This window comes from Winogradskyella sp. PC D3.3 (assembly GCF_054366245.1).
The window spans coordinates 1,281,272-1,338,942 of sequence record NZ_CM135962.1; the positions used below are offsets into that span (position 1 = coordinate 1,281,272).

51 protein-coding genes and 2 pseudogenes (1 of these 53 cut by a window edge) are annotated in these 57,671 nt (G+C 32.5%); 24 read left to right on the forward strand and 29 right to left on the reverse strand.

What is annotated here, in order from left to right:
* The first annotated feature begins 1,267 nt into the window (after nucleotides 1-1,267).
* The 16 genes from ACXGSQ_RS05555 to ACXGSQ_RS05630 all read left to right on the forward strand — a co-directional run bounded on the left by ACXGSQ_RS05555 (nucleotide 1,268) and on the right by ACXGSQ_RS05630 (nucleotide 13,095).
* Nucleotides 1,268-1,459, forward strand: a complete 192-nt coding sequence (locus ACXGSQ_RS05555; RefSeq protein WP_458628634.1) for a hypothetical protein — start codon at nucleotides 1,268-1,270, stop codon at nucleotides 1,457-1,459.
* A 161-nt stretch (nucleotides 1,460-1,620) separates the two neighbouring features.
* Nucleotides 1,621-2,352: a hypothetical protein gene (locus tag ACXGSQ_RS05560; protein WP_458628635.1), complete on the forward strand. Its 732-nt coding sequence runs from the start codon at nucleotides 1,621-1,623 to the stop codon at nucleotides 2,350-2,352.
* Entirely contained in the window at nucleotides 2,342-2,713 is a 372-nt protein-coding gene (locus tag ACXGSQ_RS05565; RefSeq protein WP_458628636.1) for a fibronectin type III domain-containing protein, read from the forward strand. Before ACXGSQ_RS05560 ends, ACXGSQ_RS05565 begins: the two co-directional genes overlap by 11 nt.
* Nucleotides 2,703-3,173, forward strand: coding sequence for a hypothetical protein (locus ACXGSQ_RS05570; RefSeq protein WP_458628637.1), 471 nt, complete (start codon nucleotides 2,703-2,705; stop codon nucleotides 3,171-3,173). Before ACXGSQ_RS05565 ends, ACXGSQ_RS05570 begins: the two co-directional genes overlap by 11 nt.
* Nucleotides 3,173-4,432: a hypothetical protein gene (locus tag ACXGSQ_RS05575; RefSeq protein WP_458628638.1), complete on the forward strand. Its 1,260-nt coding sequence runs from the start codon at nucleotides 3,173-3,175 to the stop codon at nucleotides 4,430-4,432. Before ACXGSQ_RS05570 ends, ACXGSQ_RS05575 begins: the two co-directional genes overlap by 1 nt.
* Entirely contained in the window at nucleotides 4,420-4,755 is a 336-nt protein-coding gene (locus ACXGSQ_RS05580; RefSeq protein ID WP_458628639.1) for a hypothetical protein, read from the forward strand. The genes ACXGSQ_RS05575 and ACXGSQ_RS05580 overlap by 13 nt, the downstream gene beginning before the upstream one ends.
* Nucleotides 4,742-5,206, forward strand: coding sequence for a PulJ/GspJ family protein (locus ACXGSQ_RS05585; protein ID WP_458628640.1), 465 nt, complete (start codon nucleotides 4,742-4,744; stop codon nucleotides 5,204-5,206). The genes ACXGSQ_RS05580 and ACXGSQ_RS05585 overlap by 14 nt, the downstream gene beginning before the upstream one ends.
* Nucleotides 5,206-6,339 (forward strand): type II secretion system F family protein, encoded by a 1,134-nt coding sequence (locus tag ACXGSQ_RS05590; protein WP_458628641.1) that lies wholly within the window; start codon nucleotides 5,206-5,208, stop codon nucleotides 6,337-6,339. Before ACXGSQ_RS05585 ends, ACXGSQ_RS05590 begins: the two co-directional genes overlap by 1 nt.
* 715 nt (nucleotides 6,340-7,054) lie before the next feature.
* Nucleotides 7,055-7,408, forward strand: a complete 354-nt coding sequence (locus ACXGSQ_RS05595; protein WP_458628642.1) for a single-stranded DNA-binding protein — start codon at nucleotides 7,055-7,057, stop codon at nucleotides 7,406-7,408.
* A 77-nt stretch (nucleotides 7,409-7,485) separates the two neighbouring features.
* Nucleotides 7,486-7,866 carry a DUF6876 family protein gene (locus ACXGSQ_RS05600; protein WP_458628643.1) on the forward strand — a complete coding sequence of 127 codons (381 nt, stop codon included), beginning with the start codon at nucleotides 7,486-7,488 and terminating at the stop codon, nucleotides 7,864-7,866.
* Nucleotides 7,867-7,876: 10 nt separating this feature from the next.
* On the forward strand, nucleotides 7,877-8,074 hold the full coding sequence (locus ACXGSQ_RS05605; protein ID WP_458628644.1) for a hypothetical protein: 198 nt from the start codon (nucleotides 7,877-7,879) through the stop codon (nucleotides 8,072-8,074).
* A gap of 389 nt (nucleotides 8,075-8,463) precedes the next feature.
* Nucleotides 8,464-8,856, forward strand: coding sequence for a BfmA/BtgA family mobilization protein (locus ACXGSQ_RS05610; protein WP_458628645.1), 393 nt, complete (start codon nucleotides 8,464-8,466; stop codon nucleotides 8,854-8,856).
* Between the two features lie 4 nt (nucleotides 8,857-8,860).
* Nucleotides 8,861-9,889 carry a MobB family relaxase gene (mobB, locus tag ACXGSQ_RS05615; protein ID WP_458628646.1) on the forward strand — a complete coding sequence of 343 codons (1,029 nt, stop codon included), beginning with the start codon at nucleotides 8,861-8,863 and terminating at the stop codon, nucleotides 9,887-9,889.
* 1 nt (nucleotide 9,890) lies between these two features.
* The gene (locus ACXGSQ_RS05620; protein WP_458628647.1) at nucleotides 9,891-11,477 is read left to right on the forward strand and encodes a type IV secretory system conjugative DNA transfer family protein; all 1,587 of its coding nucleotides are present in this window, start codon (nucleotides 9,891-9,893) and stop codon (nucleotides 11,475-11,477) included.
* A gap of 74 nt (nucleotides 11,478-11,551) precedes the next feature.
* The gene (locus ACXGSQ_RS05625) at nucleotides 11,552-11,839 is read left to right on the forward strand and encodes a helix-turn-helix domain-containing protein (RefSeq protein WP_458628648.1); all 288 of its coding nucleotides are present in this window, start codon (nucleotides 11,552-11,554) and stop codon (nucleotides 11,837-11,839) included.
* A 5-nt stretch (nucleotides 11,840-11,844) separates the two neighbouring features.
* The gene (locus ACXGSQ_RS05630) at nucleotides 11,845-13,095 is read left to right on the forward strand and encodes a type II toxin-antitoxin system HipA family toxin (RefSeq protein ID WP_458628649.1); all 1,251 of its coding nucleotides are present in this window, start codon (nucleotides 11,845-11,847) and stop codon (nucleotides 13,093-13,095) included.
* A 126-nt stretch (nucleotides 13,096-13,221) separates the two neighbouring features.
* On the opposite strand, the gene ACXGSQ_RS05635 is transcribed toward ACXGSQ_RS05630, so the two are convergent.
* The 7 genes from ACXGSQ_RS05635 to ACXGSQ_RS05665 form a co-directional block, all read right to left on the reverse strand.
* Nucleotides 13,222-14,055 carry a DUF4138 domain-containing protein gene (locus ACXGSQ_RS05635; protein WP_458628650.1) on the reverse strand — a complete coding sequence of 278 codons (834 nt, stop codon included), beginning with the start codon at nucleotides 14,053-14,055 and terminating at the stop codon, nucleotides 13,222-13,224.
* A 31-nt stretch (nucleotides 14,056-14,086) separates the two neighbouring features.
* Nucleotides 14,087-15,016, reverse strand: coding sequence for a conjugative transposon protein TraM (gene traM / locus ACXGSQ_RS05640; RefSeq protein ID WP_458628651.1), 930 nt, complete (start codon nucleotides 15,014-15,016; stop codon nucleotides 14,087-14,089).
* A gap of 20 nt (nucleotides 15,017-15,036) precedes the next feature.
* On the reverse strand, nucleotides 15,037-15,651 hold the full coding sequence (locus tag ACXGSQ_RS05645) for a conjugal transfer protein TraK (RefSeq protein WP_458628652.1): 615 nt from the start codon (nucleotides 15,649-15,651) through the stop codon (nucleotides 15,037-15,039).
* Nucleotides 15,652-15,662: 11 nt separating this feature from the next.
* The gene (locus ACXGSQ_RS05650; RefSeq protein ID WP_458628653.1) at nucleotides 15,663-16,505 is read right to left on the reverse strand and encodes a hypothetical protein; all 843 of its coding nucleotides are present in this window, start codon (nucleotides 16,503-16,505) and stop codon (nucleotides 15,663-15,665) included.
* 2 nt (nucleotides 16,506-16,507) lie between these two features.
* Nucleotides 16,508-17,146: a conjugal transfer protein gene (locus tag ACXGSQ_RS05655; protein ID WP_458628654.1), complete on the reverse strand. Its 639-nt coding sequence runs from the start codon at nucleotides 17,144-17,146 to the stop codon at nucleotides 16,508-16,510.
* A 4-nt stretch (nucleotides 17,147-17,150) separates the two neighbouring features.
* Nucleotides 17,151-19,553 carry a TraG family conjugative transposon ATPase gene (locus ACXGSQ_RS05660; RefSeq protein ID WP_458628655.1) on the reverse strand — a complete coding sequence of 801 codons (2,403 nt, stop codon included), beginning with the start codon at nucleotides 19,551-19,553 and terminating at the stop codon, nucleotides 17,151-17,153.
* A gap of 270 nt (nucleotides 19,554-19,823) precedes the next feature.
* On the reverse strand, nucleotides 19,824-20,111 hold the full coding sequence (locus ACXGSQ_RS05665; RefSeq protein ID WP_458628656.1) for a hypothetical protein: 288 nt from the start codon (nucleotides 20,109-20,111) through the stop codon (nucleotides 19,824-19,826).
* 325 nt (nucleotides 20,112-20,436) lie between these two features.
* Between ACXGSQ_RS05665 and ACXGSQ_RS05670 the strand changes: the two are divergent.
* Nucleotides 20,437-20,955, forward strand: a pseudogene (locus ACXGSQ_RS05670) (N-acetylmuramoyl-L-alanine amidase family protein); the annotation flags it as partial.
* Between the two features lie 103 nt (nucleotides 20,956-21,058).
* Here the strand turns inward: ACXGSQ_RS05670 and ACXGSQ_RS05675 are convergent.
* The 8 genes from ACXGSQ_RS05675 to ACXGSQ_RS05710 all read right to left on the reverse strand — a co-directional run bounded on the left by ACXGSQ_RS05675 (nucleotide 21,059) and on the right by ACXGSQ_RS05710 (nucleotide 30,706).
* On the reverse strand, nucleotides 21,059-22,750 hold the full coding sequence (locus ACXGSQ_RS05675) for a hypothetical protein (RefSeq protein WP_458628657.1): 1,692 nt from the start codon (nucleotides 22,748-22,750) through the stop codon (nucleotides 21,059-21,061).
* Nucleotides 22,734-24,326 (reverse strand): hypothetical protein, encoded by a 1,593-nt coding sequence (locus ACXGSQ_RS05680; RefSeq protein WP_458628658.1) that lies wholly within the window; start codon nucleotides 24,324-24,326, stop codon nucleotides 22,734-22,736. The genes ACXGSQ_RS05675 and ACXGSQ_RS05680 overlap by 17 nt, the downstream gene beginning before the upstream one ends.
* A gap of 131 nt (nucleotides 24,327-24,457) precedes the next feature.
* Nucleotides 24,458-25,576, reverse strand: a complete 1,119-nt coding sequence (locus tag ACXGSQ_RS05685; protein WP_458628659.1) for a hypothetical protein — start codon at nucleotides 25,574-25,576, stop codon at nucleotides 24,458-24,460.
* 11 nt (nucleotides 25,577-25,587) lie between these two features.
* Nucleotides 25,588-26,244: a P-loop NTPase family protein gene (locus tag ACXGSQ_RS05690; protein WP_458628660.1), complete on the reverse strand. Its 657-nt coding sequence runs from the start codon at nucleotides 26,242-26,244 to the stop codon at nucleotides 25,588-25,590.
* Nucleotides 26,228-26,875 carry a hypothetical protein gene (locus ACXGSQ_RS05695; protein ID WP_458628661.1) on the reverse strand — a complete coding sequence of 216 codons (648 nt, stop codon included), beginning with the start codon at nucleotides 26,873-26,875 and terminating at the stop codon, nucleotides 26,228-26,230. Before ACXGSQ_RS05695 ends, ACXGSQ_RS05690 begins: the two co-directional genes overlap by 17 nt.
* 8 nt (nucleotides 26,876-26,883) lie before the next feature.
* Entirely contained in the window at nucleotides 26,884-27,162 is a 279-nt protein-coding gene (locus ACXGSQ_RS05700) for a helix-turn-helix domain-containing protein (RefSeq protein WP_458628662.1), read from the reverse strand.
* Between the two features lie 275 nt (nucleotides 27,163-27,437).
* Nucleotides 27,438-28,238 carry an RteC domain-containing protein gene (locus tag ACXGSQ_RS05705; RefSeq protein WP_458629323.1) on the reverse strand — a complete coding sequence of 267 codons (801 nt, stop codon included), beginning with the start codon at nucleotides 28,236-28,238 and terminating at the stop codon, nucleotides 27,438-27,440.
* 65 nt (nucleotides 28,239-28,303) lie between these two features.
* Nucleotides 28,304-30,706: an aminotransferase class I/II-fold pyridoxal phosphate-dependent enzyme gene (locus ACXGSQ_RS05710; RefSeq protein ID WP_458628663.1), complete on the reverse strand. Its 2,403-nt coding sequence runs from the start codon at nucleotides 30,704-30,706 to the stop codon at nucleotides 28,304-28,306.
* 202 nt (nucleotides 30,707-30,908) lie between these two features.
* Here ACXGSQ_RS05710 and ACXGSQ_RS05715 point away from each other — a divergent pair, with 202 nt between their 5' ends.
* From ACXGSQ_RS05715 to ACXGSQ_RS05735, 5 genes are all read left to right on the forward strand, one after another.
* On the forward strand, nucleotides 30,909-31,283 hold the full coding sequence (locus ACXGSQ_RS05715; protein ID WP_458628664.1) for a DUF7793 family protein: 375 nt from the start codon (nucleotides 30,909-30,911) through the stop codon (nucleotides 31,281-31,283).
* A 65-nt stretch (nucleotides 31,284-31,348) separates the two neighbouring features.
* Nucleotides 31,349-32,326 carry a helix-turn-helix transcriptional regulator gene (locus ACXGSQ_RS05720; protein ID WP_458628665.1) on the forward strand — a complete coding sequence of 326 codons (978 nt, stop codon included), beginning with the start codon at nucleotides 31,349-31,351 and terminating at the stop codon, nucleotides 32,324-32,326.
* A gap of 92 nt (nucleotides 32,327-32,418) precedes the next feature.
* Nucleotides 32,419-32,865 carry a MauE/DoxX family redox-associated membrane protein gene (locus ACXGSQ_RS05725; protein ID WP_458628666.1) on the forward strand — a complete coding sequence of 149 codons (447 nt, stop codon included), beginning with the start codon at nucleotides 32,419-32,421 and terminating at the stop codon, nucleotides 32,863-32,865.
* 137 nt (nucleotides 32,866-33,002) lie between these two features.
* Nucleotides 33,003-33,971, forward strand: a complete 969-nt coding sequence (locus ACXGSQ_RS05730; RefSeq protein WP_458628667.1) for a hypothetical protein — start codon at nucleotides 33,003-33,005, stop codon at nucleotides 33,969-33,971.
* A gap of 79 nt (nucleotides 33,972-34,050) precedes the next feature.
* Nucleotides 34,051-34,323 (forward strand): DUF6520 family protein, encoded by a 273-nt coding sequence (locus tag ACXGSQ_RS05735; RefSeq protein ID WP_458628668.1) that lies wholly within the window; start codon nucleotides 34,051-34,053, stop codon nucleotides 34,321-34,323.
* A 78-nt stretch (nucleotides 34,324-34,401) separates the two neighbouring features.
* Here ACXGSQ_RS05735 and ACXGSQ_RS05740 read toward each other — a convergent pair whose 3' ends face one another.
* From ACXGSQ_RS05740 to ACXGSQ_RS05750, 3 genes are read right to left on the reverse strand one after another with little or no spacing between them, the layout of a single operon-like run.
* The gene (locus tag ACXGSQ_RS05740) at nucleotides 34,402-36,696 is read right to left on the reverse strand and encodes a zinc-dependent metalloprotease (RefSeq protein ID WP_458628669.1); all 2,295 of its coding nucleotides are present in this window, start codon (nucleotides 36,694-36,696) and stop codon (nucleotides 34,402-34,404) included.
* 12 nt (nucleotides 36,697-36,708) lie between these two features.
* A complete protein-coding gene (locus ACXGSQ_RS05745) occupies nucleotides 36,709-38,112 on the reverse strand; it encodes a RagB/SusD family nutrient uptake outer membrane protein (RefSeq protein WP_458628670.1) in 1,404 nt (467 codons plus the stop codon).
* A 9-nt stretch (nucleotides 38,113-38,121) separates the two neighbouring features.
* The gene (locus ACXGSQ_RS05750; RefSeq protein WP_458628671.1) at nucleotides 38,122-41,163 is read right to left on the reverse strand and encodes a SusC/RagA family TonB-linked outer membrane protein; all 3,042 of its coding nucleotides are present in this window, start codon (nucleotides 41,161-41,163) and stop codon (nucleotides 38,122-38,124) included.
* A 515-nt stretch (nucleotides 41,164-41,678) separates the two neighbouring features.
* Here ACXGSQ_RS05750 and ACXGSQ_RS05755 point away from each other — a divergent pair.
* The gene (locus ACXGSQ_RS05755; protein ID WP_458628672.1) at nucleotides 41,679-41,984 is read left to right on the forward strand and encodes a hypothetical protein; all 306 of its coding nucleotides are present in this window, start codon (nucleotides 41,679-41,681) and stop codon (nucleotides 41,982-41,984) included.
* 508 nt (nucleotides 41,985-42,492) lie between these two features.
* Here ACXGSQ_RS05755 and ACXGSQ_RS05760 read toward each other — a convergent pair.
* The 5 genes from ACXGSQ_RS05760 to ACXGSQ_RS05780 form a co-directional block, all read right to left on the reverse strand.
* The gene (locus ACXGSQ_RS05760) at nucleotides 42,493-43,119 is read right to left on the reverse strand and encodes a hypothetical protein (RefSeq protein WP_458628673.1); all 627 of its coding nucleotides are present in this window, start codon (nucleotides 43,117-43,119) and stop codon (nucleotides 42,493-42,495) included.
* The gene (locus ACXGSQ_RS05765) at nucleotides 43,100-44,131 is read right to left on the reverse strand and encodes a hypothetical protein (protein ID WP_458628674.1); all 1,032 of its coding nucleotides are present in this window, start codon (nucleotides 44,129-44,131) and stop codon (nucleotides 43,100-43,102) included. The genes ACXGSQ_RS05760 and ACXGSQ_RS05765 overlap by 20 nt, the downstream gene beginning before the upstream one ends.
* A gap of 312 nt (nucleotides 44,132-44,443) precedes the next feature.
* On the reverse strand, nucleotides 44,444-48,472 hold the full coding sequence (locus tag ACXGSQ_RS05770; protein ID WP_458628675.1) for a hypothetical protein: 4,029 nt from the start codon (nucleotides 48,470-48,472) through the stop codon (nucleotides 44,444-44,446).
* Nucleotides 48,469-49,518, reverse strand: a complete 1,050-nt coding sequence (locus ACXGSQ_RS05775) for a radical SAM protein (RefSeq protein ID WP_458628676.1) — start codon at nucleotides 49,516-49,518, stop codon at nucleotides 48,469-48,471. The genes ACXGSQ_RS05770 and ACXGSQ_RS05775 overlap by 4 nt, the downstream gene beginning before the upstream one ends.
* A gap of 2 nt (nucleotides 49,519-49,520) precedes the next feature.
* Nucleotides 49,521-49,853: a hypothetical protein gene (locus ACXGSQ_RS05780; protein WP_458628677.1), complete on the reverse strand. Its 333-nt coding sequence runs from the start codon at nucleotides 49,851-49,853 to the stop codon at nucleotides 49,521-49,523.
* A gap of 553 nt (nucleotides 49,854-50,406) precedes the next feature.
* Here ACXGSQ_RS05780 and ACXGSQ_RS05785 point away from each other — a divergent pair.
* Nucleotides 50,407-50,697: pseudogene (locus tag ACXGSQ_RS05785) on the forward strand (transposase); the annotation flags it as partial.
* Between the two features lie 42 nt (nucleotides 50,698-50,739).
* Here the strand turns inward: ACXGSQ_RS05785 and ACXGSQ_RS05790 are convergent.
* From ACXGSQ_RS05790 to ACXGSQ_RS05815, 6 genes are all read right to left on the reverse strand, one after another.
* Nucleotides 50,740-51,459 carry a hypothetical protein gene (locus ACXGSQ_RS05790; protein ID WP_458628678.1) on the reverse strand — a complete coding sequence of 240 codons (720 nt, stop codon included), beginning with the start codon at nucleotides 51,457-51,459 and terminating at the stop codon, nucleotides 50,740-50,742.
* Nucleotides 51,460-51,816: 357 nt separating this feature from the next.
* On the reverse strand, nucleotides 51,817-54,411 hold the full coding sequence (locus ACXGSQ_RS05795) for a TrlF family AAA-like ATPase (protein WP_458628679.1): 2,595 nt from the start codon (nucleotides 54,409-54,411) through the stop codon (nucleotides 51,817-51,819).
* Between the two features lie 758 nt (nucleotides 54,412-55,169).
* Nucleotides 55,170-55,691, reverse strand: coding sequence for a hypothetical protein (locus ACXGSQ_RS05800; protein WP_458628680.1), 522 nt, complete (start codon nucleotides 55,689-55,691; stop codon nucleotides 55,170-55,172).
* A 31-nt stretch (nucleotides 55,692-55,722) separates the two neighbouring features.
* Nucleotides 55,723-56,226 carry a hypothetical protein gene (locus tag ACXGSQ_RS05805; protein ID WP_458628681.1) on the reverse strand — a complete coding sequence of 168 codons (504 nt, stop codon included), beginning with the start codon at nucleotides 56,224-56,226 and terminating at the stop codon, nucleotides 55,723-55,725.
* A gap of 236 nt (nucleotides 56,227-56,462) precedes the next feature.
* Complete coding sequence (locus ACXGSQ_RS05810; protein WP_458628682.1) at nucleotides 56,463-56,930, reverse strand: DinB family protein; 468 nt, start codon at nucleotides 56,928-56,930, stop codon at nucleotides 56,463-56,465.
* Between the two features lie 162 nt (nucleotides 56,931-57,092).
* Nucleotides 57,093-57,671, reverse strand: partial view of an outer membrane beta-barrel protein gene (locus ACXGSQ_RS05815; protein ID WP_458628683.1) — the 3' portion only. 156 nt of this gene lie beyond the right edge of the window; 579 of the gene's 735 nt are visible here — the last part of the coding sequence; its start codon lies off the right edge, out of view; it ends in the stop codon at nucleotides 57,093-57,095.

Genomic DNA, 57,671 nt, shown 5'->3' on the forward strand with positions numbered 1-57,671 from the left:
GTCTATGTTTGATTACGTATTTAATTTGTTTCTTCTTAGTGTTTAGAAATGATAAGTATTTAAAATATTTTAAAGAATTTAAAAACTGGGATAAAACTGAAAGAAGAAAAAAAATAATTTTAACTATTCTATTTGTAATTAGTGTTATATTTCTCTTTTTTTATAGCTTATTAATTTAGTATTAAATATGAAACAGATGAATATAGTAATTTTAGCCTTGATTTTTTGTGCATTTAATTGTTCGGAAACATCTTTCAAAGAATATAACTCGGAAAAGGGATATATATTTTCTTATAATGAATTGGATTGGGTGGTAAATGAAAATGTAAATCAGTTACTATTATTCGAAAAGTCTAGTGCGGAAAAGAAAACTAGTTTTCGAACAAATGTAAATATTATGGTTCAGGATCTTCTAATTCGCCTTTAACACTTGAGCAATATCATACGATTACATTAGGTCAAATTGAACAGGTATTAAATAAAAGCGCTATACAGAGTGTTGATAATATTAAAATAAACGATAATGATGGCAAAGAGATTATTTTTGTTATGCCTAAAGATGTCGCGAGTAACAGAATGCAATCACTTAAGTTAAGGCAGGTTTATTTCATTCAAAACAAAAAAGCTTATTTAATTACATATACTTCAACCTTAAATCAATATGATAAGTATTTGTTGTCAGCTGAAAAGATATTTGAGACATTTACTTTGAAATAATCTTTTAACAAATATTTTTATTAAGTTCAAAATATGTAAGTTCAACTAATAAGTGCAACTCAAATCAAAGTGTTATTTGTTTTAAACTCAAAGCTTATAAGGTTGAGGTAGCTAGTTTGGTTTCAATGCGGCTACTAAGCACAGCTTAGCAGTAGCGCTCATAAGGTTACAATGTTTATATATTTATGCCTATGAGCAGGAACTATATGTTCCATAATAAAGCAGGTTTATTTTTTGTGTTCTTCGTTACCATAAATTGGATAGACGATTTTACAAGACAAGTTTACTTTGATGTTTTAGTAGATAATTCTAGTTATTGTAAGGTAAAAAAAGGTATGTATATGTATTGTTTTATGCCTAGCCATTGCCATTTTGTTTTTCGTCCGGCCAACGATGAATCGTCGGGTTTATTAAGAAATTATAAAAGACATACTTCAAAAAAGTTGATAGATTCGATAGAAAACAAATCATAAGAGAGTAGAAAAGAATGGCTATTATGAATGTTTAAAAGAGCTGGTAAGAAGAACGTAACAACATCCCAATTTTAATTTTGCAAAAGCATAACAAACCCATTGAGTTATGGAGTGACCATGTCATTAAACACAAGATAAATTACATACACTATAACCTTGTAGAAACTGGTTTTGTAACCAACCCTATAGATTGGAAATATTCTAGTGCTAGGAATTTGGGGAAGACCAAACAATTTTTAGAAATTGATGATACTGGGTTTATTGGATAATTAAATTTTCACCTAAAGACAAACCAAGTAGATATAAATCAATTTTTTTTATTGGAAAGTAAATAATGATCCTTTTTTTAACTTATTATTTTAGACATATATTTTAATAATCACTTTAGATTAATCTACGAAATCGATATATTTACCTAAAGGCATTATAGATGAATAAAATTAGTATTTTAGTAGTGTTTATATTCTGTTTTACGAGTTGTAAAACCATTTCTATACAAAAAGAAGCGCACACTAAAACGGAACATAATATTACACTCGGAGTTATAGGAGAGGATAAGAAATTTGTTTTAAAACAAGACTATAACCATACAGCTATTCCAGAATATGAAAATGGGATTAAGGTTCAAGTAAGTAATATGGATTTTAATAAGGCTTCCTTCAAAGCGTTTACAAAATCCAAAATATATCAATCAAAAAAGGTCAGCGTAAATTATATAGATACTATATCTAACAAACCTAAGTACCTTAAATTAGAAATAGCAGATAGAGTTGGTGTTTTAAATGCATTAAATTCTAAAGAAAATACTGATGTATTTCAATTTTTAGAAAACAAAAAGGCGGCACATTTGGTTACAAGTATTACTATAGCTTTAAATGAAAGTGATTTAGCCGAAATAGAAAATGCAGATGAAGTGTATTTAGAAATGGTTGGCAAAAAAAGTTATAGCTTAAAAACCTATAAAAATGAAAAGGCGCAAAGTTCTATTTTGTTTAATCAAGGCATTGTGTTTGCCTATCAGACTTCTAATTTTTGTTGGAAACAAAATGATAAAAACCAAATAGAGATTGTTGATTTAGTAGAGTCTAATGATAAATGTCCAAATAGAACTTATAAATCCTCAAAACGAGCCATAAAGAAAATTGATTACTATGATTTTTAGAATGAGACACCTGTTTTTTTGCATAGTACTAGCTCTTTTCAGTTTTGCCTGTGAAGAAATATTAGTCGTTGAGGATATCTCCCAAGATACAGTTGCTATTCTTGCTCCAACCACTGACTCTGTTTTAGCTGAAGGAATTATCTCTTTTTCTTGGAGCGAGCTTGAAGAAGCAGAGCAATATCGTTTGCAATTGGCTACACCAACTTTTGAGAATGCTTCACAAGTACTTTTAGATTCATTAATTACAACTACAAGTTTTTCAAAAACATTAGAGTTCGGTAATTATGAATGGCGCATAAGAGCTGAGAATTCAGAATATCAAACAGCATATACAATTCAAAACTTTACGGTTGAAGAATAAAACAAAAACATATCTGTTATTGGTTATTGTCCTAGCAGTATGGGGAACTCTTGGCTATAAATTGATTAATGGCATGAGTTCTGATATTGCTAAGGTGAATCAAGAAAATTTTGATGCGAAATTTAGTCCCAAAAGTAATACCGAAATTGATACATTTTCAATTGAAGCTATAGAAAGAGATCCTTTTTTAGGAACACTTAGTGTTGATCGAAAAAAAGGAAAATCAGTTCCTAGTAGAAAGGCTTTAAATAAGATTCCAGAAAACGAAGCTTTAGTAACCTATGGGGGATTGATTAAAAAACAAAATTCCTCAGAGCGTGTATTTGTTATCAATATTAATAATAGTCAATACCTTCTTAAAAAGGGACAAATAGCAGATAGTGTAAAATTAGTTAAGGGTAATGAAAAGGCAATTACTATTCGTTATCGTAACAAAAATAGAACTATAATACGTCAATAATGTTTTGGATAAAACTAAAAGCAGGAGCATTACAAATGACGCTATTCATAGCAATTGTAATAGCTTTGTTACTTACAGCTTTCATTCTTTTGGTACAGATCCATAAAAGGTTTAGTGTTAAAAATGATTTTATTATTGAAACTGTGCAAAACACAAATAAGGGTATCCATTATGCGCTTGCTAATTCATTGGTGTTAAATGACACAACTACTATTGATTTAAAAGATGAAGATTTTAAAAGTTTAAAAGTACATCGCGAGTTTTGGGGTGTTTTTGAAAAAATTATTTCCAATTCGAGAATAAAGACTAATGCCTTAAAAAAAGTAGCCTTAATAGGGGGAGAACAACCAAAAACAGATAGACTAGCTTTATATCTTCAAGACAATAATAAACCATTAGTCTTAGTAAGCGACACAAAAATAAAAGGTTTGACTTACTTACCAAAGCGAGGTGTAAAAGCAGGTACTATTTCTGGCGAATTTTATTATGGATCACAGCTCATTTATGGAGAAAGTAAAGTTGCGCAAGATTTACCTAAACTCTTTACGGAAGTAAATTCGCAGTTTAATACTATTAAAGATAAGGGCTCTAATGCAAAAGATGAACAATTCTTAAAGTTTGAATTTGACAAAGTTTATAAAAATTCATTTTTAGATGCTACAAAATTCATGTTTTCGAACAATGAAATTTATCTCGATAATATGTCATTAATTGGAAATATCATTATTCAGTCTAAAACAAAAATAGTGGTTGATCCATCCTGTGTTTTAAAAGATGTTATACTGATTGCTCCAGAAATAGAAATTCAAAATAATGTAAAAGGAAATTTTCAGGCCATAGCTTCTAAAAATATATTAATAGGAGAACACGTTGAATTAGGTTATCCTTCCGCTTTAGTAATAAATAAAAATAAGGGAATACCAACTGAAGAACAAAGTAAGATTGTAGTTAATAATAGCGCAATTATAAAGGGGGTAATCGTTTATTTAGATTCATCTGCAAGTAATGATTTTAAGGTTCAAGTAGAGTTAAAAGAAATGGCAATATTAATAGGTGAGGTTTACTGTAATAAAAATTTAGAATTAAAGGGAACAGTATATGGAAGCATTTTTACTAAAAATTTTATTGCCAAACAATCTGGTTCAATTTACCAAAATCACATTTATAATGGGACAATAATAGTGAATGAATTACCACAAGAATATGTAGGCCTTTTGTTTAAAAACTCAAAAAAGGGAGTTGCTAAATGGTTATACTAAAAAAAATAGAAGCATCTACCTTAATGGAGACTTTAATTGCCACTGTGCTGATAGTCATAATATTTATGATTTCGAGTATGATTTTGAATAATCTATTTTCAAATTCTATTAAAAATAATACTAGAGACATTGAAGCGCAACTTTCAGAATTACAATACTTATATCAAAATGACAAACTCACCATTCCATATAATGATGATTTTAAAGATTGGCAGATTTTAATAGATAGCTATACAGAAAATAACACTTTGATCATTGAATTTGAAGCTACAAATAGTAAAACAGCGAAAATCGTTAGTAAAGAAATAAGTGAAATCAAATAAAAAAATAAAGGCCTTTACGCTAAGTGAAATGATTATAGTCCTTATTCTAACGAGTATTGTGGTGGGTCTTGCATTTTCAGTATTGTCGTTAGTCCAAAAGCATATGTTTAGTATTCAGCAAAACTATAATAAAACGACTGAGCTAAATAAACTTGAAGTAGCGTTACATTTAGATTTTAATAGATATTCTAAAGTGAATTATAATAATTTAAAGAATGAGATAACATTTACATCTCCTATAGCTTCTATAAGCTATAAGTTTTATGAAAATATGATAATCAAAGAAACAGATACATTTAATATTCATTTACAAAATAAGATGTTTTTCTTTGAAGGAGAAACGGTATCTAATGGTGAAATGGATGCTTTAAAATTAATGACTTCGAAGGATTTTCAAAATCAAATATTATTCATTTATAAAAAGAATGATGCTTCAAACTATATGAACTAATGGCATTTCAATTAGATAATATTAAAAAGACTGAAAAGAAAATTGAAGCGAATAAATCTTCAACATCCTTTTTGCAGAAAGAGATTACATTTTTTGGTAGTACATTTTCTAATAAAATAAAAGAAGACTTTTATACAGAGATAAGTGTACTGATTAAAGCAGGAATTACCTTAAAAGATGCCTTAGACCTCATTGAAAACTCACAAAAAAAGAAACTAAATAAGCAATTACTCGGGGAAATATCTAAAGATATTATTTCTGGTTTAAGCTTATCTGAATCTGTGCGACAAAAACAACAATTTACAGAATACGAATATTATTCTCTGAAAATTGGAGAAGAGACTGGTACAATTCAACAAGTTACAGAACAGTTAGGAGCTTTCTTTGCCAGAAAGAATGAACAAAAACGAAATTTGGTAAGTGCATTAACCTATCCAAGTATTATTTTAACCACAGCAGTTTTAGTAGTTGCTTTTATGCTCTATTATGTCGTACCAATGTTTCAAGATATTTTTGAACAGCAAAAAGTAGAGCTTCCTGCAATCACAAAATTTATTGTTAGTAGTTCTGAATTTATAAAATCTTATGGGTGGTTGATAATAACCATAATAATTGGTCTTATTTTTTCTAGAACATTTTTCAATAAGAAAAAATGGTTTAAAAAACTGAAAGATAAATTAATTCTAAGAATTCCATTTATTGGTGATTTTATGAAAACCGTTTACTTATCTCAATTTACACAGGCCATTACCTTGTTAACTACGGCTAAAGTTCCAGTGGTCAATAGTATCCAATTAGTAAAACAGATGATAGATTTCTACCCTTTGCAAACTGCTTTGGAAGCCGTAGAACAAAGTATTTTACAAGGTCATTCACTCAGCAAAAGTTTAAGTCAACATAAACTATTTGAAGATAAAATGATAGCATTGGTTAAAGTCGCTGAAGAAACCAATCAGAACGAGTTTATTTTTGAACGTCTAAATAACCAGTATAATACTCAAGTAGAACAGAAATCTAAATTGCTATCTACAGTGTTAGAACCATTTATTATATTGATCGTTGGAGTTTTGGTTGGTGTTATCTTAATCGCGATGTATTTACCAATGTTTAAATTGAGTAGTGTTTTGGGTTGATTTAAAAAAAAAGAAAAAAATTAGTCTTATAATATTATTATTATTAGTTTTCAGATTCCATTCAGCACATTTCGCTACATTCCGCAAAAAGCTTCATTCCGATAAAAGAGCTTCATTAAAAAAGGTCTTGAACCTAATCCCCACTTTTGACGCTTCATTCCGTTAACTCTTTCCGCTCTGCAGGAAAGGAACACTCTATTCTCACGTAAAAAGCGTGAATCAAGTTCGCTAAATAGGATAAAAATGTATTTGCATTTTGTTCCACTTCCTATGATTTTATATTTCACAAAGACTTTAGAATCACTTCCTAATCCAACACCGTAATCCCTTTTTTTGACAGCAAAATAACAACATTCAGCTTTGAACGACAGCATAACCAGGCTCACTTCTAATAGCTTCGCTAGCTATCTTCAAAAGAAAATATATTTCCTTTCTCGATAATGCTAAGCGCAGGCTATCCTCGCACTTTTTATATGTCTAAACAAAGTTGAATATCGAAAGCACTAAGCAACAAAAAGAAGGTAACAGCGTCGGCTCTATGGGAAGTAAATCTAAAATGAATCTTATGAAATCTTACAAAATAAATAAAAAGGAAGTGGAACAAAAGTTAAAAAAACAAAAAAAGGAAAACGCTCTGGATATAATAAGTAAATCAATAATAAAGCCTTTCTGAATCGTTCAGATTGGTAAATATTAATCTTTAAATTTTTTTATTATGAGTACTCTAAAAAACAAAGTACAGTTAATTGGTAACGTAGGAAACGTGCCAGAAATTACAAACCTTGAAAACGGTAAGAAAGTTGCAAAATTTTCAATCGCAACCAATGAATCTTACAAAGATTCTAAGGGAGAAAAGGTGACAGACACCCAATGGCACACTTTGGTAGCATGGGGAAAGATTGCCGAAATCGTAGAGGAATACGTAGGCAAAGGAAAAGAGGTCGCACTAGAGGGGAAATTGACCTCACGTTCTTATGAAACCGCAGTCGGAGAAAAGAGATACGTTACCGAAGTGGTCGTAGATGAAATCTTGCTTTTAGGAATTAAAGGCGATAACGCTACTGAATAATTGAAATTAAAAGAGAGCGTTCCTATCCAAAAGTTGCGCTCTCTTTTTTAGTATTAATCTTAATAAAAGAGAAAACAATGAAGACACAAGTTAACAAAATAAAAGCCGATTTGCAACATTTTTGTGGTACAGAAAGGTTCTTTACAATTCCATTAATTGGAACGCGTTTTACTGACGGATTAAAATATTTAGCTAACGAAGCGGAATGCTTTTGGCTGATTACGGATGCATCGGTAATTGCAAAAAGTCTATCCAATAGAAGTGAATTTATCACCATTGATTTTAAACGACTTTCTGAAAATGAACAGTTGGAAAAGCAATGCGAAGCCATTATTAATTATAGTGATGGAAATGATAAAATTTTTGAAACGCACCGATATAATGTAACCGATTTTCCTTTGGATGAATTGCGATTATTTTTTGTAAATAATACGCTTATGCTTCCAAGCGAATATTAAAATATGCGTTATGGTATATCTAAATTATACAAAACTCGATAACGAAACTCAAGAGCGATTGGTTTCGGTTTCCAAAATAGATGTTGAGCATGAATTTGGAAATGATTTGAAACGCTATGCCAAAGAGCATCATATTAAATATGACACACTTTTGGAAGAAGAAGCTCTAAGAAATTTGTATTCTTACGACTATGTTTTTAATATTTAAAATCTAAATTATTAACCCAAAAGGCTGTCTGAAAAGGCAGTCTTTTTTTGTCCTGTTATTTTATATTCTGCAACAAAAAGAGCGGTTTACTAAAGATACTTTTAAACTTCAAAGAGAACACTCATAAAAAATCAAATTTCAATTCGTTTTACGGTAAAAGCCATTACATTTTTGGGTGTAATGGTATTTTTTTTGTCCAGCGAGCTGGACGAAAAGGAATAGCAAGAGGGTAACACGCTAGCGCGATGTTTTAATTTTTAGTTTTTCTAAAACCCTAGTGAAATCAATAGTTTACAGCGATTGATTGTTTTGGTTTTTGAAATTATACCATCGTTTTTCGCGGAAAAAAGCTGTTAGCCCAATAAAAACAACAAATTTTTCAAGGAAATATGGATAAAGGATATGAAAAAGAACGGTTTGATAGCTTAAGTATTAAAACTTCAGTGGCTCAAAAATTTAATGAATTTTGTAAAAAAATGTCGCGCTCAAAATCAATGACACTTTTAATGATGCTCGACTTTTTTGAAACTAATGGGATATCTCCAAACGAAACTTTAGGACCGAATATGAAAACCTTAGAAAGTCAAATAAAGAAACGAATCAATGCGGTAATCGCCATCATAAAAGATATTGAAAAACACCATGATAAACCTACAACTGCCATGTTACAATCCTTGTTTATGGAATTTGAGTCAGCAGAAAAGAAACTCATTTTGGAAAAAGAACTCAAACAAAAGAACGTTCAGTTTGTAGAAAAAAAAGAGTCTAATAATCAATTATAAGAATATGTATATCACCATCACAGCTCAAAAATTAGGAGGCGATTATTCGCAAAGTTCTGTGGATTTTGTTGCATATCTAGAGAAAGAAAATCAAGGCTTGGAGCAAGACGATATCGAGCATTTTTTTAATCAATATGGAGATGAAATAGAAGCTAAAGAAGTCGTGAAAGAAATTGATGATAATACAGCAAAACTCAAAAAGAAAGAACCGAAATTTTATTCTATTACCATAAATCCGAGTCCATCAGAGTTACGAAACTTACAAAATAATTCTGAAGATTTAAAAAGGTATACCAGAGCTCTAATGACTGATTATGCAAAGTCCTTCAATCGTGAAATTAATGGTAAACCGATAACTGTCGACAACATAAAATATTTTGCTAAAATTGAACACCAACGTAAATTTAAAGGCACAGATAAACAAGTAAGAGAGAACCAACCGTTTGCTACAAAAATACTTCAGTTAAAACAGAGTATTCGAAAAATTGAGCAAGGTCAATTAGAAGGTGATACGAAACAGATGAAATCCGATATACTAAAATTGGAGGCTGATGCACCACATCAACAGAATGGAAAACGAATTGTTCAAGGCATGAAAAAAGCGGGTAATCAAAGTCATATTCATATCATCGTGAGTCGAAAAGACACTTCAAATTCTGTGAGTTTGTCTCCAGGATCTAAATACAAAGCGTCGGAAGTTATGATGAACGGAAAATTAGTAAAGCGAGGATTTGATAGAGATGCCTTTTTTACAAAAGCAGAAAGCACTTTTGATAAAACGTTTGGCTACAAACGGAACTATGTGGCATCTTATAAATCGAAAAAAGATTTTATTAAAAATCCGAAGCTCTACTTTACAACACTATTAGGTCTGCCTGCAAGTGAAAAAGCAGTTGCTTTTAAAATGTTGTCGAAATCTGGTGTGCCTATGACTAGTATTCCAACAAGTCAAGTACAGTTAGCGCTCAAAACCATGAGATATTTAAAACGTGGTGTGGAGGTGGCAATAAAATCAAGTTCCATTGGTATATGATATGGATATAAAGGGAATTATAACTGTTATTGGAGTGATATTCGGAATGAGCTTGTTGTTTTATAGCCTTTTCAAAATAACTAAATATGCCTTTTTTATTAATCTTATTGGGACTGTAATTTGTTTAGGACTACTTTTTAATTTCAGCTACAACGAAAAGCAATGGTATATCGTGTTGCTTCTTATAGGCTGTATACTCTTGCTTATAAATACCGTTTTATATGTGTTTCTTCACAAGGAAAAATATAATTTTGATGCTAAGCATCAGGTTAATTTTAAAACTAAACGTGGTAGTTTTAAAATTAATAATATCAAACGAGGCGCTTCAATAATCGGTTCTGCAGGAAGTGGGAAAACAGAGAGTGTCGTTTTTAATTTTCTTCAGCATTTTAGCAATTACAAATTTTCGGGTGTCATTCACGATTATAAAAACTTTGAAATTACAGAAATGGCATTCCCTTTATTTGAAAAAAAGCAAATTGATTTTAAAGTGATTTCATTCGATACTATTTACGATCGTGTAAATCCAATAGCACCGCGATATATGCCCAATGAGGAAAGCGTCAACGAAGTCGCACGAGTACTAATTGAAAACCTATTAGAACAAAGAGAGTCGGGGAGTATAGGCACAACCAAATTCTTTAATGATGCCGCTGAAGGACTAATCGGTGGACTGATTTGGAGATTGCGTACCTCCTATCCCCATCTATGTACATTGCCCCACTTAATAGCAATGTATCAATTTTTAGATACCGATAGTTTAATCGCATTTTTAAGTTCTAATACAACATCTAGAGCGATGGCGGATGCTTTTATTAGTGGTAAGGATTCTGATAGGCAAACCGCAGGAGTAAAAAGTACTTTGGCTAATGCGCTTAAAAAAATAAGTACACAACGTATTTTTATGATCCTATCTGCAGATGATGTTCCTCTTAATATTAATACTCAAGAGCAACCGTTTGTGATTTCAGTCGTTAATACTCCAAAATATGAGACTGCGTATTCGCCAATTATTGCCACTATAGTGCATACCATCACAAAGCAAATGAGCGTGCGAAATTCAAATCCTTCATTTTTACTTATGGAAGAAGCTCCTACAATTCGGTTACTAAATATGCACCGTATTCCTGCGACGTTACGAAGTTATAATATTGCCACGATTTACGTGATGCAAGACAAAATTCAAAACGATATGATGTATGGAGATAAGGCTAGTAAAGCCATTTTGAGTAATTTATCGTATCAGTTCTTTGGTAAGGTAAATGATCCAGATACCGCGAAATATTATGAACGCTTTTTTGAAATTGTAAAGAAAGAAACCACTAGTGTTAATCGTGGTCATAATCTCAATTTTGACACCCGAATTACAACAGGGGAACGTGAAGTCTCCAAAGTTAGAGCTGATGTGTTTTTTAGACTAAAAGAAGGTGAATTTATTACGTTCGCTGATGGAAAGGATAGAAAAGTTCAGTTTAAATTGCCTAAAATTGAAAAACGATTACCAAGAAGGTCACGGGATTATTCTGAGGCTGACTTACAAGCCAATTTTGATCGGATTTATGAAGAGGTACAATCAATTTTTAAATGATTTAAATGAAATGTTTATGTTATTGTCGCTTATTTGTAGCAAAATATCTATATTTGTTGTAAATAAGCGACAAAATGAACTCTAAGAAAACCATTCTTCTTCCTAAATATCAGAAGATTTTTGAACAGATAGGTGAGAATATAAAGCTGGCAAGAAAAAGAAGAAAGTTAACAATGGAGCAGGTTTCTGAACGTGCAGGTATTCACAGAGCAACACTTTATCGTATAGAAAAAGGAGACCCAGCTGTAGCTATAGGGCACTATTTTAACGTGTTTAGAGTGTTGAATCTTCAAGGTGATTTTCTTAAGCTCGCGGTCGATGATGAGTTTGGACGAAAATTACAGGATCTTGATTTATTATAAGCAAAATGGCTAAAAGAAAATTTGACATATACGTATTTGCAGACTGGGATGGTTTAGAAATTCCAACGCTCGTTGGTGTGCTTTCTGCGCATTTTGCGAAAGGTAAAAAGGCCTTTAGTTTTGAGTATGATAAAGATTGGCTAAAGACCGATGCGCAACGATTACTGGATCCCGATATCATGTTTTATTCAGGAGCGCAATATCCTAATAACAAGGATAATTTTGGAATTTTTTTGGATAGTATGCCAGACACTTGGGGGAAGACCTTAATGAAGCGTAGGGCGGCGCAAGAGGCTAGGGCAAAGAATGAAAAAGCAAGTGCCCTCTATGAAATTGATTATCTTCTTGGAGTTTATGATGAGAGTCGGATGGGAGCTCTGCGCTTTAAAACGGAAATGGATGGTCCTTTTTTAGATAATGATAACCAAAATCCAACACCTCCTTGGTCTTCACTTGGTGAACTTCAAGAGGCTGTAAATCAATTAGAAAGTGATGATCATAATGATGTTATAAGAAAATGGATTGCTGTTTTGATAGCGCCTGGATATTCTCTAGGTGGCGCAAGACCAAAGGCGAATATTCTGGATGCCAAGAAGAATCTTTGGATTGCAAAATTTCCATCAAAGACCGATACCGTTGATAAAGCCGCTTGGGAGTTTTTAGCATATCAACTAGCGACTGCTGCAGGAATTCAAATGGCAGATTCCAAAATAGAAAAGATTAGTGGTCAATACCACACTTTTCTAACGAGACGTTTTGATAGAAACAATAGAAAACGTATTCACTTCGCGTCTGCAATGACGATGACAGGAAACACAGAAGATATTATAAAAGATTCTGCACCAAGTTATCTTGAAATTGTTGAGTTTATTGAGAATTATGGTGCCGATGTAGATGCTAATTTACATCAACTTTGGCGTCGTATTGTATTTAATATCGCGATTTCTAATACGGATGATCATATGCGTAATCATGGATTTATATTAACGCCTAAAGGTTGGGTTTTATCACCAGCGTACGATTTAAATCCTTCAATAGAAAAAGCAGGATTGTCTTTGAATATAGATATGGATGATAATGCTCTTAGCTTTGACCTTGCTAAAAGTGTTGGCGCGTATTTTAGATTGAATGAGGCAGAAATGAATGCTATACTTACTGACGTATTAACAGTAGTTAAAGATTGGAAGGCAGTGGCCAAAGACATCGGAATTAAAAACTCGGAGATAGTGCTTATGTCTGCGGCTTTTAGGAAATAAGTGTATCCAAATAGGGAAGTGCAAATATTTACTCTATGTTTAAAATTTGTAACTCTTCTGTTTTTTGGTATACAAAAAGGTCAAAAATCCTCCAATAGGGGTATAGCGATGGCTTTCATTATCGTATTAATTGGGGTTATTGATATATTTATGGGATACTTTTAATTCAATATTGCGTTTTCCATGTTTCTCGTTCAATTCTAAAATAACCCTTCGATCCTTTGATAGTGAAAATTTATGCATAACATATACAAGTCTTACCGTTTCATTGGCGGCAACTTTAGAAGGCAGATGATGTTTAAAAATAGGCTCTTGATATAAACGTTGCAACGATTTCTTTTTACCTTTTTTCCGCGTTTCAATAGAGAGTTTTAAGAAATTTAAATCATAATCCAAAGTAGAATTATTCCTAATTTGAATAACGAAGTAAAGCGCTTCCTTATCAAAAACTATATTTTCAAGACTCAAAATCACACGACTATTTCGTTTTGTGAAATAACCAAAGTGTTGTTTTAAATCTAGTAAATAAGAGCAGAATTTTTGATAGTAATAAGTGTCGTGTTCAATAGGTTTTTCAGAAGTTTCAGTCTGAATTGAATCTTTAACTTTTGGTTTTTCATTCCCAATACTAGAGGCTAGTGGAATAAAATAATTAAGCTTAGAAAGCTGTGCTTTATATTTTACAATATAGGAAAATATGGAGCCATTGTTGTTAATAACCAGTAGATTGCTTTCCTTTCCTTGCTTGGCTTGTAGTAAACCGAAGTACTGTTCTTTATCACGATTGTAGGTAAATACAAAATTATCTGAACCTGTAATCCCTTGGCGTATAGGTTCTGGGAAAAAGAGAGCCACATTTTTAGTGTCGTTGGCGTAAATAGTGTCAAGTATTGTTAATGTTTGGGCTTCCATAAAAGCGGAAGTGATAATTAGTGTTAGAATGCTTATATACGTTTTCATAAAAGTGTAATTTTAAATGCCCATTTTGGACTCATAATTTTGGTTTTAAAATAAGTTTATAATTGTTCAGTACGGTAATCTTCACATTTCGATTACTACGTTTCAATACTTTTGTAATGCCACCGACCTGTGGAACTGTTGGAATATTGATATCTCCTATAACATCGTCCAGAACTTCACTGGTAGCTTCGGCTCTGAAGTTGTTTTCAACATAGATGCCTTCGCTACCATCTTGTAAATCGAAAGCTTTTAGTTTTGTGGGATGATGGTTGATATTCTCAATCTCAATTAATGCGCGATTAGGTTGAAAGCTTATAAAGCCAAATAAAAGTGTGTTCTTGGGCATTTGTTTTCCATTGACCACTGCAGCTTTGGTAAGTCGCATTCGCAATCGCGTATTTGCTTTTACAATTTGGTCGCCATCAACAACTGCGTAAATTGTTGTATCCGTATGACCGATGATTGAAAATGTATTGGGTTTTGGTGCAGCCGCAAAAAATAGTTGATGTTCCAGTCCCAATTCTTTAGCTTGTATTTTTAACTCTCTGATTATTTCTGAAGAATCAATGGCTATAGGGGACTTCGTTTTTACGTTATGTCGTTCAAAGTTTTTATATTTTAATTCTGAATATTGAATTTTTCCAGCGGCGTAAATACTGTCTATAATTCGTTTTTTATGACGTTCTGGTAGTTCTGGATCGTAATACCCCATGGAGTCCATTAATTTTTCATCATAGATACTAGGAGCGTTGGTTTCGCGTACTACTTTTAAATCATTGAGTGCATCTAATTTGGAATCATATGTTTTCTGGTTGTCTTCTAAATCAGGAATCAACGTCTGTTCAAGGCTGTCCTTTTCATTGTCATCATCTCCCATGACCATTAGGCTATAAGAAATAAGGAATATGAACACAATTGCTAATACTGCTATAAATACTATTTTGTTCTTTTCTACTTTCATTTGCTGAATTTTTTAGTGACTCAATTTTTAGTGTTTAGCTTTTTTAAGGTGTTTTCAAAATAATTGGTAATCAGAAGACCATGTGGATTGTTTGGGAAATTCCGGTCAACGCTAATTAAGTTCCCTGTGGAAACCAATTCATAGGTATCGACAATAGAGCCTCGATTAATTTCAAAAATGGTGGTTGTAGTAAACGTATATGAGCCATTGTGTTCTGTTAATTGCGTAGTAATTTGTAGTACTTTCTGAACTAAGGAATATTGTAATAATCGGTTATAAACACCGTCTGCTTTTTTTTGACGATACAAATTATCTACAGAACTGTTGCCTAACCAAAGTGCCTTTTTTAGATTTTTTTCATAGTTGCTGGCATCAATATTATAGAAGTAGTTGTGAAACAGTTCTAAATGTGCCAAAGCTTCCACTTTAAAATTTTCCTTTTGGTTAATGAGTTTCAGCGGAATAATGCTACCATCTGTGTTGATGGCAAAAGCACTATTCAAGGCATTTTTATAGGTCCTAAAGGCCACCCAAACGGAAAAAGTACTCGATAGTAAGGCACAAATAACGACGACTAAAACAATAAATCGATTGAGCTTTAATACGCTATAGATGTTTTTGTATGGTGTTTTCATATTGAATTGGATTAGCTGGTAAATAGTCTTAGCGTAAATGATGTGGCTCGCTTATAGAGTTTAAATTTTAAGAAAACTATAAAGCCAACGGTACCTAGTTGTACAACGGGTGCGAAAAAGCCTTGACCAAAATCGGTCCCAAATAAGTTGGTCCAGAAATTGGTGTTTAATTCCGTAAAGATCGCATTGATAAATACATTGACTAAGAAGAAAGCAGGAACTAACATATAGACGGCTGCATAGAGTTTAAAAAAGGTATAGGCAAGTGAACGGAACTTTTCAAATACGGCGAGACTTATAACTAAAGGGAAAAAGGCTTGCATAATTCCTAATAGAAAGAAGCGTTCTGCTAAAAACAAGGGGTAGATAAATAAATCAAGAATCCACAGCATGGTGCTTAGTATAAAGGCTAAGAGCTTGAATCCATAGAGTGGTGTAAGTAAAACTTCATAAAGAAGCGTCATTGCCATACTTGTAGCATCTAATAATCCTACATCTTCTTCAAGTGGTAAATCTTGTAGTTGTAATGGTAATAACGCAGGTGCAGTCCCTCTATATTGCCCTTCAATGGCTACTAATATGCCATCAAAAAAACCTAACACCTGCGTTGAGAAAATAACCAAGAGCACAATAGCAAAATTCTTTGCGAGCTCACCAGGACTTAAACCCCAAGAATACCCATCTTTATCAGCAACACCTTCATTGTATTTTTTTAGAATATTGATTAAGAAAAACAAAACCGCTAGCGTTTTCATTCCTGCAATAGTGTATTGCGAGAAGCTGCTGTTTTGTATGGTTTGAAAAATCGTATCGATATATTCAAGTCCAATTCCTAAAAGAATCGCTGCGGTCATTTCTAAAAGTTTGTTTCGCGATTATTAACTTTGTCTTGCATTTTTCTAAAGGAAATAATAGCGCTGTATCGCTTCGTTTTCATTGTGATGTTTGCAACCATTTCTTTCGATTCTTGTTCCTTCTTTCTGAGAACTTCAGCACGTTCTGCATCAGTCATTTTTAGATGGTCACTCGATAGGACTTCGTCAATAAAATCTACGGTATCTAAAGCGTTTTGAACTATAGCATCAAAGGATTCTGCAATTCGAGTCACTTCTTCAGGTTGTATATAAGGCGAGTTTAAAATGTCCTGCAAATCAGTTTGCATCACTTGAATTAGACACTGATTGTTTTGTGCAATTTCCTCAACCGCTCGGAGTTGTTGTACGACACTAGATACTTTTTCTATTGCTTCTTTGGCGTCTTTTAGAAATTGCACAGACTTAATCATTTGCGCAGTTTGTTTGCCCGATTCTACCAATTGCTTTACAAGACTCACAAAATTGGTGTTGTCATAGGTGGGCATGCCTTGGGCAGTAGCCCTGCCAGGGCATAAAAGAATAATACTAAAGATGCCCCCAAAAACTAATGTTTTAATTTTTGTTTTACCTAGAGCAAGTCTATGGCTTAAGTGTTCGAGAATTTTGTTTGATAATTTCATAATATTAGAGTTTTGATGTGAATTCTTTAATAGCCATTTCCATATTTTGGCTTTTTTCATACATGGCCATTATAGCTTCATTTTCTTGTCCATCTGTTAAATAAGCGGCATAGACTTCCTTTGGGACTTCGAGCCTGAAAATGTTGCTTTCCTTTCCGATTTTGATGAACATTTCTGTGTACTTCCGGGATCCAGAAAGATTGTTTTTAATGGATTTTAATTGGTTTAAATCATGGCTCGATAGGTTGAGTCTTTTTACAAGTTCTTCATAACCTTTTTCATTATTCAGACTATAGATAACTTGGGTGTTTTCTAAAATACTTGCTGAGGTTGCATTGTCGGGAAGTTGATTAATGGATTGTAATATGATCCCAATAGCTCCATTTTGTTTTCGTATCGCTTGATAGTAAAATTCAACACTTTCCAGTACGTTGTCAAACTTCAGTTGTTTCGCAAACTCATCGAATAAAATGATGCCTTTTTCGGCTCTGTTTTTCCATATGGTTCTTTGGATCGCCGATTTAATTAACTTCAACATTACCGACAAAATTTCCTTATTGTCTTTCACTTCATCCAGTTCAAAAACAATTAAGCGTTTGTCCTCGATTTTATAAGTCTGGTCTTCACTTACTTCAAATAGAAAACTATATAGACCATCTCCAACGTACTCAGACATAACGTGCAAAAAGCTGGTCACATTAAAGTAGTCGGGATGGATTTTTAAGCGACTCAGAAGATCTTTCTGGTGCTTTTCTATATAATTATAGAAGCCTTCGAGCGAATGCTGTTTAGACGTATGACGGTAATAATGACGCAATATTTTCTTAACCGAAACCGATTGTGCTTTGGTGACTTTTAAATCTGAAGCAAAAAGTTCAAATAGAAATACGGATAAATCCTCTAAGCGTTCTGGAGTCAGATCTTTGACGTCGCTGATATAAAAAGGATTGATTCCTAAGTTTTGTCCGCTTTCATAACGCAATACGGTATACTTTTCAGGATAGAGTTTGGCAAATTTGGTATAAGACCCCCCCAAATCAATGATGACTAATCGTACACCACTTTCAAAATATTGCCGTAAGATATTATTAGCTAAAAACGATTTGCCTTCACCTGTGGGAGCGAAAATGGCGAAATTCCGAGCTTTGATACGCTTCTTTTTTTCATCCCAAACATCTTTTAATACTGGAATATTATGCTCTCTATCGTTAAAGATAATGCCGGTTTTATCGGATTTGTAATTGGTATTATTAATGAACAGACAAAGCGCGTGTTTCAAATCGGTAACGTACAAATCGTTGTTTGAGAAATTGGATGAAAAGCAACAGTAACTATTCAGGATATAATTTTTGCGTTCTTCACCTCTTGGATAATAAGGAATGATATCCAATTCCTTGAATTCAGTCTTAATTTGTGAGGTGATCTTATCTAACGTTTTAGCGTCTTTTGACCAATAGATAATATTGAGATGACCACGAATGATTCGTGAATTATCATCGGCATTAATTTGATCTAGAATGTGTTGAATTTTTCCTAGAACGACTTTGTTTTGTGAACCAAAATTGGAACTCTTATTAAGTTCCTCGATTTTCTTATCCAATAGCTTACGCCACTTTTGCTTGTCGTCCAGATAAAGAATCTGGTTAACAATGTGATTCTCGTTAAGTGTAAGCCCTATACCATCAATAAATCCTTGATGAAATACAAAATCGTCCGAAGTAAATTTCTCATTGGTTTTGCTACTTTGTACATGGTCTCCAAAGCATAATTCACTGTTGACGGCAAGCGTATCAAAATGGTTTTCGCCTATGGTGACGTTTTTCTTTTCCAATAAAATGTCCGTGTCGAACCCCTCGTTGAAACCATTGAAATATTGACGTGTTAATTGCTGAATAGCTTCTGGTGGTAGTGGAAGAAATTCCATTTTACGACTGTTGTTGATAAATGAAACGGAATCGTTTACAGCGTTGGCGAAGCTTTTAATATTTTCATCTAGTTCTTGTGCAATGCCTTTTGAAATTGTTTTGAAAGGGTTGACATATTTAGTATGGTTTAGAGCCTTGTTCTTGGTTAAGATGAAGAACAAATAGCAGTGGTGTGTTATATGCTCACGACCTTTAAAATGCGCGTGTGTGGCTTTTTCGAGAAAGGTGGTGTTTGGAAGCGGTTCTGAGTTATAGGTTTTTTTAAGATAAATGTCTTGTTTATGGACCACGGTGCCAATAGGTAAGGATTTGAATGCCTGAAACCATGCACCATGTATATCTTCAAAATCCTTTTCAGATAAGGAATAGATTTCTGGCAGATGCCCCTTAAAGCACAACACTACATTACCATTATTGGCAAATACCATATGGTCTTTAATAGCGACAATGGGTTGATATTTTGAAAGGTTAATCGTGTTCATAATTTAAAACAGAAATTCTTTTGTTACTTATAAGTTTTGGAAAGGCGTTTGTCATCTGGAAAAGCTGTGGACGGTTTGTGATACGTGTTAAAGCCACATATAAGCTGGCATTAAAAAACATCAGACCAATTATAACCGCAAAGCTGAATGAGAAGATGATGATTAATAATGACGCAAGAATAGCTACCATCATTAAGGCAAATAGAGCAATGGGCAATCCAAAAATGGCTGCCCGTTTTCTTATGTTCTTATAGACCTCAAACCGTTTCATTATACAACGATGCCTATGAGGTAAGTAAAGATGCCTACCACTGCACCTGCAATCAAGACAAATACGAGAACTCGGGTAATCCCTTTTTTAAGATCTGCGTTTTCTCCAAAGAAATGACCAGCGTTAAAGAGGAATCCAATTAAAAAAATGACTCCCAAAATGATGGGGAATATGGCTCTTATGGTATCTGAAACATCATTAACGGAGTCTTCAATACCACCAATCTGAGCAAAGCTTGTGGCTGTTGTCAGTAAAAATGTGAATAGCGTAAACAGTAATTTTTTCATAAGTGCTAGATTTAGCCATTTATGGATAGGATCTAAATGGCAGGTTTTGATTAATACGTTATGAAATCTATTACGAAATGAAGCTGACGGAAGAAAATCTCTAAATTTTAACGCTAAGTGGTGTTAAACTTTTGAAGATTGTTAAGGAAGTGGTTGATTTCTTGAATATTGTGTAATCTAAAATGATTATTATGTATACGTTAAATCAAATTATAGTATTACTATTCTGTCTGGTTTTTTTTAATCTTTCTTATACGCAGAATGGTAAAGACCAAGAAAAGAAACCCATTGTTATAATAGATCCAGGACATGGGGAAAAGATCCTGGGGCTATGACCCTAAAAGGTATAAAGGAAAAAGATATCGTTTTAGCAATCGCTTCTAAAATGGTAGTTCTCAATGATACGTTATTTGATAATCCGTTAAGGTTATTTCTAACGCGGTATACAGACACCTTAATAGCCCTTCGAGACAGAACTCTTTTGGTAAAAACACTAAAAGCGGATATTTTTATTTCAATCCATTGCAACCAAGCTATAAATACAACCGCAGCAGGAACAGAAGTTTTTATTTATCCTAAAAGTGAAGCGCAGGCATCAGCATCTACTTATTTAGGGTTTACAGTACAGAAAGGATTAGTTGATATCCTAGGCATTAAAAAACGGGAATTGAAATATGGTAATTTTCAGGTATTAAGAGAGAGTGATAGTAAGGCAGCAATTCTCTTAGAGCTTGGGTTTTTAACTCAATCCGACGAGGCTATTTATTTGAGTAATGAAGAATCTCAAAGCGCTATTGCTTTGGTTATACTTCAATCCGTTTTTAAATATTCAGGATTTTGGTAGAAATAGGTATTGCAATAATGAAGATTTTGAGAGAGTTGATTAAGGCTTTACATGGTATGATTGTCTTATGATTTAGAAATATTAAAAAAGTTTAAAAAACATTTTACGATGGGTCCAAAGGTATGTTTTGATTTAATAAAATAAGTCGTCTCCAAAAAAAAGGGAATGGTAATTCTCTATGATAAAGACTTGTAATAGTAAAGATTAAATCATAACCTATTTTTGTAGAGTCAAAATCCTTTTCAACTGTAAAAAGCTTAATTTCTTCTTCTATTTCCTTTTTGTAATCTTCAATTGAATTGTATAGTGCAATTGAGTGCTTAACTTTACCTGATTCTCTGCTATAGCCCTTATTAAAATAAAATTCTTCTGTTTCAGGTTTTGGGAACCATATTTGAAGGTTTAGTTTATTATCAAATAAGTCTATAATTTTTTTCAAATCTGCGTATGCCTCAGTACTATCTAATATAGAGGCCCAATCCAAAAGCAGTGTTAAAAGCATACTAGACCTCTCATCTTGCCTTTTATTACCGACATAATAATCTACTAAATTTTCATAATTTGCTCTAAATAGAGGGAAGAACTGTTTTATTAATTTGGCATCGTGAATACCAACAACAAGTGTTCGTAACCATTTTATACACTCTTGTTTTTTTCCGGTCAAATATAGAAATCGCATTGCAGGTTCTATATCTATTATATGGTCATCATATAGAGGGTAATGAGATGGTGGGTTAGTATTGATTAGTGAAATAAGTGCTTCAGAAATAGTCATAGCAGCTTCCTCATAAATTGTTGTATATTGAGGAACCTTAGAGTCAAAATGATATTGATAATGCTTTATTTCTGTTAATCCAATATTGGATAGTATCCCTATTTCTTCCCAAACAGTCAAGCTATATTCAATTTGATTAAGTGAGTAACGTTGAAAACTATGTTCTACATAATAATGGTCATTTACTTTGTTGAAATATGCTATACCAATTCTACGTCTCAATAAGTGAATGTTGTAAAATTCTAAATGAATATATTTTTCTTTAAAATGGTTTTGACGGCTTAACCATTCGAATGACTTTAATATGGTTTTATCAGCCGCATGTATAGCTGACTTTAAGTACCCATTATCTTCAGCCCATTTGAATACAATACTTAAACATATTTGCAATAGTTTTAGCTTTTTAAGGATTGGTTTTTTTGTATTAACTGATTTATTAAGTATCAGATTTACTAATTGTTTATAATGCTTTAAGTCATATTCTTTGAGTTCTAAAAAAGCTAATGTTTTCTTTAAGAGTGAACGCATTTCAGAATTAAAAAGTCTTTCTGAGAGAAGATTTTCTGAAACCATTTTGGATATATCGTCAATTCCCCAAAAATCAAATTCAATACCTTTTTCGTTATATTTTTCAGTGTATTGAGCCCAACTAGTTTGTATAGTTTGTTCAAGTTCACCATTTGTAGCAACAATAATTAATTTTGGAAGTTTTTTTTGTCTAGCAGTTAATGAAATATTTATATAAGCTTCTCTTATTTCATTTAAAGATTGTCTTACACTATTTTGTCCAGAATCCCATACAGAACGGGTTATATTTCCTTGTTTTACAGTTATAAGAAATAGTTTTTCAACGCCATCTGTATCTTTTCCTATAGCTGCTATGTCTACACCATATTGCCTACCCTTTTGTGGTTTAGATATTGGAGTTATACTTTTGCTCGTAAGGATATCAATAAGCAGAACATCAAGTTCCCCATCTTCTTTTAATAAGGCTAAGTATTCGCTAGTTAGGAAGTTCATTTCGCTTCATATTTTGCCACATTAATATTAGTTTTTCTTGACCTATTTCATCAATAGATTGAACACGCGCTACTTCAAAACTACTTCTAAAACTTTGCAATTCTGATTCTTGTGAATATTCTCCTCTGTATTTTGAAAAAAAAGATTTGCCAGCTCGAAGGTTTACGTTAGTTAGCATATTCAAAAATGAATCGTTTTTCTTTTCTGTACTATCCATCAATTTTTTCATTTTTAAGTTTTGTTGCTTCATAAAATACTGCATTCTTTTATCTGAAGGTTCAAACTCATTTACCAATTTCAACTCAGAGACTTGTTGATAATAATGTTCTGAATCTTTGATTATCAGGTCAATTATCGACTTAATAGTTTTATTTGCAGACTTTCTTTTTTTCTTCAAAATCTCGGTTACTGAATAGTAATTCTTTATTAGGTGTTTCGCAAAAAGAGTAGCGATATGATTACGAACTCGTTCGTTATCCCATTTAGCTTCTAAAATACTATATAGCATTTCAGAAGCATACTTTCTATTTAGAATATACCCAACTATCATATATACAATATAAACAGAATCGGTTTCTGAAAGCTTTCTTAATGATTTTACAGGAAGACCAATGGCGTCTACTTTTGAGCTTAAATCAGTTATAATATATGGTAAGGCATATTTGTATAATCTGTTTTCAGAATTTAACCATTCTAGAAAAACCATCTTTAAAACTTCAGGGTGTTCGAAATAAAAATCTTCGATTACTCCGTCGAGAGAAGAAATACCTTTTAAGTTTTTTTCGTTATTTAAAATCCAATTGTCTATAAATTCTAGAATAATAGTTTGGTTTGACTTAATGAGCTCTTTTAATCTATATCTAATAGTTCTGTATATACCTTGATATTTGACATCCGTATAAGTTAATAAGTTAAGACAGTTTTGGAAGTAAACTAAATCTTCATCGGGTTTAAATTCTTCATTAAGAGACCTTGCGACCTCACTTTGCACAGAGAAGTTTTTTAATTCTAACAAATTTAGAACTTCAGCTTTTGCTTCATCAATTTGATTTAAGTATTTATTGTAGAATCTAGCAGTAATTCCCAAGAGTCTAGAGGATTTATTTTTTAGGTTGGCATTTATACTTTCATGGACTTCTTTTAAGAATTTCTTTTCCTCACTTTTATCACTGAATTTTACTCTGTAAGCAGCGTCAATACCTGAATAAATTTTATTTTCATCAGAGCTACTAGTGAATTCCAAGATTTTCTTTTTGTAAGAATAATTTGTTTCACTTTGTGAAAGGCCACTAAGTATTGATGAACTAAAATTTAGAACTTCCTTTGTTTCTTTTTTCTCTATCATTGTTAATATATCAACTGCATCCTTGGGGTTTTTAATTGTGTATTTGCTTAATGCTTGATAGAATTCATAGCTAGCTCCATTGTTTTCGATTCTTTTGAATAAGGCTGGTAGCATATCCACAAATTCTTGTTTGTCAGGTATTTTTAAATTTTTGCAGTAGCCATGATAGTCCTGCCAGAATTCAAAATATTCAGGGTCAGCTTTCAAACGTTCTAAAAATAAATTTGGCATTTATTGAAATGGTTTATCAAAAAAAACCAATGAAAATCCATTAGCTTTTATAAAAAATATTTGTCTGGTTTAATCGCACATAAGATAAGGAGTTTTTGAAATATTTGATTACGGATTTCCACATTTTCATTTTATAATTCAATATTCCCCCAAACCAAAGGATGCGCACTAGCGGCCAAATTCTTATTAGAAACAGATTTGTAAATAGACCATTGTGGTTGTTTTTCAGGCCACATCGCTTTGCGATTTAACCCACACGAAGTCATCTTATCAAATAGAGCAGGGGAGAAGAGCATATAATCGTTTTGCTTAATATTTACACCTATACGGTAAGCACCTAATCTAAAATAATTGGCATCATTCCCTTTATCAGAATCCACATGAAAAGAGCGATGTTTAGTAACGTCTTTTAAGTCTGTGTCTTGGATTATAGGCGATAAAGAATTGCAATAAGGAGGAGCATTAAATGTGCCTGCAATGATGATATTGGTTTTACCTTCTGCTTTAAGCTGATTATAAATCGCTGCAATTCGCGTCACTTGATTTTTTCTAATGGTGTCAGAATAGGTTTTATCCTGTTTATCTTTTATGAGGTAGACATTGAGCAGCCAAATTGTTTTTTTGGAAGGTGTGGTAATTTCATATACGATGAGGTTTTTACCATCGTCGTTTAGGGTGGTGTTGATGTTGTGTGTTCTCACAGACTCAAGATGATACCCTTCTCTAAACGCAATACCCATTTCTAAACTATTCATATCATTGCCTTGTATAACAAATGATTGAGGATACGGTTGACATCCATATTTTGGAAGAATGAGCTGATTGAATTCTTCAAAAGAGGCTCTGTCTTCAATTTCCTGAAGTAATAATATATCAGGATTTACGTCAGCAATAACCCGTGCTTTGTGATCCGTTGCCTTCGTTTGAATGGGAATAGTTTGAAGTTCCACCCAACCATTCCAATTGGTAATATCATTTGCTTTATTTTCTAAAGAATGACTTAAGCCTTTCATATAGAGAAATCCCGATTTTCTTCGTAAAATAGCATAAGGGCGAGGGCTTGGTTTTTCAAAGCCAATGAGAAATGATAACTCTTTAATGCGGTCTTGTTGGTTCAACGATTTAGAAGGATGAAGCATTAGTCCATCGAGTTCACGTATCCAATCTTTGAGATTTTTCCCATAAGGTTTTTCTAGAAGGCTTTTGTCTCTGTGAAATAAATTCTGAATGTTAAAGGTGGCGATTTTCATAATACGGGTTTTTATTTGCGTTTATCATTGGTGTTTTCATCAAAGTGAATAAGGTTAAATAGTTCGCGCATACGACTTCGGACGCGATGACCATATAGATCTTCCAACTCTTCAGCATTTAGATTTGTGGTGGCATGGGTTTTTATCTTATGGTCTATGAAAAGTTCGTGACGCGAGATCAGAATTTCTCCCATAACATTACAGTCTTTTCCATAATGTCGTCCCATAGGTTCCACACCTAAATCATCGAAGCAAAAGAATTGCCTACAACCATAATCTTCAATAATTTTATAACCAATATGATTAAACCCAAATACAATATTTCTACACGGAATTAAAATATATGGTTTTTGTAGAGGGACGATATGTTTTAGCAATAACATTAAGCTTGTTTTGCCGCAGCCCACTGGTCCAGAAAGTAGAATGCCTTTGTTGATATCAATATCATTTTTAGCGCAATTGTCTTCATCTTTTATAAGGTAATGGCAGAGTTTTAAAATAATGTCATGGTCTTCTTTATAAATTTTAAAACGGTTACCAAATAGCAGTTTTCCTTTAACATCGAGGTAAATTAATATTTTTTCAAAGTCGTAAATCACTTCTTTGCCATTAAAGGATCCAATGGAATATGCTATGTTTTCTTCAATGAGTTTACAAGGGTTGACCATAATCTTTTTGTTTTGAGGTGCTCAAGTTGTCCTTTTTATGAGACACTGCATTTTTAGTTTCAAGTTCCTTTGCTTTAAGCATCCAATTACTGGCGCTAGCTTGCCAATCTTCAATTTTTATTTTACCACCAATTTTCCAACCAATTGCTTGATAGTGATTGTAAAATTTTGAAGCTTCAATCGTTGGCCAGTTTTTACTTTTAAAAAAAACAAAAACTTCAAATTCATTTTTTGGTAGCTTAGTTTTAGTTATGTTTTCTTTTTGTTTAGTAATGTTTGTATTAGGTACTAATGCTTGTTCAGTGCTTGTTTCATGCTTGTTTAGAACTTGTTTAGAGCTTGTATCAAAAATGAGCATCCTAATTTTGCTTCCTTTATAGGGGTTATGAGATGGCAAATATTGTATGTAGTTCCAACTATGTAATTGCTTAAGGCAGCGATGATAGGTTGCTTTTGATCCAATTTTAGATTGTAACATAATTTCTTGTCTAGCGATATAAAATTCTTTTGGAAACCGGTTAACGTTCCAACATTGAAATAGTGCCATATATAAACTGACATGTGTTGGATTTAATCGCTTATCTAAATAGAATATTTGAAATATTGAATTGAGATGTTTTATATAGTTCATAAAGCGTTTTAAATGGTACTGTCTACGCGGTTCTTATCCATTACCTTTTGAATTTCTGCGGCATCATAGTATATAATACCTCCAACCTTCGTAAAAGGAAGGGTGCCATTTATTCGAAGGTTCTGTAATGTGCCTGGACTAATTTTGAGTAAATCCATGAGTTCTGAAGATTTTAAATATGTCTTCATTTGGCTTTGTGATTGTTTGCTGAGAATGTTTTTAATATCAGCGAGTAATTCTAATTTAAATTCTCTGAGATCATCGGTCGTGATTATAGTTGCTGGCATAATAAAAGGGTTTTAAAGAAAGAGACTAAAAAAAAGGTCTTTAAACATTTTGATAGTCTCTGTTCTATTGATTTGACTTTCGTTATGCAAATTTGTGGGGGATTTTTCTATCGTCTTCAATAGTTTATCTAGAGATGGGAGTTTTTTTTAATATAAGTTTTGAATAGTTTTGGAAATGAGAAGGGGGAGTTCAAAAAATCTATTACCCTATTTTGTATTAAAAATAATGGAGTTTTTAGGAGATATGGTATTCCCAACTTGGGGGAAACTTAGGATTATTCATCCGAATCCTTAAAGCGTTTCAGAAGTACTTTTGTCAACCAATCTAAAAATTTTGTTTTACTGTTTTTTCTAGCTCTTATTTCTATAAAAGTGTGATAGTAATTGCCAAGTTCAATGTTAAATACCTGCTCAAACATAGAGGCTAATTCCTTAATGTCGGCAGTTCCGCTATTTATGGCGCCACTACTGTGGAGTGCATAAATTAATTCGGTTAACTCTGTCTTGCTTCCTGTCCAAAAAAGTTTTGAAGATGCTTGCTTCATTGTATTGGTTTTAGTGTCCTTATGCGACTGTAATTTTTCAATTTCTTGTTGCAGATAAACAATCAACATATCATAGGCAATAATGGTAGCTACTGTAGTGTCTTGACATGTAGAAAACTGATCGTCAATAAAAAAATGGAAGAATTCTGTTGGCAATCGTAAATCAGATTTGCCCCTAATAAAATATTCTTCATCTAGTGTCGTAGCCCCTCTGCGATAGTAATGATAGAACTCAAGATTATCATTGAAAAAGACTTGTAATTTATTGATGTGATTATTTAAATATTCTATTTGGTATTTGGAGCTACTTCTAGGGCGTTTACTTTCAATATTAAAGAGCCTAACGTAATAAATCAATCGACTAAATATTTGAGGTTTTATATGCTTAAAAAAACTAATTTCTTCATTTTTTGAGCTAAATCCTTTTTTAAGGACTCTTTTTCGAAGTTTTTTAATGCACTTTTCAGCCTTAGCAATACCATTTTCAGCTTTGTATAGAATATCATCAGTACGGGACTCCAAAGATTCCACCGTTGTTTCAAATTCTGATATTAATTCTTGATACCTCATAACCCTACAAAACAAACTATTTGATTTCAATTACATTCTAGTAGTCCCAATAGTTCCAAAGTGTAATTGTCTGAAGTTTGTATATAGGCATATTTCTCTTCTACCACAGCACCAAGTTTCTTTTTTTCAAAGGAAGCAGTTATTCCCAAATCAATGGTTTCAAATTTTAACTGGATCGCCCTTTTCAGCGTTTGATATAATAATTGTCTGTAAGTCTGAAAGATTTTAAGGTAATCATAGTCAATACCAACTAACGAAGGAACATAGTTTTGATTGTTGTTTTTATAGCAAAACATAACTCCAATGATTTTGTTTGGTTGCTCAGGATGATGTATGAGTATAAACTCCCAATTGGAATGTCCAGACATGTTTTTGAACAAGTTGATAGGGTACGGAAAGGTATTTAGTCCAAGGTTGTTTAAGCGGACATTGTTATACAATAGATGAACTTGGTTGAGTTGGTAAGCATTGAGTGTTTGCAAGATTGAGATCTCTAAGGAGGGTTCATAAGCTAAAATGTCTTTCCTCAAATGTTTTCTGTTTCTTGAGGAAAGTCGAGCTACATAAGCTTCAATGGCTTCATCAGCTCTTAAATTAATGCGACATGAATTTGGCATTTGAATTCTAACAAAACCCTGACCAAGAAAATAACGATTTAAGCTATCGTTCATGTTAAAATCCCGAAGCACGATCATTTTAGAATTAGAGCGCTGTTCCAATGTCTCTAATGTTTGCATAAGCAAATGTAGTGCCTCTTGCTTATGTGGATGATTAGCGTTGATATAGAGGTGATTACCCTCAGTGAATAAACATCCTAAACTTAAAACGTTTGAGGTCATGTAATAAGGATCTGATTTGCGCTTTTCCTCAAGAGTTTTAGACGCAGTAGTGTTGGCTAGCATATCATCCTTCCAAAGCGATGAGGATATAAAAGTGGCTAAGACCGGATGCTTTTGAGCATCACAAACAATGAGATACCAGAAATCCCAATTATTTTCTCCCAGCACATTATTTCTAAATGTTTGCTCTAAAAATTGAAGTCCGTCCCAATCTTGAATACCACAATCACCGACCAAGTTGTTCCACGTTTGTTTGTCAATTTTTGAAATAGAAGTCTCTAATTGTAAGCTTAGATTTTTACTTATGGTTTGCTTAGTTTTAGATGATGATTTTAATTTAAAAGCTTGATGTACGCGATATAAGTCTGTATGTGTGTCTTCTAGTGCTTTAGGTAAATGATAGACCATAGCATCCACCAAAGCTTTAATTTCTGTACGTTGGTTATGTCGTGATATCGTAATGCGTACACCTGTGTTTTTTACTGGAACAGCAGGGAAGAGGCCTAGGTTAACGTAAAATCCTTCCTTCATTAAACGATTGACAAAATTATAGCCCGTTTTAGGCATACCGGTTCCAATGAAGAATACTGGTGAAATGTTTTTGTCAACAACAGGTAAATCTGTCTGCTCTAATAAGGAGTTAAAATATTGAACTCTTAATCTTAAGTCGTCTTGAAGCCTATATATCTCTGGGGATAAATGAATTTCTGCAGAAGCAGTGGCTGCTGCAACAGATGCTGGTTCTAATTGAGCAGAGAAGGTCAAAGGCCCGCCAAAGGTTTTTATGTCTTTGTGCATTTTCTTGTTAGAGCAGACTAATACGGATCCACTGGCACCAAAGGTTTTACTCAAGGTTCCAAACAAGAGCATATTTTCTGAAAGTGCATTGATTTCATTCATAACGTAACCTGTACCATTTTTTCCAATCCAGCTCATACCATGGACATCGTCAAAATAAAGATGCAATTGCGGATATTTTAAGCTTAACGCTTTTAAATCTTTAATAGGAGCGAAATCCCCAAACATAGAATAAATACCATCTGCCATATACCAAATCTTTTTTCGGCTATTGGTGTATGATTTTATTTTATCCTCCAACATGTTTAAATCATTATGACGAATCATGTCTATGGGAACACTTCTTGTTTTTAATACTTTAGCAGCACTTTGCACACTCCAGTGTACTTGATGATCTAAAATAATAGCATCCTGATCTTTTACAGCACTCGGAATAACACCAAGATGGCCTAAAGTACTATTCTTAGTAATCACAACGGGATGTTGATACATTGCAGAAACGTTTTCTTCTAATTGTTGGTAGAGTGGATTAGAAATGTATGATTTAGATAATGGAAATTGCGTGCCGTATCTGCGAATGGCATTAATAGCAGCTTCTTTTAATCTCGGATCTTGTTCTAACCCTAAATACCCAGTGGTACCAAAATGGAAGAGATTTTGATTCTTTACACCAATAGTTCTGCCCGAAAAATGGTCTCCTTCAGCGTAAAGATGGAGTACACCTTCATCTATGGCATCTGTAAATACATTATTAACAGTGTCTAGTAAATTATTGTGTTTAATTTTTGCCATCGTAATTTGTTTTGCAATTAATTTAATAGCTTTTATTTAAAATTGAATAAATACGCTTCTGCTAAATCCTTTTAAGACAACTGTTAATCCTTTGTAGATAATGATTAATCCATATTGACTAATGATAGTTAAGAAAGGGGCAATTGTTATGTTGATTATTTTGTAAATTTATGTTTATCAAAAACCAGTTTTCTAAATCATTATGTCAATAGCGCTTGAAAATGAGTATGCGACGTACAAAATTGTAGATGGAATCTTGTATGTGACATATCGTAAAGATGTTATATTAGATCTACCTGCGGCGGTTTATATTGTTAAAGATCGACTTTCACTTCATGAAGGCCTTTTTTTACCAGTGCTATGCGATATACGTCAAATTAAGGAAATCAATAAAGCGGCGAGAGTATATTTATCTATTGAAGGTTCTACATTAATTAAAGCTGTAGCTTTTATCGTAGAATCGCCTGTTTCAGAAATGTTGTCTAAATTTTATCTACGTACAAGTAAACCTCCAATTCCTACAGAATCATTTAATACTATGGAACAGGCATTGAATTTTTTAAAGCAATACAAATGATCTACGGTATAGAAACGGCTATAATTAATCACTTTAGGTACTAAAGAGAATGTAAAACAATTAAGATGGATGCTGTTATATCTCAAAGAATGGAGCTTATCAATCAAATGCTTTTAGAAATGGCATCTGGTAACTTCTTCTATCGCATAGAACGATCCAAAGAGAATGATGAGCTTGAGGCCCTTGTGGTAACTTTAAATATGTTGGCAGAAGAAATTCAAGATACAATTATTCATCAGGGTTTTACAAATACTGAAAAAACGATTTTAGATATTGTTCAAATGAGTTTTATTCTAGACTCCGAAGGACGTATTAAAATGGTTAATCAACAAGCATGTAATGTATTGTCGTACTTATATGAAGATATTATTGGTGCAAATTTTGAAGTGTTAATAGCAAAATCTTCTATTCAGAAATGGAAAAAGACATGGAAACAAATTAAAAAGAAAGCGTTTTTTGATACCGCTATGTCTTTAAAATTTAAATCCAAAGGAAATCTCCTCATTCCTAAAAATCTTTATATCACAACCTTTAAAGAACCCAATCCTAAATTTAGTAAAACGCTGATATCAGTTGTTCATCGTTCTAGTTTTCAAAAACAATTAGATGCAAGCCTAAAAGAGCGAGTTATTAAAGACAGTAAGTCTAGCGTCAAGGACAAAAGTAAAACGTCAAAACCAAAACTTAGATTAAGCTTCGAAGATATTCGTAAAATAAGAGAAGGACATGATATAATTATCAATAATTTAGATAAAGAGCTTCCGTCTTTAAGAGATTTTGCTTTGCAAATAGGGACTAATGAGTTTAAATTAAAGTACGGTTTTAAAGAATTATACGGCACCACAGTGCATCGATTTTTAATGCAAGAACGGTTACGGAAAGCTCAAATGATGATACAATATAGTGATGTGTCGCTTAAATCAATTGCCTATAGGGTGGGGTTTAAAAGTATGCCTCACTTTTCCAGGTCGTTCAAAACACGATATGGTTATACACCTAGTGCACTTCGCAAAAATAGTATTTCAACGGATAAGGATAGGTAATAGGTTTTGGATTGTTTAATCCTTAATAGACAACAGATTAATCCTAAGGAATAAAATTTTATATAGAACTTGTGCATATCAAATTAAATGATATGATTAGCTCTAAGCCAGTGTACGAATTTATAATAAAAGCGACTAGTACTTTATTTATTGTATTGTTTGTGTACGCCGCTAATAGTAAATTTCTTGAATTTGAGGAGTTTAGAATACAATTAGGTCAATCTCCAATTATTACGGCATATGCGAATTGGGTTGCTTTGGGGGTTCCGCTCTTGGAATATATAATAGCCATATTATTTTTTGTGCCGAGATTAATGGTGTTAGCATTCTATGCTAGCTATGTCCTTATGATAATGTTTACGACATACATATATCTTATTCTGAATTTTAGTGATTTTGTTCCTTGTTCGTGTGGTGGAGTTTTAGAAGACTTAACTTGGACAGAACATATGATATTTAACCTAGTTTTTGTGGTTTTTGCTGTCATTGGGGTACTGTTTTCAGCTAAACAAGAGTCCTTAAAATATACTACGTTATGAATAGAAGTCTTGTCAAACTAATAATTCTTGGAATTTTGAGCAGTGCTTTGGTGGTGATCTTGTTCATGATATCTGAACATGAAGTACATCGAAATAATGCATTTATAAGAAGATACCCTCATCAGCCTGTCTATAAGATGCATGATATAGCAATTAAATACAATTCGTATTATATAGCAGGTTTTGACTCTGGAAATTTATACTTAGGGAATACGACGGCTCCGCTTCATCTTTTACAGATAAATCTTAAAACTAAAGATACCAGTAGTATTAAAATTAAACTAGACCGAGTAGACTTACCATTTCGTTCCATAAAGGTAAAAATGTATCCACCATATTTTTTTATGATGGATGGAAGTGTGCCTTATATATTTAGAGGAAAAATAGGAGATTGGAAAGCGAGTCTATGGATGAAAGATAAAGCATATTTTGATCAATCAATTCCTATTGATACTAATAGGGTATTTATGAGTACAATAAATAGCAAAACCCAAATGATTGTACTCGGGGTAATTGAAAAGAATAATAAAGAAGATTTCGAAGTTCTTTTGAGTTCTGATATACTTGAAAAACAAATTGACGGAACCTTTGATGTAGATGGCCTAATGACTGTTTCTCCAGATTATAAGAGTCTTGCTTACGTTTATTTTTATCGTAATGAGTTTATGATTATGGATTCAAACCTAAATCTATTAAAAAGATCGAGGACTATTGATACCGTGAAAAAAGCTCAAATTAGAATTTCAAAAACGGATAATAATGGTGCTTCTAAAATGAGTGCTCCACCATTGATAGTCAACAATATGGCAACTGTTTACGATGATTTTCTATTTATAAATTCAAATAGGCTTGGAAAATATGAAAGTAAGGACGTATTAAAAGAGGCTTTAATTGTAGATGTATACAATTGGAATAGGGAGACTTATGAGTTTAGTTTTTATATATACAATATAGGTAAAGAGAGTGCTAAAGAGTTTAGGATATATAATAATAGTTTGGTGGCCTTGATTGATGACAAGTTATCAGTTTATGGGCTTAGAGAACATTTTTTTAATAAAGATTTGGTTCGGAACTATCCTCAAACAGAAAATATGCAGACTAAATAATACTATTGGCCGGTAGCAGGGGTAAGATCGAAAACCTGTAAAATAGAGTAGATCAAAATATTAATTAAATTTTATAATCATGAAATCATTAAAAGTTAAAATTTTAGTTCCGGTTTTGGCCGTTGTTTTTGCCATAACCGCAAGTGCTTTTACTACTGTGGGTAATGTACAGGAAGAGAGTAGTGCTTCAATGCAAGGGTATATTTATCAATCTGCTACTAACCCTTGTCATCAGGTGTCAGTACCTAATTGTAGTATAGATGGAGACCAGACGTGTTTTTATTCGCCAGGGGTCATTGCAAAACGGTTAACAGGTACTTCATGTCCGTTACCTTTGAAGAGAAACCTCTAGAAAAAGAGGATATTTTTCATTAAGTTAGAATGAAGAAAGGAGCCTTATGCGCTCCTTTCTTTTTTTGCAACTATAGTTTTAGATGTAAGTCTTAATTTGAAGCAAACATAACTTTAAATGGTTTTTAGTGTTTTCGTCCTCGGTGGCTTTCAATATGCTCCTAATTTGCTTTTCCAAGGACAATAATTCGGACATAAAAATAGTTTTTATATAGTTGCTATATAAAAACTCATTTGCACCAAATTCAACGTTAGTATATGTTCTATACTGTATAATGGCCTCACCTAAACGACCAATATAGGCGCTTTGTAATTCCTGTTTACGTTTATCAATTTGTACCTTGTCGTGATGTAGTTCGTGAAATAATCCGAGTCTTAATTTTGAAAATAACTTTTTAATTATGCCTTCAAATTCCATTAAATCATTCGCTCGTTCAAGTCGCTTCGTCCTTTGGGGTGTTGTGAGATCGGATATTAATTTTAACTGATACTCCATAAGTTTATCAGATTTGGCTGAGTACCGAATTCGAGATAGAAAAGAAGGATTGTATAACCAATCTGGAACCTCGAAGGCATTCAATAATAAGAATTCCATGGCTTCTTCCTGGGACTGAATAGGAATAGGTGTATACACATCACCAGGTTGATGGCCAGCTTTGTAATGAATGGTATAGCCTCCAATGAGTGACGTGACGTGAGTCATCTCCTGATACCATAAATCGAGTGTTTTATCATAGAGTCTTTCCAATAGAGCATTATCTTTTTGATTTTCATTAACCCTTGGTAAAAGCTCCAAAACCCGTTTCATATTTTTTAATCCCAGTGCCGTACTTTTAACCGGGTTATCGTTATCCACCACTTCATTTGTGCTTCCTGGGCCTAATATGTCCTCGTACTCAATATTGTACCTGTACCATGCAATAGAGTCTTGCTGTTTAATAATTTTTTCGAGATAATTTAAATCGTTGTTGGAATCGGTGGAATCAGAGAACATTTGATATCCCCATTTAATTTGATGAGTATCGGCAGGCCCTACCTTTTGTATGAGTAATGAGGGGGAGATACCGTCTTCGGGTTGAACGATGTAATTATGTCGGGCATAAGTCATAATGCTTGGGGTATGCCCCATTTGTTTTAACCAATTTTCATCACGCATCTTTTCAAATGGATAAGCATATTCTCCATAATGGGCATCTCTAAGACCGAAGGCATGACCGGCTTCGTGAGCCGTCACATACTGTATCAATTCTCCTGTTAGTTCATCTGATAAGGGATATTGTTGTGCACGCTTATCCAAAGGAGCACACCGAACAAAATAGTCATCAGACAAGCTCTGATAAGAACTCGCTAATAGAATATCTGACTTTAAAATTTCTCCTGAACGAAAATCAATAATCTTACTAACGCTAGAGCCTGACTTACCCTCACTACCCCGAACTCCTTCATAATTCACCCAACGTATTATAGAGTGGTTAACACTATGGTTTGACCATTTTTCTTTACTATTAGGAATATCCCTCACGTCGATGGCATTTTTAAATCCAGCAGCTTCAAAGACAGGCAGCCATTCCATTACTCCTGCTTTTATATAGGGTTTCCATTTATCGGGCGTTGCAGGATCAAAGTAGAACACAATGGGGTTAATAGGTTCGCTTATCGTTTTGTTTTTATCCTTTTTTTCCATCCGCCATCTTGTAATATTAGCTTTTTTGGTTCTAGGAAAAGCATTGATGTCGCTATAATTATCTTCACTATAAAACCCCATCCTGTGGTCAAATAATCTTGGCTTCATCGGATCAGGCAGAATAAAGAAACTAAAGTCTACATCTAATGTGCGTTTATTGCCATTAGATAGGATAGTGCTCTTGGTTTTAATGATGGTTTCGTTTGCTAGATAAGCAACCCCTTTAATATAAGATTGATTTACAAGAACAGTTTCTGGAGCTTTTAAATTCCATTTAATAGCGTCTTGTATCAATATATCGGTGGCATCGAAATAAAAGGAATGATCTGAACTTTTATGTTTTACAATGGGGAATCGTTCAATTATAATGGATTTAATCCGGTAATTATTATCAACCGGGATAATAACACCTGATGAGGATTTAATTTGGGGTAGAGTAAGTGCAATAAAATCGTTTTGTTTAGACCAGACAACCTGATGATGCCCAATTCCATGTTTTACAAAAAGTAAAGGTTTATTGAGTAACGCAATGTCTAGTTCAATGAAGAGCCTATCTCCTTCTATATGAGCTTTAAGGGGGTTGGTAACCTGCCCCCATAAGGGACAGGCGACTAACACAATAATCAAACGAAACAAAAGTTTATATTTGAATTTTGTAGGGGTTGTAATATGTCTAATGGATTTAATCATTTTTAGGGTATGTTAATAGCCGTCATTCTGAGGGTTTAAATTAGTGTTGAGGAGCAATTCTGATTCTGGTATCGGTAAAAGATTATCTGAAGGTTCCCAATGGGGTTTTATTGGCGCTAATTCTGTATAGGCACGTCCAGTTCGTTTTAAATCAAAAAAGCGATGACCTTGTTCTGTAAAAAGTTCTATCCTACGTTCTTGGTAAATAGCATTTAAAAGCACGTCTAGATCACTTGTTATAATAGGGTCTAAAAGGGCTCTAGTTCTAATGGGGTTTAGGTAATTTAAAGCTTCTGAAATATTTTCATCATGGGCATACGCTTCTGCAGCAATCAAATAAAGTTCTGCAAGTCGGAATAAAATGGTACATTCTTCGGTGTTTCCTGTTGGTGAATTTAACTTATATTTATAAGGGTAATACCACGTGTTTTCCCCGTCTGAAATGACACCTGTCCAATTTGTAAAACGACTATCTCCATCCTCAAAATCAGCAATCAAATAACTAGACAAAGCCGAGTTGGGAGGTGGGCCACTAGCAAAAATAAAAGTGAAGGCATCCAAAGTATTGGTCCCTGCGGTACCCTCACCCAACTGCCATAAGGTTGCTGTACTGGTTTTTAGGAATACTTGTGATAAATCAGTAGATAGCACATAACCTCCATTAGAAATAACGTCTGTAGCTTCGGTATGCGCTAATTGCCAATCTTCATGATAAAGATATACTTTAGCCAAAAGTGCAGAGGCTACCCAAAAATTGGGACGTAACTTATTATAACTAGTATCCGTTTCAGGCAACAGTGTTTTTGCAAGTTGAAGATCTGCAATGAGGCTTTGATATATAACTTCGGTATCAAGCCTAGAGACGTTTTTATTGATTTGATAATCTGTTGAAGTAATATAAGGTATCGCTCCAAATAGATTCATTAAATTAAAATGAATAAATGCTCTAACAAAATAAGCTTCTCCTAAAAAGTGGTCCTTATCGGCTTGCGATAAAGCGCTAGAATGAGTAACTCCTTCTAAAATCCGATTGGAAGCGTAAATAAGGTTATAGCCCGAACTCCATAAGGTGTTTGCTTTGCCATCTGAAGAAATTAAAGTGTTATTTGAATAATTTTGCACATCGGGTTGACTATTACTATATAAAGTGAGTTCATCCGTATAATGCCCCATCAAATAGGAAAGGCCTGAGGTATTCCCACTAGTAAAGGCAACATCTCTTAACTGACTATAAATATGTGCAAATGCCGCATCAACGGTAGAAGCATCTTCAAATACTTGTATGCCGATTAATTGATTATTGGGGGAATCAATTTCTGTAAAATCCTCGCAAGAGGTGTGTAGAAGTGTCAGAAATATAACTGTACCCCATAAAAGGGTGTTGAAGATATGATTTAAATTTTCTATTGGTTTCATACTATGGGTTTAAAAAGTTAAACGTGTTCCTAAGGTGATAAATCGTAATGGTGGTAAGGTGGCACTGTATCTGGTTTCAGGATCTAGGCCTATATAATTGGTGAGTGTCCATAGGTTCTGGCCCCTTAAAAATAGCTCACATCCAATACCGTTTTTTTCGTTTTGAGATAGGGTATAGGATAATGAAAGCGTTTTTAATCTGAGATAGGAGGCATCCGAAATGGCTCCATCACTTTCAGTAAAATTGTGAGATGCTTCTAGGCCTTCAGGATCTAACCCAGTAGTAAAACGTTGAACAGAGCTTTCATCGCCTACATGTTGCCAACGGTCTAATACTTCTCTTGGTTGGTTAGCCATAGCACCAACAATAGCACCACCTGTAGACCAATAATTACGTCCCAGTTGTTTTGTAAATTGAAATAAAATATCCAAGTTAAATTTTCCGTAGCTTAGATTATTACTAAAACCACCGTAAAATTGAGGGCTAAGATCTTTAATGAGTTGCTTATCTTCTTGAGCGGATAGTATACCATCTCCGTTAAAATCTTCAAATTCATACAAGCCCGTTTCCGAATTAACTCCGTTTAATTGATACGCTTTTATAATATTTAAAGGCTCACCTATAACCAATTGATTGGCATAGGTAGAGCCTTCTAGGTTAGGGAATGCTATTAATCGATTCTTTGGGACTGTAAGATTAAAAGAGGTTGACCATTTAAAAGTATCGGTATGAATATTTATAGTATTTATTAAAAACTCCCAACCCGAATTTTCTACTGTGGCATTTAGATTCGCATTTATAGATGAGAAGCCCGTAGTTGCAGGGAGAGGAAGACCTACTAACTGATTAGATGAACGATTGCGGTAATAATTACCACTGATAAAAATACGATCTTGCAGCACCCCTAATTCTAAGGCAACTTCAAATTTAGTGTTTGCTTCCCAGCTGAAATCAGGATTAAAAAGTCGAGAAGGCATTAAACCAATAGTGTTTTGATAGTGTCCACTACCAAACGAATAGGTATCTAGATATTGGTAATCTCCAATTTGATCATTACCAGATGTACCATAGCTTGCTCTTAGTTTACCAAAACTTAAAAAATCTAAATCCTCTAAAAAGTGTTCATTCGAAAAAATCCAAGCCGCACCAATAGCACCAAAATTGGCAAATCGTTTGTGGGGACCAAAGCGGCTAGAGCCATCCCGTCGGCCTGTAAAATTGAGAAAATACTTGTCACGATGGTTAAGGTTAATGCGCCCAAAAATAGCCTGATAGCGATAGGTCGTTTGTATATCGGCGAGCGTATATTGCTCCGAAGCTGCTGAGATATTTTCAATAAAGTTATTATTTGAAAATCCAAAGGCCAAGTGAGATAAACGATTATCGTTTTGCTCTTGAAAAGTGAATCCTGCAAGGGCTTCAATTTTTGTATCTTTTAAAGTGTGACTCCAATTAAGCTGAGGTTCTACAATCCAAGAGGTTCTTTGCGCAACATTATGAATAGCATACGAAGATTCGGCACCTAACCCATAAGCAGGGTCATAGATGGTAGAGGGTACAGTATTGAGTTCTCTAAGATGGTCTTCTGTAAAACCTAAATTGGTGTTTATATTTAACGTTTCCAATAGCTTATAGCTAATGGTGGCATTAGTAATAAGCGTAGAGGTCTGTGAGTTGTAGTTGCTTTCTAAACCACTGAGCGGATTTATCCAAGTAGAGTTTTCCCAATTAAGAGCCCCATCTTCGGTATACAGATTAGGAGCATTGGGTGCTAAACTAAGTGCTGTAAAAATTAAGGAAGGATCGCTTGGCAAGTTATTAAGATTGCTCGTGTAATTTGAGGAAAGTTGAAGCGATAACTTATTGTTTTTAGTATGGTGTTTTACATTGGCTAAAGCAGAGATTTTATCATTTTTATAATCACCAGGAAATGTGCTAGTCTGCTCGTGTACATTAGCACTCAATAAAAATTGAGTTTGCTCATTACCGCCAGATATAGAGCCTTGAAAATTGGTAAGATAGCTAGCTTTTCCAAATAAGGTTTTCTGCCAATCGGTTTCCCTGTTTTGGTCCCAAACTCCATTAACATCATAGGCATAAAAGGGGATAGGGTCAATACCATCATTTGCAAAGGCTTCCCTTCGCATTGTTAAATATTCGGAGGTATTAAGTAGATCAAGGGTGTTAGACACAACGCCCAAACCAGACGATATATTAAGCTGCACTTTGGTATCACCATATTTACCTTTCTTGGTGGTTATTAAAACAACACCATTCGCACCACGAGAACCATAAATAGCCGTGGCATCGGCATCTTTAAGTATTTCAATACTTTCAATAGCTGTAGGGTTAATGTTGTTTAATGGACTTATACCGGTTCCTGGGATGATTATAGAGGCTTGTTGCTCTCCCAGACTAGACGATGCGTAAGGGACTCCATCAATAACGTATAGCGGTTGGTTTCCAGTAGTACGTATACTATTCTGCCCTCTAATTTTTATATCAAATCCCGCACCGGCCACGCCAGAGGTTTGTACAATTTCTACACCAGAAACTCTGCCTTGCAGTGCCGCCAAAGGATTAGAAATCGGTTGTTGTTCTATAGCATTTTGGGTTACTTTTACAATACTACCCGTACGCTCTTTATCTCTAACAGAATAATACCCCGCATTAAGTATCACAGCATCAAACGCAGTAACATCCTCTTGCAACTGAACATCAATATTTGTTTGGCTATTAACCGCAATAGTTTGTGAGATATAACCAACATAAGAAAAGACAAGTGTATCGGTGGCTGTGGCATGTATGGTATAAGAGCCGTCTAGTTCAGAAATAGAACCTGTATTAGTAGCTTGCACAACAATATAGGCACCCGCAATTGGTAATCCGTTAGCATCGGTAATGGTCCCTTTTATTGTGTTTTGTAAGGGAGCGTTTAGTGCATTTGGCAGTAGGTGGTTAGCATGGGCTAAAATGAGAGATGGGGAAATAAAGGCAAATAAAGTACACAATAGCGCGCACCTATATATACGGTTATGATTTTTTTTCATAATTTTGAAAAGAGTTAAGTTTAACTTATTTTATTAGGCCTCTTAAACCGATGTGGAGTCAGTGTTTGAGAGGTTTTTTTATGGATTATTTGTGCATAGGCAACAGGTTTTAGGTATTAATGGTTACAACATGTAAATCTAAAGGATCGCATAGCCTAGTAAATGATATAGCTATTCATCCATAATGCAGTTGAGGTGGTTTTTTAATACGCCAGTAATGTGTAGACAAAAAAAGGCGTGAAACTCAACTTATCGGATTGAGGTACTGGTATACCTGACAACGATAAGAGAGCTCACGCCCGGGAACGTGAGCAATCTGCTTATCATCTCGTTGTCTAAAAATTACCAGTTTTCAATCCGAGATTCAAAGCGAATGCTTCTAATGTTATTAGAAATGCTTTCGCAAATTTATTTAAAAAGTATCATAAATGACAGATACTGATTCAAATATACAAATAATTTTCGGTACGCCAAAGCGTACCGAAAATTTGTTAATGAAATAGTTAATTGCATAAATGAAAGAAGAGTTAATCTTATATATAAATATTAAAATTGCAATTAGCTTAAATAAATTGTTGAAATCTAGTAATAAGACTCAACGATTAAACAATTCTGAAGAGGAAATTATCAATAGTTATAATCAAATAGCTTTAGAAGCAGGTATTCGCAAAGCTACAGTTTCTGATACTTTTAATGCAAAATCTAAATCAGGACCAAATTCAACCACTGTAATTTTAATTGTTGAAGCAATGGGGTATAGTTTACTCGATTTTGCAAAAATATATGATTCAGTAACTGATACCGAGATTAAGAATTTTTAGAAGGTCATTATTTATAGAATGATGAAACTTAAATCTTTAAACTAAAAGTCTTCACTTTCTCTTTTTCCATTGTTTGGAAAAGTCGTCTTCTTCGGCGCCTAATGGAAACAAAACATAGTACCATAAGCAATTTAGATAATACCTAAGGATTCTAATCCATCTTGGTAGTTTTGATTTTGCCATGGTTAAAGTTAGAAAAAAAAATCTTTCTTTTAATCTAGGGTGTTGTAAAATGCCATGTGGGTTTAAGTAAGTTGAGCGTCACATGTGTTTTGGTTTCAGCTGCTCAATTAGATATTTAACTTCAGCAATAACCGTTAGGGACAATGGCAGAAAACTTGATTTTTATGTCTTCACGTTGTTCTCAGTGTAAGGCATCTTGCCTTTTGGTCTCTAGGTGATTAAGCGGCTTCTTTAGTAGCTCCTATGGAATAGTTAATCCTGTGTGGGTTTTAGGAAGTAGGCAAGAAGCCAGCAATAAAGCATATACGGTGTTAGGCACTGGCTTTTATTTTCCAATTCCATCTATTTTTAACGACATATAATTTACCATACTACTTATGATAAATATAGTTAAATATATAATTGAAGATAGCCAATAGAGAACTAAAAATCGCTGAACGTAAATAAATGAAATTTGAATAAAATTATAAATGTATTCAGTTTTAATATCACTAAAGTTTAGTTCATATTGGAATATATTAATAGAACTTATTTCAGGAAATAATGTGTTGATTGATAATAAAACTAAAGTGAAAATTGATAAAATGATATTATAGCCAGTTACGTATGAAAATTGTTTTGAAAAGTTAAAAGATTGTACATCCATTAATTTTTCTTGCGAATTTGCTTTTGTTAAGTCTTTTTTTACATAGAATTTATCAAAGCTAAATATTAGTGCTGTGATGAATAATCCAATAAATATTGAAAGTATTGTTGAAACGTAAGATATAAAAGTATCTGAAAATCCTGTTTTTAACAATAGAATAAGTATTAGTGCAACAAAAGAACTAATTAATTTTCGAGCATATCTCTCTCTAAAGCTTACAGATGTTTTACCATTTATATCTTTTTGTTCATATTCAATCGCCCTTTTCTTAAGCAATTTTGTGTATTTAATTAAATTTAGAGACATTTAAATCTGGTCTTAATTCTGATATTATTTCTCCTTCAAATAGATTCGTGCACAATTCGTCAAGCTCTTTAAAATCAGGTGTTCCATCATTTAAGTTTACTCTTTCCTTCAAGTATATCGTTGGTTGAAAGCTATGGTCTTTAGAATTCCATTCAAAAACTTTTTCTTTTTTAGTTACTTGATTTTTTGCCGTAAATTTTTTCTTTTTAAACTTCTCAAGCTGAACATCTTCATTGTCATTTTTAGTAAAGCCCATTTTATTTATGAAGTTAAGTAATTTAAAACTATCTAAAATTGATACTTGTGTTTTTTTAGGTGTTATTTGAATATTAATATCGTATTCATTAAGAATATTATTTATTGGTTTTGAACTTGGTGTTGTGTTATCAATTATAGTTGATGAAAAAGTCATATTTTTTATCAATGCTCCATCTTTAAACTCATCTTGAAAAGATTGAGGAACATAAGGATATAATTTTGCTTGAAAAAAATTACTTCCTGAAAATAGATTTGAGATATACCTTTTTAATATATGCGTTACTGTTTCTTCTACACTATTTGAATGTATTGCAATTAAACCTTCTGAATGGTCAGATGGTAAATAAATGAAAACATAATAAGGTAAAAGAACTGATTTATCTCTACCTAGCTTTGAGTTATCTGATTTATTAGCAATACTAGATACAATTGCATCTTTGTCATAAGGTCCACCATTTAAAACGCCAGAAATAATATTTTCTTTAATTCTCAAATTTGGTTTTAAAGAATAATAAGGGTTTGTTTCAGGGTTTGAAATAATTGTAATTGTTTTTTTATGTTTTGCGTTTTTTGAGTGACCAGTTTGAATTTTAGATATAAAATGATTAAAACATAATTTAAAAGCATCATCATTGCTTATTTCTTCATCTCCTTCAAGTTCGTCAATAGCGAAATCTCTAAATGTTTTTTCTGTTTTTTTTGATTTTGATTTTAATTTAATTCTAAAGAATTCAATTTTTGGGTTTTCTGCCATTTCAATTTAGTTTTTTTTAATTCCAAAATGTTGATAGTTGTCACGGATGTTCATTTAACTTATGCCTAACGGTCTTGTATATGAAAAGTAGCGGATTTTACTCACTAATTTTTCGGTTTATAACTGACCATTATTTTATTATTCATCTTTTGTTTAAGCACTAAAACCGCTATTTTTTATATACATTGTTGTGTTTTCGTACTTTTCTCCGTTCTGTTTGTAGCGTTGGCAAAGGCATACTCTTTTGCTATTTTTGGCTTGTGTTGTGGCTGAAGCGAATTGCAAATGTGTATGGCTTATAGCTTTGGCTTTTTAAACAATATTATTATATCGTATTATTTTCCTTAAATCTTTATAGGAAGGATTCAATACATTATCCTTATGCTTTCCAAACTCTCCATATTTAGATATAAATTGAGACCAAACAAATTCCATTTTCAATTTATTAGTAAGTTCTTGAATAACTTCTTTTTTAGCATAGTATAGTTTTGAATTTTTCGTCCAAACAATTTTAGTTACTTGTTCGTTTTTCTTATTATAGAAACATAAGTCATTAGGGTTAAAATCCAAATTTAATAAGTTAGAAAGTTCTGGGTTTAAAAATTCAAAATGAGGGTTCTCAAAACGATTAGTTGTCCAACTAGTCCAAGAATAATCTCGCATAACATCCTTTAAATTTAACCCATCATCATAATAGTCGTCTTCACTTGGAATTACAGAATCGCTCCAATTTATTTCTCCTGAGTATATTTGATGAAAAGAAGTTGAATTATGATGAAATCTTCCAGAATTAATAATACTTTCTAGATTCTCAATTGCATCATCAGGGATTAGAAAACTATTGAGATATACATTTATTCTTGTGTCATTATTGCCTTCTTGAGTTATACTTAGAGAAAGTAATACCCATTCATCATCTGTATATAAGTTGTGTATTAGAAATTCGTCTACAAAATTATCGTCTTCTGAATTAATCCAATCTTGGATATTATCATCTTTTGCAGGAAATAAGCAATTAGTAATTAATTGAAATTTTCTTGGTAATCTAGGAAATGTTGGATCAAAAAAATTGTCACTACTTCTGAATCTTTTTCCGTCTACTGATTTTAAACGTCCATCTAAAACGAGATAGCCTACAAATTCAAAATATGATTGCCATAAGTACTTTTCTGAATATTTAACCAAGTTATCATTTCCTGCGCTTCCACCATATTTGTAAGTTCTATCTTCTTGAAAATCCTTATTAATTACTTCAAATATAGTTTCATCATAACCTTTTGCTTGAATATTACTCAATATAATGGCAAGACATTCGGATGATAGAAATGTATCTCTTTTGTCATAATGGTCGGAGGCAATACCATTTATCTGATATTTATTAAAATCATATAAGTCTAGACCAAAATGCCAATCGTGATAAACATTTCCCCCTATTTCTTTTTTGATTTTTTCATCAATCTTTAGATCGTAATTCTCTTTTGAGAACAGTTCTTCTTTTGTAAAGTCAAGGTTAAAGATTGTTTTAGCAAACTCTTGGACTGTATATATGTATTCAATTATACAGATATGAGTATTGTTGAGTTTTGGAATAAATTGAGTCTCAAAAAATGACAGACAGTTTTGAGTAAAATCTTTATCTTTTATCAATAGGGTACTACCGCAAATAGCAACAACAATCGATTCAAGACTATTTAAATCTGAAAATGAAATTGCAATGTTAGCTAATTCTAATAATTTTTCAGGGTGTTTTTTACCAATTAAAAATAAATTCTCAGTAGCTAAACTTCTGATTGATTTATCACTTGAAGTAGTTGATAAAAAGGACAGAAATAAATCTTGTTTAGTATTTCTTTCAGTGAAACTACTTTTTAAATAGAGCTTATTTATTTCCTTAAGTAAAGGATAAACAGAATGTTTGTTTTTTCTAACTAATTCACTCCAATTTATATCTATTTCAACTTGTGATAAAGTAGAAAGAACTTTAATTGTAAATCCACCTAAGCCGTGAACTTCTTTTTTAAAATTATTTTCAAACAGCTTCTCAAACAATATTTTCAAATTTCGACTGCCTACTTCTTCATTTTTGATGTTTTTTAAAATTTTATCTTGTCCCTCAGAGTTATCAATAAAATAATCAATGTTGTTATAAGCTTCTTCTAAAACGGAGTCGTTTTCAAATAATTCGAATAATTGTACGCCAAATCTGTTAGGCAATAAGTGCAATAGTGACATTAAGATATCTTGACGGAGAGGATGATAAGTTTCTTTGGTAAAAAGCATTTTCTCTATACCAAGTTCAATTAATGCATCTTTTACTTCTTCAGGCTTTGTTACTTTACTTAAAAGGACTTTTGATGCTATAGCGTATCCTGCAACTAAATCGTAAGTAAACTGAACAGTCTCATCTTCTTCATCTAAGTTTTTTTGAAAACACAAACCTTCATCTAATAATTTTTGAGTTAGGCTATTTGAAATTGTTGGACTTTCTGGAGCCACAATGTTATGAAAATCTTCAAGAGATAGTTCTCTAGTACTATGTTCCCATAAATTAAGGCAGAAATCACCTATTTTGGATTTTACTCTTTTTTTTAAAATTTTATCAATTGAAGAGTCAATAATACTTGATTTCTCCTCAATTTGATGAATATAACTATCTATACTTTCGAATACGTTTTCTAAGGAGATATGAAGATTATCAGAATCTTTATTTACTTCTGAAAAAATCTTTAATAAAAGTGGATTAATAAATAATTCTTGATTAAAATTCCACGATGTTGGTACTATATTATACTTTTCAAAGTACTTTGGTATTGCTTCAAGTCTTTGCTTCTCTGTAAGACCACTAAGTGTTTTTGTGCTCGGTATTTTAGTTATGTCTGGCTCTTCGAAAATTGCTTCAACATAACGATTTCTACAAGTTGTAATAAATAAAATATACTCTAGTTCGTTTATATCTCTAATGATATCTTTAATATTAGATTTCCAAATGTCATCAAAAGGTTTGCTTTCATTTAAGCCGTCAATGATTATTGGGATTTTGACACCTTTTGTAAAACCTAAGGTATTTAGAGCTTGTAAAAATTGCTTAAATGTATATTGTGTACTTATTCCTAAATGCTCTAAGATTTGATTTTGAGGACGTTCACTTTTTCTAAACGAAGAGCCTAAAATTAATAAGGAAGGAATGTTTTTTTCTAATGTTTCTATGCAGATATTACAAGCGATATTAGTTTTTCCATAACCAGCACTACTTAGAATATGAATATCTTTAGTATTTGCATCATTGACGAAATCTAACAAACAACTTTCTTCATCTTCTTTTGAGGATATAAGGTAATCTCTAAGTTTTGTAATTGAAGGTATAATGTATCTTTCATTAGTATGTTTTTCGTTCCAGTTTTTATCATCAATAATGTATTCTTTTGATTTTATTTTCTTATCAAGAATTATTGCTGACTTTTTATATTCTTTCGCAAAAAGAAGTAATGAAGATTTAAGAGTTTCGATTTTTTCTATTGTTAAACCAGACGAAATAATCTTTATGGCTTCTTTTGAGTTATGAACGCACTTCTTTAGTAATGCTTGGGCTGTTTCTATATATTCTTTATCAAAAGCTTTGAATTCAGCATTGAATGAGTCGTCTTTTTCTATTTCATCCAAATCATCTTGTAAGTACTTGATTTTAATATCAATTTCTTCAAATATTACTTTATAGTTCATTACGAAAAAAACTTCATCATCATATTGTGACGGAGTGTACAAGTCTGTATCAAATTTCTTTTGTAAATCTTCTATTCTCCTTTTAGAATACTTTTTAATAAATTCAAAACCAATAAAATTCGTGCTGAAGTAATGGTTAAATACATCATTAAATTCACCAAATTGTTGAGTTAGAAAATTTGTAAATATCTCTTTATTCCAATGAGAAATGATTGTATCGGATTTTAGCTTAGCTAATGTTGTTTTAAGTTCGATAAACTTATCTTCAACAAAACTTCCCGGAGTACAAATAATCCATAGTTTTATATTTGGATGTCTTTTAAGTGTTGTTTTAAAACCTTTTTTTAGTTCATTCCGTCTAGTTGCCGTAAGGGATGTATTTTTTTCACTATTAAACCACCACTTTACCTGCCAACCAATTTCATCACCAGCGTTAAGATTCAATTCAGGGCAATCCGAATGAAGAGTTAGATAGTATTCAGAACCTGGTGTATTATAGAAATTTTCAAAATAACCGAATTCCTTGTATTTTATATATGCAACCTGAAAGCAAAATGATTCAAAACTAATGTCCTTTGCTTGTTGATTTTGTTCGAATTGACTCCATTGAATACCAGTCATACTAAAGCTTTTGCAGGTTCACTGGTTTTACATAAATTAATTTGGTCGTAGTAAGGACATCCACCTCTGCAATTACTGGAGTTCTTACATTCTCTTTGACAAGTATTAATTTGTGCATTTCTATAAGATTCCCAATGGTTATTCCATATTTCTTCAAACGAATTGTCTTTTAGGCTATGATTGTCTCTATTATGACTTGTAAAAGAACAAGGTTTTACAACTAGATTCTCATCAATGTAAGCCGAGAAAAAAGCACATTCACAAGGTTCAATAAAGTCTATTGTAGTATTTGTAAAATGCATTAACATTGGCATAAAGCAAGAATCAAAACCAATATTTAAAGAGCACTTATTCTTATCAATAAGTTGGCAGAACTTTTTTAAATCGTCATTTAATTCAAGACATAAACTGTCATCACCTCGTCCCATTGGCTTAAATGTTAGAAAAATGAGAGAGTTAAACCCTTTTAAAATATCGTTGTGGTTTCCTTCCAAAATTTCAATTCCTTGTTTGATGCTCTTCTTATCCAGAATGAAATGTATATTGGTTCTAATACCTTCTTTTATAAATATTTGAGCTTTTGATTTAGGAATTGTTCTAATATTAGGAAATGAAATTGCGACAGCTCCGATTAGTGGTTTAATTTCGGTAGCTAATTCCTTGGTAATGTGCATAGCATTTGTAGTAAAATTTGGCACAACGTTGTATTTACGTGATATTTTTAATATCTCTATAAAATTTGGATGTTCTAATGGTTCACCACCACCAAGAGCAACTTGAAAAACATTACCCCATCTTTCACTGTTTAATGATTTTATGGCAAATTCATAATCTTCTAAACTCATAAAGACATTGTTCGGAACACTATCTCGATAACAAAAGGAACATCCTTTTGTACAATGATTAGAAATTGAAATATCTACTAATTCTGGTAGAGGAGCACGATAAGGGTCATCTTTAAATGTCTTTCCCCATCTCATTGTAACTCCAGTTTCATTGTCAGCTACAAAATTATATCCTTCACTATGTCTTCTAATTAATGCCATATTTAATAAGTTTCTACTTGTGTTGAACCAAATCCAGCTATTTTAGCAATTTCTCCTTTAAGAATATATTCTCCAAATATGTAACTCCACAATTCTTCATCATTCATTTTCTCTACGTCAACTTCTTTTCCTTCTTCTTCAATCCATTTTTTGTTAGTAGTGTCTCCATCAGTTGCAAACTCAATCTTTTTGAATAACATTTCTTCCCCTTCCATATATATTCTTGTTCCATTTTCAGAAATGTCATTTTTCAAAAACTCGGTTACTTTTTGAATTTCTTTATCTCTGTAATCGCCATAGAATCTTGCAAAAGTTTCAACGATGTCTTTTTTCATTGTTATGATATAGCTAACAGAACTACTGTTTGATACGAAGTCATTTCTTATTTTCATTTTTTCTCTTTTTTAGCGTTGGCGAGATTAAGCTCTTTTGATTTTTAGTTTTGGGTTGTGCGTTGGAAAAAACCAAATGGGCTTAATGTGCGGTTGGCTTTTTCGGTATGAAACACAACTTGTTATATCATAACTTTTATCACTCATATCCCATTAATTAGGTGGTAATAGCCAGTGTTTTAAATGTTTAAAGTTACGAGCTACGAAGTTAATTCTATTTTTGTAAAAATCTATACGTAAAGTTACGTACAGCTGCGCTTCATTAAAAGCCAAGTTAATACCTTCTATTCTAAATAACTTACGGTAAACCGTAATAGCTAATTCATAATAACCAAAACGCTATACAGAACAAACCTGCTTTGATTATGCAACGTAGTATTAATAGCTTCAGTGCTATAATCTTTGTCCGCTATAAATGACCATAGGTGTTTAATTACAGGACGTCCTTTTTTTTATTTTATGGCCTTTAAGCTTGTGGTCGGTTCATCTAGAAAATAGTTATGTAGGCATTACACCAACGATCCGAGAATCAGGAAGCAGTGTACGAGGGCGTAGTAGAATAAGCAAAGTAGGCAATAAGAAATTAAGAAATCTTGTGTTTTTAGCAGCCTTTTCAGCCTATAAATATAACCGAGCCTGCAAAGCCTTATTTGATAGAATTGTAGCTAAAGGAAAGCGTGCCGAACTAGCATTAATAGCCGTAGCGAATAAGTTGCTAAAACAGGCTTTTGCCATTGCAAAAAGCGGATTGCCTTATGATGAAAACTATGTTTCAAAATTAGCTTAAAGTTACTTGTTTTTTAACTCAGTTCTTTGTTGTAACCAGTTTTTATTTATAAATGTTTATTTTAATCAAATCGCTTTTAATATCAAAAAATCCTACTTCTTTTCCTTCATATAATTGAAAATTACTGACGTAATGATTATCAGCTGTTACTGTAATTGCTGTTTCATAAGTAAATACTTTATAGTCAAGCAGTTTTTTTATTTTAATTAATTCAGAGTTTTTTCTTTTAGTCAAAAATGTTCCATTACTATCAGAAATGATAAAGTAAAGTTCATTCTCATAAGGAAAACTGACAGATATCGTTCCGCTGAAATTTTCATATAATTTTTTCATTCCAGTGTCCGATTTCTTTTTGAAGAACTTGTCCTTTTCTGAATCAGTATCTTTTAATTCAGTGAGTTCATTCGGGTCGCTTATTTCATAAATAGCAGAAGAACCAGACATATGAGCAAGTGAAGTTGTTAAATAATAATTACCATTAATTTTTATCAAAGAAGAAGGACAAGTGGCTTCTGCAACATTAATTTTATTAGTTTTTTTATTTATAAACTGAACGATACCTCCAAATTCGCCTCGGCAAGAATCTTTTACAATATAGTTTTCGTCCTCATAAAAATATTCATTCGACTTTTTGAATTTATCGTATTCATTTTTAAAATCCGATATTTTATTTGTCGTGATTTCAATTTCAAACAATTCTTTTTCTTGAGAATAAATAGATTGAAAACAGATAATTAGAATGAATATTATACTTAATTTCATAGGTTTTTTCTCAAATTGGTTACAACGTCTCCGTATATGAAACGTAGCGTGTTAAAAGACCCTTTTGTTTCGGATTATACACGAGCCGAATTTTTATTTTTTCTATTTATCTTTTAAATACTAAATATACAAAAATAAAAATTTGGCGGACTTAATAAAGAAGCAAAAACCTCTCGGAAAGCCTGTAATAGCTGTGTTTTATATACATTGTTGTGCATAGTGCTTTTCACGTTCAGCTTGGTTTTCCGATGTTTGTTGTTTAGTTCGGATTGAGCGTTGGCAAGACATACTCTTTTGCAATTTTTGGCGTAGCGTTGGCTTTAGCGAATTGCGAATGTGTATGGCTTTGAGCGTTGGCTATTCCATTGCAATTGCATATTTTCTTTCTCTTTGCTTAAAGGCTTCATTTCCTCCTTCCAAAATTTCGCAAACGTGTTGCTTAATTCCTTGAGAATCTAAAGTTATTCCAATAGCCTTGTCGTATTCCCTCGTATTTTCTAAACTACCTGAAACGTATTGGAATTTAATTCCGTTTTTATTCGGCGAATCATTACCGTTTTGATTTGCTACAATAATTAATTCTGAATCTGAACCAACAACAATATTTGGATTATGTGTAACTAAAATTATTTGGCGTTCTTTCTTCTTTTTTACTAAATAAGTAACCAAATCTTTATAAATCGCTCTATTATCTAAATCGTCTTCTGGTTGGTCTATCAATATTGGACAATCTTTACTGCTAAAGTCAAGTAATAAAAGTAAAACAACAAATGCTTTCTTACCTTCTGACATTTGATTGAAAATATCGTCATAAACTATATCATAAGATATTTCAAAAAAGTTACTTGCCATTAATTTTTGACAAAGTGAATTATGATTATTTTGACCTTTTAAGGTAACTCTCTTTTCTAAAAGCTTCTCGAATAATTGATTTATTGAACTAAAATAGTTTTCAATAGTATCTAAGTCAACTCCAACTATGGTCTGTCCGTGATGACTTTGTTGATTGACGCTGTTGTATAATAAGTCTTTATAAGCACGCTTATTTAATTTGGCTGAAGCTTTTATTTCCAACTTATCTCTTGAAACGCTTAAATCTTCTTTAAACGCTTCAATTTTATTTAAAAATTCGCGATGAGAGTCTTTTATCGAAGTTTTAAAAGATTCTATTTGTTCTTTTAATTTGTCAACTTCTTTTTTAATTACCAAAATATCTGCAAGCTTATCTTTTTGAATTTTTAATTTACTTTCAATCTCACGATATTGGGTGTTGTTCTGAAAAGCTTCCAAACCTTTTATATATATTAGGTTTTTGTTTATATCATCAATAGTTTTTTCATTTGTATCTTTGACAGCAGTATTGTTGGATTGAATTTTGTCAATTTCTTCTTCCCATTCTCTTTGAAACTTGGTTTTTAATTCATCAAATTTTCGCTTAATAATTTTACGATTTTCCTCTGAAATTGAAACAAGGTCAAATTCAATTTCTTTGTTGATGAAAAACTTCTCTTTTAAATTCTCAACTCTTGAAATTTCATCTCCTAAAATTTCATTGGCTTTAGAAACTGAATCTTTTTGAGTTCTTAATTTGGTGTAATTATTTAAGTCATCTTCGGATATTTGAGATTTACTCTTTAATTCGGCTAATTCTTTGGTAAGTTTTTCAATTTCAGCTTCAATTCCTTTTTTATCTCCTTTCTCTTTTAATAAGTTTCGTCTTTTAATTAAATCTTCTTGTAGTTGAAAAATTTTATTAACCTTATTAGTAATATCAGTATTGTTTTCGCTACTAAAAGCTTCATAATTTGAAATTAATTGGTTTTTTGAACTGTCTTGTTTGATAATACTTTCTATTAAGTAATCAAGCTCTTTGTTCTTATTTCTTGCTAATGTATACATATAGCTTTGAGGGAAGTACTCAATGTCTCTTTTATCATTTACAGTTCCGTCTTTCCAAGTCACGACAATGTTAGCAACAACTTCATTTACAAAATGGGTGTAATCTACATTTTCTGCTTTGACGTCTTTATCACAATTTAGTTTTTTGGCTATTGCACCCAACAAAATAGATTTACCTGTTGACCGACCACCAATAATAGAACTCAAATTTTGATTGAAATATAAAGTTTGCGAATTGAAATCGCTATGAGATATTTTAACTGATTCTATTACTTGGTATCCAGCTTTTTCGTGAGGTTTTAATGCTTGAATTCTGACTCTTTGTTTTGGTTCATAAATAACTTGTTTTAGACCTTCGAATGTAGTATCTGCTTTAATCCAACAATTTTCTTTTAAGATATATTTTTTGATGTTATGATTATCTGAGCAAATAATCATCGGAATATGCTTTTTTATAGCTGGAAATACCACATTTAAGTAGCCGTCTTTGTCTTCTGGTTTCCCTAATTCGTAAAAATCTATAAGTTTCGCAATTAGAGTTTTTTGTGCTTCTCCGTGAGCCAGAGAGTGAGTGATGTTTTCAACAGAATTAGACTTTTCTCCTGCGTGAATACTGGTAATTCCTCCTAATTCTTTAATTAACTTTATTGTGTCTTCGAGATTACAATAAACTTCATTTAGTTTTGCTCCTTCTCCTTTAACTTTCGAAATATTTGTTCTATTTTCTATTTGTCCCCAAATATGAGCTAAGTTACAATCCTCCGAAAATATTCCTATAAAATGTATTGGCGACCGACCTCTTGAATCTGATAGAAATTCGATGCCTGGTAAAACGGTTATACCTTTTGCTTTTCCTAATTCTTGTAATTCAGTAATTCTATCGATGTCTATTACGTGATGGTCAGTAATAACAACTACTGAAATTTCATTTGCAAGAAGAGTATCAATAATTTCTTGATTTGTTACTGTTGAATCTCCATAATCATATGAAGATGGTGTATGAAAATGTAAATCCCATTTTCTCCATTCAGAACCTTTTTCTATTTTTTTCATTCTTTGTGTTGGTTGAGCGTTTGTTGAAAAAAGCTCTTTTGGTTTTTTCAGCGTTGGCTTATGTGTTGGCAAAAATCAAATGTGCTTTTGCGCGTTGGCTTTTTTACTTCAAATGTTCAATTTTAGCACGATTTTCGCATTATGCACAACTTGTTATATCATAACTGTTATCACTCATATCCCACTAATTAGGTAGGTAATAGCAAGTGTTTTAAACATTTAAAGTCACGAGCCACGAAGTTAATTCTATTTTTGTAAAAATCTATACGTAAAGTTACGTACAGCTGCGCTTCATTAAAAGCCAAGTTAATACCTTCTATTCTAAATAACTTACGGTAAACCGTAATAGCTAATTCATAATAACCAAAACGCTATACAGATCAAACCTGCTTTGATTATGCAACGCGTAGTATTAATAGCTTCAGTGCTATAATCTTTGTCCGCAATAAATGAGGTTAGGTGTTTAATTACAGGACGTCCTTTTTTTAGGGAAGCCTACAAAAAGGGGAAGTCTACATTATATGTCTATAAAATTGAGAAGGAGTTGGGAATTTTTCTTCTTCGTTCATGTTTTTCGGAGGGTGAGTTACATGCCGCACGGTCTCGTGTATGATTAGTGGCGTGGTTAAGTAACTAATTTAGCAAATACCAACCGAATAGACACGAGCGAAGCGAACTGTGCGTAGCAAAAATCCGCGAGGATTTTTGTAAGTAGGCGATGACTAGCCATTAATTATAAACGTTGTTACCACACGTTTTTATATTCTGCCGAATTCAAAATCGACAATGTTCGGCTTTTCTGCTGTTATTTTAATATGTCTGTTTAAAATTCGTCCGTATCTGTTTTTTGAAATTGCGATAATCTCATAATAACCGATTGGTACATCGACATTATAATTCCCAATTCCGTCCACAGTTAAAATGATTTTATCAGAATTATTTTTTAAATTGTCAACATAATTTTTATAACTGTCTTTATAAATTTCTAACGAGTCTTTTAATTGATTATATTCTTTTTGGTCTGATTCGGAAGGTTTAACATATTTTCGGATTTGATTTTTAGCGTTAATCGAAATTTCAAAGTAGCGATATTTTGAAATAGGACTTTTTAGTGAATCTGATTCTGGAATTTTGTTTAAAATTATTGTAGTTCCAGTATCTGCTTTATATCCTAAATTGTCATTAAAGAAGTAAGTGACTACTCCTTTTACGTTTACATTTTTTTGCGAAAAAGAAATTGAAGATGTAAAGATTAATAATAGTAAAATTTTAATTTTCATTTGTCAGTCTGTTTTAATGAATCTGTTTCTATTATTTTTTGAGTTCCTTTTTTTGGAAGTACAATTTGTTGTGTTTTTTTGATTGTTCGATTTTGTCGATGTCAGTATGCCAAAATTCAATGGTTATTATTGTTATTAGAAAACTTAAAAGAGTAATTATAAAACCAGCTATAATTAATTTCTTTCCGATTTTAGACTCAAAACGTTTTAGTGTTAAATCCAAGTCGAGTATTTCGTCTTTTTTCGATTCTCTTTTTAGTTGTTTTTTCTTGTCTTCTTGTAAAGATTCGAGGTGTTTAAGCCATCCTCCACTTTTTTGAATATCAAATCCTTTTTTTGTCAAAAATAATCCTGTCCGATTTTTTCTTTCGAGAAGATTTTCACTTTCTGCAATTTTAAAAATACGAGTTAATTCAGCACTGTTTTTAATTTCGAAATGAGGTCTTATGTCGACAGGATTTATGCTTTTATAATTTCCAAATTCTAAAAGGCTTACAATTAAATTGATTATTCTATCGTCGTTCGAATGTTCCATTTTTGGTCAAATGTGTGGTAACGTGTTTCTTTAGTTTGTAATAAATATCTTTATATAGAAAAAGAGGAGAACTATAACCTGTTTTAGATTAGTTGCGTGGTTTAGCAACGAATTTAGCAAATACAAACCGAATAGACACGAGCGAAGCGAACTGTGCGTAGCAAAAATCAGCGAGGATTTTCGTAAGTAGGCTAGAACCAGCAATAAATTATATACGGTGTTAGCTGTAGTGTTTTTTAATCCCAAATTTCAGGTCTATTAATTTTCATTGCTCTTAAATACGAAAGGAATTGTCCTGCGTGAACAGATTCGTGATATCCAATCCGTAATAGATATTTTCCAAGGATTTTCTTGCTTCCATTTCCAGGGTGAACGATTTCAGTTTCGTTTAATTCTTTATCCGAAAATTGTCGAACACTTTCTAAAAATGTATTTCTATAGGGTTCGGCAAATTCAAGTTCGTCATTTACGCTAATGAATGGTCTATTTTCCCAAGGTGTTTTATAATTTTTCATACTCCCATTATTGATTATAATATTCCATCCATAATCGGCTTCTAAAACGTGTCTAATCATTTCTATAGCAGTCATTGCTTTTTCGTCAGGTTTCCAATTATAATAGTTTTTAGGAAGTCCTTCCCAAAGTTTGATGCTTTTTCTCCTTATTTCTATAAAATTTAAAATTATGAATTCAGATTGGGTCATTTTCTGTTTTTTTGAGAATGTACTTTTTTATTACAGCCAACGGTTTTGTATATGAGTTAGTTGCGTGGTTTAACAACTAAAAACTGAATAGAAAATCTGTGAGGATTTTCGTAAGTAGGCGAGGACTAGCGATTAATTATATACGGTGTTAGCATACGTTATTTATATAATTATTCCAATTCCCAAATTCACTGTTGTAGGTTCTTTTTCATTTTTAAAATCAATGTATTGACTCAAATCAGAATCAGAATCATTATTCTTTATCGAATTAAAATATTGGTTAATTCTCAGAAGAATAAAACCTTTTTTATTTGATGAAAAGGATATATTTTTCTTTAATTGAATGAACGCACCAAAACTTACTGAATTATAATTATCTTTAATATCATTATCGTAACTGATATTAGGATTACTAAAATTTGGGTCGCTTGGGTCAATTATATCAATTTGAGATAAATTTGTTGTCGTGTCTCCTTTTTCTTTTGCAGATATCAAAATACTAGCAAATCCTCCTATTCCAAATTGATAAGATTTTTTTTTGCTAAAATGAAAGTTAAAATTTATTGGTGTCTGAATTTGACTAATACTTCGATTTCCTTTATTCGTAACTGCCCCTATTTTATCTTCGATAGAAAATCTGTCCAGAAAAAATCCAATCCCAAAGTCAAGAGATGATTTCTCATTAATTGAATAGTTTACACTTGGTAAAATAAATGCGCCTATGTTTATTGAAGATTTAAT

What these genes read in the sequence shown, in the direction of transcription:
- ACXGSQ_RS05560 (WP_458628635.1), top strand. Translation starts at nt 1,621, where the DNA reads ATGAATAAAATTAGTATTTTAGTAGTGTTTATATTCTGTTTTACGAGT.
- ACXGSQ_RS05565 (WP_458628636.1), top strand. Translation starts at nt 2,342, where the DNA reads ATGATTTTTAGAATGAGACACCTGTTTTTTTGCATAGTACTAGCTCTT.
- ACXGSQ_RS05575 (WP_458628638.1), top strand. Translation starts at nt 3,173, where the DNA reads ATGTTTTGGATAAAACTAAAAGCAGGAGCATTACAAATGACGCTATTC.
- ACXGSQ_RS05580 (WP_458628639.1), top strand. Translation starts at nt 4,420, where the DNA reads ATGGTTATACTAAAAAAAATAGAAGCATCTACCTTAATGGAGACTTTA.
- ACXGSQ_RS05590 (WP_458628641.1), top strand. Translation starts at nt 5,206, where the DNA reads ATGGCATTTCAATTAGATAATATTAAAAAGACTGAAAAGAAAATTGAA.
- ACXGSQ_RS05595 (WP_458628642.1), top strand. Translation starts at nt 7,055, where the DNA reads ATGAGTACTCTAAAAAACAAAGTACAGTTAATTGGTAACGTAGGAAAC.
- ACXGSQ_RS05600 (WP_458628643.1), top strand. Translation starts at nt 7,486, where the DNA reads ATGAAGACACAAGTTAACAAAATAAAAGCCGATTTGCAACATTTTTGT.
- ACXGSQ_RS05605 (WP_458628644.1), top strand. Translation starts at nt 7,877, where the DNA reads ATGGTATATCTAAATTATACAAAACTCGATAACGAAACTCAAGAGCGA.
- ACXGSQ_RS05610 (WP_458628645.1), top strand. Translation starts at nt 8,464, where the DNA reads ATGGATAAAGGATATGAAAAAGAACGGTTTGATAGCTTAAGTATTAAA.
- mobB (WP_458628646.1), top strand. Translation starts at nt 8,861, where the DNA reads ATGTATATCACCATCACAGCTCAAAAATTAGGAGGCGATTATTCGCAA.
- ACXGSQ_RS05620 (WP_458628647.1), top strand. Translation starts at nt 9,891, where the DNA reads ATGGATATAAAGGGAATTATAACTGTTATTGGAGTGATATTCGGAATG.
- ACXGSQ_RS05625 (WP_458628648.1), top strand. Translation starts at nt 11,552, where the DNA reads ATGAACTCTAAGAAAACCATTCTTCTTCCTAAATATCAGAAGATTTTT.
- ACXGSQ_RS05630 (WP_458628649.1), top strand. Translation starts at nt 11,845, where the DNA reads ATGGCTAAAAGAAAATTTGACATATACGTATTTGCAGACTGGGATGGT.
- ACXGSQ_RS05635 (WP_458628650.1), bottom strand. Translation starts at nt 14,055, where the DNA reads ATGAAAACGTATATAAGCATTCTAACACTAATTATCACTTCCGCTTTT.
- traM (WP_458628651.1), bottom strand. Translation starts at nt 15,016, where the DNA reads ATGAAAGTAGAAAAGAACAAAATAGTATTTATAGCAGTATTAGCAATT.
- ACXGSQ_RS05645 (WP_458628652.1), bottom strand. Translation starts at nt 15,651, where the DNA reads ATGAAAACACCATACAAAAACATCTATAGCGTATTAAAGCTCAATCGA.
- ACXGSQ_RS05650 (WP_458628653.1), bottom strand. Translation starts at nt 16,505, where the DNA reads ATGACCGCAGCGATTCTTTTAGGAATTGGACTTGAATATATCGATACG.
- ACXGSQ_RS05655 (WP_458628654.1), bottom strand. Translation starts at nt 17,146, where the DNA reads ATGAAATTATCAAACAAAATTCTCGAACACTTAAGCCATAGACTTGCT.
- ACXGSQ_RS05660 (WP_458628655.1), bottom strand. Translation starts at nt 19,553, where the DNA reads ATGAACACGATTAACCTTTCAAAATATCAACCCATTGTCGCTATTAAA.
- ACXGSQ_RS05665 (WP_458628656.1), bottom strand. Translation starts at nt 20,111, where the DNA reads ATGAAAAAATTACTGTTTACGCTATTCACATTTTTACTGACAACAGCC.
- ACXGSQ_RS05675 (WP_458628657.1), bottom strand. Translation starts at nt 22,750, where the DNA reads ATGAACTTCCTAACTAGCGAATACTTAGCCTTATTAAAAGAAGATGGG.
- ACXGSQ_RS05680 (WP_458628658.1), bottom strand. Translation starts at nt 24,326, where the DNA reads ATGCCAAATTTATTTTTAGAACGTTTGAAAGCTGACCCTGAATATTTT.
- ACXGSQ_RS05685 (WP_458628659.1), bottom strand. Translation starts at nt 25,576, where the DNA reads ATGAAAATCGCCACCTTTAACATTCAGAATTTATTTCACAGAGACAAA.
- ACXGSQ_RS05690 (WP_458628660.1), bottom strand. Translation starts at nt 26,244, where the DNA reads ATGGTCAACCCTTGTAAACTCATTGAAGAAAACATAGCATATTCCATT.
- ACXGSQ_RS05695 (WP_458628661.1), bottom strand. Translation starts at nt 26,875, where the DNA reads ATGAACTATATAAAACATCTCAATTCAATATTTCAAATATTCTATTTA.
- ACXGSQ_RS05700 (WP_458628662.1), bottom strand. Translation starts at nt 27,162, where the DNA reads ATGCCAGCAACTATAATCACGACCGATGATCTCAGAGAATTTAAATTA.
- ACXGSQ_RS05710 (WP_458628663.1), bottom strand. Translation starts at nt 30,706, where the DNA reads ATGGCAAAAATTAAACACAATAATTTACTAGACACTGTTAATAATGTA.
- ACXGSQ_RS05715 (WP_458628664.1), top strand. Translation starts at nt 30,909, where the DNA reads ATGTCAATAGCGCTTGAAAATGAGTATGCGACGTACAAAATTGTAGAT.
- ACXGSQ_RS05720 (WP_458628665.1), top strand. Translation starts at nt 31,349, where the DNA reads ATGGATGCTGTTATATCTCAAAGAATGGAGCTTATCAATCAAATGCTT.
- ACXGSQ_RS05725 (WP_458628666.1), top strand. Translation starts at nt 32,419, where the DNA reads ATGATTAGCTCTAAGCCAGTGTACGAATTTATAATAAAAGCGACTAGT.
- ACXGSQ_RS05730 (WP_458628667.1), top strand. Translation starts at nt 33,003, where the DNA reads ATGCATGATATAGCAATTAAATACAATTCGTATTATATAGCAGGTTTT.
- ACXGSQ_RS05735 (WP_458628668.1), top strand. Translation starts at nt 34,051, where the DNA reads ATGAAATCATTAAAAGTTAAAATTTTAGTTCCGGTTTTGGCCGTTGTT.
- ACXGSQ_RS05740 (WP_458628669.1), bottom strand. Translation starts at nt 36,696, where the DNA reads ATGATTAAATCCATTAGACATATTACAACCCCTACAAAATTCAAATAT.
- ACXGSQ_RS05745 (WP_458628670.1), bottom strand. Translation starts at nt 38,112, where the DNA reads ATGAAACCAATAGAAAATTTAAATCATATCTTCAACACCCTTTTATGG.
- ACXGSQ_RS05750 (WP_458628671.1), bottom strand. Translation starts at nt 41,163, where the DNA reads ATGAAAAAAAATCATAACCGTATATATAGGTGCGCGCTATTGTGTACT.
- ACXGSQ_RS05755 (WP_458628672.1), top strand. Translation starts at nt 41,679, where the DNA reads ATGAAAGAAGAGTTAATCTTATATATAAATATTAAAATTGCAATTAGC.
- ACXGSQ_RS05760 (WP_458628673.1), bottom strand. Translation starts at nt 43,119, where the DNA reads ATGTCTCTAAATTTAATTAAATACACAAAATTGCTTAAGAAAAGGGCG.
- ACXGSQ_RS05765 (WP_458628674.1), bottom strand. Translation starts at nt 44,131, where the DNA reads ATGGCAGAAAACCCAAAAATTGAATTCTTTAGAATTAAATTAAAATCA.
- ACXGSQ_RS05770 (WP_458628675.1), bottom strand. Translation starts at nt 48,472, where the DNA reads ATGACTGGTATTCAATGGAGTCAATTCGAACAAAATCAACAAGCAAAG.
- ACXGSQ_RS05775 (WP_458628676.1), bottom strand. Translation starts at nt 49,518, where the DNA reads ATGGCATTAATTAGAAGACATAGTGAAGGATATAATTTTGTAGCTGAC.
- ACXGSQ_RS05780 (WP_458628677.1), bottom strand. Translation starts at nt 49,853, where the DNA reads ATGAAAAAAGACATCGTTGAAACTTTTGCAAGATTCTATGGCGATTAC.
- ACXGSQ_RS05790 (WP_458628678.1), bottom strand. Translation starts at nt 51,459, where the DNA reads ATGAAATTAAGTATAATATTCATTCTAATTATCTGTTTTCAATCTATT.
- ACXGSQ_RS05795 (WP_458628679.1), bottom strand. Translation starts at nt 54,411, where the DNA reads ATGAAAAAAATAGAAAAAGGTTCTGAATGGAGAAAATGGGATTTACAT.
- ACXGSQ_RS05800 (WP_458628680.1), bottom strand. Translation starts at nt 55,691, where the DNA reads ATGAAAATTAAAATTTTACTATTATTAATCTTTACATCTTCAATTTCT.
- ACXGSQ_RS05805 (WP_458628681.1), bottom strand. Translation starts at nt 56,226, where the DNA reads ATGGAACATTCGAACGACGATAGAATAATCAATTTAATTGTAAGCCTT.
- ACXGSQ_RS05810 (WP_458628682.1), bottom strand. Translation starts at nt 56,930, where the DNA reads ATGACCCAATCTGAATTCATAATTTTAAATTTTATAGAAATAAGGAGA.